Genomic DNA, 45,297 nt, shown 5'->3' with positions numbered 1-45,297 from the left:
GCGCTTGGGCGGCACCTGCGCGAGCCTCCCCGAAAACGTCGGTATCAATCCATGCCTGCGCTACCTTAACGCCTATGCGGCCTTCCCTGCGCCCTCGGCACTTTTGAGGGTGATGACGACTGCAAAGCTCGGGCGCGATGTGCCGCGAGAACGGGAAACCGTGCATGCGATCTAGATTCGAATATGAAGATGAACTCCGCTCTCGTGCCCCGGACGCAGCGCAGCGCCCCTTCAGCGGTGCGCTGCAGAGCCGGGGCGCATGCAGCAGCGATACTTGAGACTCCCTGGGTCCCGGCTCTGCGCCGCAACGCTCACGCGTTGCATCTTGTCCGGGACACGAAAGTGGAAAATGTTGCCACTTCACACTCCGTCATTGCTAGGAGCCCTTGCGACGAAGCAATCCAGATTGTCGCCGCGGAAAGAATCTGGATTGCTTCGCGGAGCCTGTCATCGGGCCGCGCTTCGCGCGGACCCGTTGGCTCGCAATGACAACGGGGAGAGCGAATGTGGCGATTGCAGTCAATCATTCTGCCAGCGCCGCCCCCACGAATCCGCGCGGATCCGCATAGAACTCGCGCATCACCCGGTAATGATCGGTCTGCTCCACCGTAACAGGCTCCAGGCCATATTTCCCCAGCCGCAGCAATCGCGCGTTGGGATAGGCCATCAGCATCGGCGAATGCGTCGCCATGATGACCTGGCAGATGCGGGAGTCTTCCATGCGCCGCAGCAGCTTGAGGAATTCGATCTGACGCGCCGGCGAAAGCGCCGATTCCGGCTCGTCGAAGATGAAGATGCCCTGGCGCTGGCAGCGTTCTTCGAAGAAGCGCAGGAAGCCTTCACCGTGGGAGTGCGACAGGAAATCGGGGCCGACCTGGCCGGCGTCACGCGCAGCCTTGTCCAGATATCGCGCGACCGAGAAAAAGCTCTCCGCGCGAAAGAACCAGCCATTGGTGATCTTCGGCAGCCAGCTTGCGCGCAGCGCCCTGGAGAGCTGGCCGCCCATCTTCTCGCGCGCTTCGGAATGATCGACCGGCATGTAACCCTTGCCGCCGCCGGCATCGTCGTAACCGGCGAGCGCGGCGATCCCTTCCAGGATCGTCGACTTCCCCGTCCCGTTCTCGCCGACGATGATGGTGATGGCGGCGTCGAAGTTGAGCTCGAAATCATCCGGGAAGATCGGCAGGCAGAACGGATAGGCTTCGCGATCGCGCACTTGCGACGGATCGAGCCAGACCCGTTTCAGGTATGGCGCCGGCAGGTTGATCGTTCGATTGCTTCTTCGGCTCATGCCAACTCCAATCCGGCCATCCTCAACCGGAACATATCAAGAACACAACCTTCGCGAAAGCTGCACTTGCGAAACATCAGGAAACAACCAGACACAAACCCGACCTACGTCACTCGGGCGCGGAGCGATACCTCAGGTTGCGCTGCGAAACCGCCCCGGGAAGACGTAGCTACGAGTCAATCTGCTGGCATGAGGCCAGCTCCCACCTCGCGACTCCGCAATGATTGCCGGACGTCCGGGACCGCAAGGCCGCCAGGAATGCCGCGATGGTGACGACGTATTTCAGCTACAGCTACATCACGCGCAATCTCAAGCAGTCCCTCACCCGGGTCGAACAGCAACCGGACGTCGCGCGGGAGGCCGCCTATTACAAGGCCAACATCGGCAAGGTGAAGACCGTCGACGATTTGATGAAGGACTACCGCCTGTATCATTATGCGATGAAGGCGTATGGCCTGGAGGACATGGCATACGCCAAGGCCTTCATGAAGCAGGTGCTGGAGAGCGACCTCAACGACTCCAAGAGCTTCGTCAACAAGCTGGTCGACAAGCGTTACCGGGAGTTTGCCGCCGCATTTTCCTTCGCCGGCAGCACGCCGGTCGCACAATCGGAGAACCAGACCGACGAGATGATCGGTCTCTACACGGCGACCAAGAAGAACCTGGTCGACGCACTTGCCGACGACTCCAAATACTACAGCACCGAAATCGGCAGGATCGGCAGCGCAGACGAGCTTCTGAACAACGACCGTCTGCGCAACTATGTCTATTCGGCATACGGGATCGATCAGAGCAAGTGGCCGCGCGACACGATCAGTCAGGTCCTGCGCAGCGATCCGTCCGATCCGAACAGCTACGTCAACACCACCTTCGCGTCCCAGTTGACCGGCCTCAACGCCCAGCTAGCTCAAGCCAAATCGGACGTGAGCGCCACCAACACGAAGATCGCCGACTACACGGCCCAACTCTCGCAACCTGGCGCCGACGTGAGCCAGTTGAAGGTCCAGATCCTGGTCGAAAAATATCATCTGGAATCATACACGAAGAGCGTAGCCAGCCTCAGCGACCAGATCGCGACGATAGGTGACTTAGTAGATCTGGCCGGCGCGTTCGAGTTTTCGCCTGACGGGTCACTTCCGCCAGGCGTGTCCGCGCAGACTGCGGCAAACGTCACGATCGCGAAACAGCGGTTCGACGACAGCAAGGCCGCGGTCTATGCGGCGGCAAGCCCGCTCAACGAGGCCTTTGCCATCAGGCAATTCAGGACGGCTCTTCTCACCGTCAATTCGCTCGACGCGCTCCTGTCGAAACCGGACGTGTACAATTTTGCGCTGGGCGCCGTCGGCCTCGATCCCAAGGAGGTCACCCGGGCCATCATCAAGGCCGTTCTCGAAAGCGACCTCAGCGATCCCAAGAGCTACGTCTATACCCTCAAGGACAATCGCTATGTCCAGCTCGCCCGCGCCTTCAACTTCGATGCAAAGGGCAATCTGACCACCCCCCTGGTGGCTCAGGACGCCGCCGAAGTGCTCGAGATTACGAAGGACTACGTCATTTCAGCGGTGAAAAGCGCAAGCACGGCGAGCCCCCAGCAGCAGGCGGCCGTGCGGGCACAAGCCACCAAGGATGCGACGGATTATCGGGAGGCGATCGCAGGTATCGACAGCGTGTCCGATCTTCTTGCAAACAGGCCGATGGTCGATTTCATTCTCCTGGCCAAGGGTCTGGACCCCAGGAAGGTCAGCACCGAATTCCTCAAGAAGATCTTCGCCTCCGACCTGAACGATCCAAAGAGTTTTGCGAACACGCAGAGCGATTCCCGCTTTGCCGACATCGTGGCGTCGTTCAATTTCGACAGCAAGGGCAACGTCGCGCGCCTGCCGATGATGGGTCCCCAGAAGCGGGATCAATTCCGGGAAACACAGGCGAGCTATCTTCAGCAAAGCCTGGAGCAGCAGCAAGGGGAAACAAATCCCGGCGTCCGGCTGGCGCTCTACTTCCAGCGAAAGGCGGGCGACATCACGTCGGCATACGACATCCTCGCCGACAAGGCTCTTTCGGAGGTGTTCAGAACCACCTTCAATCTGCCTGACCAGATGGCGGCGATGCCGATCGACCAGCAGGCCAAGTACGTGGACAAATTCATGAAGATCAAGGATCTGTCCGATCCTGCGAAGGTCGCGAAGCTGCTGAATCGCTTCTCAGCCATGTATGACATCAAGAACAGCGAGAGCACGAGCCAGGCGCAATCTCCCTTGCTCAACCTCTTTCAAGGATCGAGCTCGGGCCTATCGGGCATGAGCGAATCCACGTACCTGGCCATTGCCAAACTACGCGCTCGCTGACGATCGCCCGATCGATACTAGTCTTGCACCTCGAGCACCAGCTCCATGGTCATCAGCACGGGATTGTCGCCGCGGACCAAGCGGCCCTCCGCAATGCCTCCGGTGTAGTCGATCAGCGCGACGTCAAGCACCGCTTCCGGCGCTCCGGCGGAACCAGGGGCGACCGTCCCAGCCGTGATCGCCAGCTCGGTGGCAAACGGCTCGGTCACGCCCCCATGGCTGAAGTGCGCGCCGATGGTCGAGCCGACGCCGCCATGAATCTTCGCGCGCGCGATGCCGTGCGCGCGGCAGAAATCTTCGAGGCAGAAGGCAAAGTCCTGATTGGGTCGCAGCCGCAGCGCGAAGGCGCGGCTCGTCGTCCGCGCGCCGGTGATTTCGGCCGGCACCGGTCCGAACAGCTTGAAATTGGTCTCCGGATCGGGCTCGGCGGTGAACATCGCGCCATCGAGACCGAAGGCCTCCACCTCGAACGGTTCGGCGACGACGGTCTCGTCCGGCATCATGTGGCCGCCGCTCGTCTTGCCGTCGGCCTCGGTCCACAGCCCATGGCAATGAAAGAACGGTGCGCCGTCGCGCGAGCCCAGCGTCATGCTGCCGAGCTTCGTGCGTGTGATGCCTTGGGGCCGATAGGTATCGCTGTAGAACGCCGCGTTCTCGCCGGTCTTCGACAGTGCCGGCATGACATAGGCGAACGGCCCGAGCGCGCCGCGGCGAAAATTCAGCACGCCGCCGGCAAAGCCCTCCGCGGCAAAGCCGCGCCGCGCAGCCTCCAGCAGCGGCACACCTGCCTGAAGCGTGAACGTGAAGGCACGTCCCCTCGCCTCCACCCATTGAATGCGTTCGGCGGCGGGCGGGCCTGGCTGCTTGATACTCCGCATCACCTTCGCTCAGCCTGCCCTGGTCTTGTCGAGATCGAGCAGACCGCGCGCCTCGAGCTCATCGCGCACCATGCGCTTCGGCACCTTGCCGTAGCCGGATTTCGGCAGCGCGTCCCAGAAGAAGAATCGCTTCGGCATCTTGTAGCGCGGCACCTTCGGCGACAGGAACGCCGCCATCTCGGCTTCGCTCACCGGCTTCGCGCCTTCGCGGGCGACGCAGACTGCAACGCCGACCTCGCCCCAGGTCGCGTCCGGCACACCCAGCACGGCCACTTCGCCGATCGCGGGATGGGTCAAAATCTTCTCCTCGATCTCGCGCGGATAGATGTTGGAGCCACCGGAGATGTACATGTCGGAGGCACGTCCCGTGATGTAGACGAAGCCCTCCTCGTCCATGTGGCCGAGATCGCCGGTGCGGAACCAGCCGTTGCGGAACGCCTTCGCATTGGCTTCCGGATTGTCGTAGTAGCCGGCGAACACGGCGGGCCCGATCACGCAGATCTCGCCGCTCTGGTTGGCCTCGAGCTCGCGGCCCTCGTCATCCTGGATCGAGACCTGCATGCCGGTGCGCTCGAAACCGCAGGTGCCGACCTTCGCATGCGGACCGTCCTCGGGATCGTGCAGCGCGGCCGGCAGCACGGTGATGTTGCCGGTGACCTCGCCGAGGCCAAAATACTGCACGATGACCTTGCCGAGCTTGTTCAGTGCCGCCTTCTGGTCCTCGCGATACATCGGCGCGCCGGCATAGATGACGTGGCGCAGCGAAGAATGATCGTATTTGTCGACGGCGGGATGCTCGATCATCATCTTCAGGATGGTCGGCACGGTGAAGAGATTGCTGACGCGATGCGCCTCGATCAGGCGGAACGCCTCGTTGATGTCGAATTTCTCGGTCGGCAGCAGCACGGTGCGCGCGCCGCGCGCGGTCTGCATCAATTGGTGCACGCCGGCACCATGCGACAAGGGCGCCACCACCAGCGAAGCATCCTGCTCCGTCGTGCCGGGCGTCAGATCGGCGAGATGATTGGTGACGACGAATCCCATCTGGCCGTGGGTCAGCACCGCCGCCTTGGAGCGGCCGGTGGTGCCGGAGGTGAAGAAGAACCAGCAGGGATCGTCGTGCTCGACGGCGACATTCTCCACAACAGCCCCGGCATGCGAGGCGATCGCGTCAGCCACCGAGCGCTCGCCGAATGCGGCCTTGCCGTCGATGCTCCAGGTGAATTGCAGCGTGCCGCCTTTCACCGCCGCGGCGTGCTCGGGAAAATCGACATGGCACAGGAACGCCTTGGCGCCGGAGGCTTGCGCGAGATAGCTGACCTCATCCGGCATCAGGCGGAAATTGGTGGGGACCCAGACCGCGCCGAGCCGGAACGCGGCGAACATCGAAACGAACATCTCATCGCCATTCTTGGAATGGACGAGGATGCGGTCGCCCTTTGCAATGCCGCGCGCGGCGAGCGCCGCGGCCAGCGCCGAGACCTGCGCATCGACCTCGCGCCAGGTCCAGGATCTGTCACCCCAGACGAAGCCGGGGCGCGCGCCATGCCGGCGCGCATTCTGGGTCAGCATATAGGCGAGATTCATGACGCGGCGGGACATGCGCAGGGGCTGCATCGGGCTTCCTCTTCGAGTGCGGACGGCACGCGAGCCGCCCGCTCATTGCAGCCCATTTATCGCCAACGCCAGCGCCCCTGCAAGGCCGGCTGCCGCGGACCAGCCCTACGGCTGCTTGAACGCGAACGGCGCTACCGCATTCTGCACGCCGGCTGGATAGTCGGCTGGATTGAATGGCCTTGCGTCGTCGGCCCGCGCGCCGGTCACGAGCAAGGTGAGCAAGAGAGTCAGATATCGCATTGGCGTTGGTCCCTGCCACAAGTGCAATCGTTCAGGGAATTTTAAACATGACCGGCGCACCCTCGCTCAGTTCTCGCGTACAGAGTGCCGCATCATGGTCAAAGCGTCCGCCCTCCTCCTGTTGTCGCTGGCGCTCGCCGGATGTGCCGTGGCGCCACAGACGCATCTGGCTTCCGATCCCGCCTTCAAGCCCGCGCGTTATGCCTGGGATGGCGCCGGTGAGAATCCCAATCGGCCGCGCGCTACCTCCCAACCAACACGAACCGCTGCCCGCTCCGAGCGCGGCGGATCGCAAGCCGGGCTTCAGCCCTATTCCAAGGAATGGTGGCAGGCGCAGGACGACACCGAGGCCGAACGGGACGCCAGGGTCAACCGCTCCCTGGTCATCTGCCAGGGCTGCCTCCGCCCGCAGCCTCAGGCCGAAGATTCCAGGCTGGCCAAAGCGACCGATTGAACCGAACGGCGTCAGATCGAAACCCGCCGGCCGGATCGCGCGTTACGACTTCGCGCTCGAGGACTACAGCTGCAAGGCAACGATATGAGCGACGTCATCAACAATAAAGCCCATCACCGCTATGAGCTCGAGGTGGAAGGCCATCTTGCGACCGAGCACTACAAGCTCGACGGCAATGTCATCACGTTCGAACATACCGACGTGCCGAAGGAGCTCGGAGGCAAGGGCGTCGGTTCGAAGCTGGTGCAAGGCGCGCTCGATCAGGTCCGCGCCGACGGACTGAAGCTGATCCCGCAATGCCCCTTCGTGAAGGCGTGGATCGACAAGCACCCGGACTATGCGGATCTCGTAACACGGTGAATGCGCAGGCCCGCCGCCCGTGGCCGGCGGGCCTGCCGATATCTACGGCCTATTGTCCGTGCTTGAGCAGGTCCTGATCATTCATATTCCAGTCCTGCCACAGCTGGAGTATGCCGAGCAGCACCACCACCGCACCGAGGCTCGTGTGATAGATGCGGAGAAAGCCCTCACCGGAATAGCCGATCGCGTATGGCGAGGCGATGAGCCACAGTCCGACCAGGATCGTCGTCACCTCTTGCCAGCGCTGCAAGGCGACATATTCGAGCTGGCTGATGCCAAACACGACCAGACCGATCGCGACCGTGTTCAGGACGGCCGTCTGGTGTCCGGTGATCGCCTGATCCTGGACGGGAAACCACGGCGAAGCCACGATCACTGCGCCCAGCAGCATCCCACACCAGTCTTCCCATGTTCGGTGAGTATTGAAGAAACCAGAGTCCGACATCGTACCCTCCTGCACAAGAGGCATACGTCTGCGGCTGGCATCATGACACTCCGAATGTCTAGCGACCCTGCCGACCGCATTCGGGCGTATGTCCTTTCTAGGACGTGGGAACCGAAGTTCGGCTTGCAAGGGCGGTATCGGGGATTATTTGCGGGCGCCGCACCATGCTCGCAAGGCGCGATGTCCATATTGCACTGCGGTCACAGCGACGCGCATTTGCATATATCTCCTCTGCGCCAATCTCCCTCGGTCTCACCTTGGCAAGGGTCGATAGCCTGCTAGATCAGGAGGCAATCTGCATTTCGAAAGGATCCCGCATGGCGGCTTCGGTACGCGACAACAAGGACAGGAGCCGCTTCGAGCTCGATACCGGCAGCGACATCGCCTTCGCCAATTACCGGCTGACGCCGTCGGCCGTGATCATCACCCACACCGAGACGCCGCGCGCGCTGCGCGGCCGCGGCATCGGCTCCGAGCTGGTCAGGGGCGCGCTGGACCTGATCCGGCGCGATGGCAGGAAGGTGATCGCCGGCTGCGGTTTCGTCGTCGACTATCTCGACAGGCATCCGGAGGATGCGGATCTGGTCGCCTGAAAGCAAAAGGGCCCGCGAGATCGCGGGCCCTTCCGGCACGACCGGCGCTCGGTCAGTGCTTGATCTCCGGCGGCAGCTTACCGCCGTTGGCGGCGAGCTTGGACATCACCTGCTTGTGCAGCCAGACGTTCATGCTCGCCGAGTCGTTCATGTCGCCGCTGTAGCCCAGCTCCTTGGCGAGATCCTTGCGCGCAGCGAGGCTGGAATCGATGTCGAGCGCCTTCATGAGGTCGACGATCGAGGTGCGCCATTCCAGCTTCTCGCCCTTATGTGCGGCCGCCGCCTTGTCGACGATCGACGCGACGTCGACCGCGGCCATAGGCGCAGTGGCCGGCGCCGAAGCGCCTGGCGCCCCTGCGGGCGCGCCGGGCGAAGCGGCGCCACCGGCGGGCGCGGCGGAGGCCGGCTGGCTGCCGAAGATCGCGCTCATGATTTTCCCGAAAATGCTCATGTCTGCTCCCCGAAAAGGAATCCGTTGGATGGGCGTTGAGTGGCACTTATAGACCAAGTTACCGCGTCGCGCCCGCGAAGTTCCGCGAACGACCAGCAGCATCAGCTTATCTGCGGCGAAATGACGACAGAATGACGTTCGTCGTGGTTGCGCCGCGGCACGAATTTTACCCAAGCGTGGGGGGACAGGACTCGGACTTGGGAGTATGGTTGCCCTTCAGCTCGCGATGCCGTCCGGAATTCGCGTCTGGTCGGCATCGCGAGAGAGAATGGCGGTCGCTTGCGCCGTTTTCCGGCGCCGGACCCGGCCGCCCGGCAAGGGAGCTAGCGACCATGGCCACACTCTACCAGGGCAATGTCCCCACGACGGCCCAGCCCTCGGATGCGGCTGGACCGGTGATCCGAACCATCCGATTGTCCGATCTGCACGACGCGCTCAGGCGCGGTTGGGAAGACTTCAAGGCCGTTCCGAGCCACGCCATCATCCTCTGCGTGATCTATCCGGTGCTCGGCCTCGTGCTCGCCCGCGTGGTGATGGGCTATTCGGTGCTGCCGCTGTTGTTTCCGCTGGCTGCCGGCTTCGCGCTGATCGGACCCTTCGCGGCGCTCGGGCTCTACGAGCTCTCCAGCCGGCGCGAGCGCTATGAACCGGCCAGCGCCTGGGATGCCATGGAGGTGCTGCGCTCGCCTTCGTTCGGCGCGATGCTCGGCCTCGGCACGTTGCTGCTCGCCCTGTTCGTCACCTGGGTTGCGACCGCGCAGGCGATATATGTCGCGGCGTTCGGCTACGAGGGCGTCACCGGCCTCTCGGACTTCATGATGCGGGTGCTGACGACGCAGCAAGGCTGGTGGCTGATCGTGGTTGGCTGCGGCACCGGCTTCCTGTTCGCGCTCGCCGCGCTTTGCATCAGCGTCGTGTCGTTCCCCTTGATGCTCGACCGTCACGCCGGCGCGTTCGAGGCCATGGTGACCTCGCTGCGCGTTGTCGCAAGAAACCCGGTGCCGATGGCGGCCTGGGGCCTGATCGTCGCGGTGCTGCTGGCGCTTGGTACGATCCCGGCGTTTCTCGGCCTCGCCGTCGTGATCCCCCTGCTCGGCCATGCCACGTGGCATCTCTACCGCAAGGTGATCGTGTCGGAGCCCGGGGCACGTCCGGTGCCGCCCCCGCCGCATCGTCCGCGCAAGCCGGCCGCCGATTTCCCGGCCAACCTCTTCCCTTGGCGAAACCGGACGGACGCCTGACGATATCGTGACATGCGATCCTGCCCTGCCTCGGGCAGGATCGTCATCTGTTGTGCGCCTTGCTTTGGCCGCGGTTCCGACCGAGATTGCCCCGCCGGTCAGATCGCTTCACGGAATTCATTTACCCGAATGACCCCGACGAATTCTCGTCTCGCTCTCGCAGCCTTCGCGCTCTCCGTGTCAATTCTATCCGCCCAGCCAGCGCTCGCTGCGGCTGCCTGCGGCTCGGGCAATTTCGACGCCTGGCTTGCGGATTTCAAAACCGACGCTGCGGCGAAAGGCATCTCGCAGCAGGCCATTGCTGCCGGGCTTGCCGGCGTGACGCTCGATCAGAGCGTGCTCAACCGCGACCGCTCGCAAAAGGTCTTCAGCCAGACCTTCGAGGAGTTTTCCGGCCGCATGGTGCCGCCGCGCTTGGAACGCGGATCCAACAGGATGAAGCAATACGGCTCGGTGCTGTCGCGCATCGAGCAGGCCTATGGCGTGCCCGGCGAGGTCTTGGTTGCGATCTGGGGTCTGGAGACCGATTTCGGCGTCAACACCGGGAAGTTCGCAACGATCCGCTCGCTGGCAACGCTTGCTTATGACTGCCGGCGCTCCGAGCAGTTTCGCGCCGAGCTGATGGATGCGCTGCGCATCGTCCAGCGCGGCGATCTTGCGCCAGCCGACATGAAAGGCGCCTGGGCCGGCGAGCTCGGCCAGACCCAGTTCATGCCGTCCTCCTGGATGAAATACGCCGTCGATTTCGACGGCAATGGCAAGCGCGATCTCCTGCATAACGCGCCTGACGTGCTCGCCTCCACGGCCAATTATCTCGCCGGCTATGGCTGGCAGCGAGGCAAGGATTGGCAGCCAGGCAGTCCGAATTTTGCGGTGTTACAGCAGTGGAACAAGAGCGAGGTCTATTCCAAGACCGTCGCCTATTTCGCCACCCAGCTCGCTCACGCCCCCTAAGCCCACCGGGGGGCTACACCGAGTTCCGGACCACCGGCAGCCTCTCCAGAGGCGGTGGCGCATCTGTTTATGTAAATCGCTGCGATCTCGGCTGACTGACCATCAGAAGGTCAGGCAAGACATCAGCGGCCATTTTCTACAACTGAACATTTATTCATTTTTACTAATTCTCCATCCATGCGAATCATGCAGGCAAGACTTGAGTTTAAATGCTGATAGACCGCATGTCGGATCCACCCAGCGGCAACATATTTCGATGATGATCGATATCACTCAATTTGCATTAACACCGTGATTCCACGGACATTTATCCTCTTGATGCCTCGGATTTACTCGCACGTCCGGGCCGACCGCCAAAGGGTTAAGCGTATCTTACCCGCGCTATGCGCTCTTCGCTTAGCTGCATCGCAACATCGGAACTTTCGCACTGCACCACTCTCACCTATATTCATTTCAACGATGAGGCCTTAGGCAAAGGCTGAATCGAACTACAGGAGACTACCAATGCTGCTCTCGCTCATCCGCATGATCCAGGCCTTCCGGGACTATCAGCGCAATGTTGCCGAGCTGTCCCAACTCAGTGATCGCGAACTGGCCGATATCGGCCTCGATCGCTCGGACATCCCGCGCGTTGCTGCCGGTCAGTATCAGGGCTGATACCGTTCAGCCCTCAACCGGACGAACCGATAGCGCCCGCCCCAGTGCGGGCGTTGTCGTATCTGGTGGCAGAAAACTCGATCTCGGCGATTCCACTCTCCGCCGAAAAGCGCTACCTGTCCGCCCCATGACAGGACCCCAATCCAACATCGTACACGTGATCGGCGCCGGCCTCGCCGGCTCCGAAGCTGCTTGGCAGGTGGCGAAATCCGGCGTGCCCGTGGTGCTGCATGAGATGCGGCCGACCCGCATGACCGAGGCGCACCGCACCGAGGGACTCGCCGAGCTCGTCTGCTCGAACTCGTTCCGCTCGGACGACGCCGCCAACAACGCCGTCGGCCTCCTACATGCGGAGATGCGCCGGCTCGACTCGTTGATCATGCGCGCGGCTGATGCCAACCAGGTGCCCGCCGGCGGCGCGCTCGCAGTCGACCGCGACGGCTTCTCGGCGGCCGTCACCAAGGCGCTGAATGACCATCCCCTGATCGAGATCGCCCGCGGCGAGGTCGCAGGCCTGCCGCCGGCCGACTGGAGCAACGTCATCGTTGCGACCGGCCCCCTCACCTCTGCGCCGCTGGCTGACGCCATCCGCGAATTGACCGACGAGAACGCGCTCGCCTTCTTCGACGCGATCGCGCCGATCGTGCATCGCGAGTCCATCGACATGTCGGTGGCCTGGTTCCAATCGCGCTATGACAAGGTCGGCCCCGGCGGCAACGGCGCCGACTACATCAACTGCCCGATGACCAAGGAGCAGTATGACGGCTTCGTCGCCGCGCTGATCGCCGGCGAGAAGACCGAGTTCAAGGAGTGGGAGACGAACACCCCCTATTTCGACGGCTGCCTGCCGATCGAGGTGATGGCGGAGCGCGGGCTCGAGACGCTGCGGCATGGCCCGATGAAGCCGGTCGGACTCACCAATCCGCACGATCCCGCCACGAAAGCCTATGCGATCGTGCAGTTGCGCCAGGACAACAAGCTCGGCACGCTCTACAACATCGTCGGCTTCCAGACCAAGCTGAAGTACGGCGAGCAGCAGCGCATCTTCCGCACCATTCCGGGGCTGGAGAAGGCGGAGTTTGCCCGCCTCGGCGGCCTGCATCGCAACACCTTCCTGAATTCGCCAAAACTGCTCGATGGCCAGTTGCGCCTGCGCGCGCAGCCGCGGCTGCGCTTCGCCGGCCAGATGACGGGCTGTGAGGGCTATGTGGAGTCCGCCAGCGTCGGCTTGATCGCCGGTCTCTATGCGGCAGCGGACGCGCGCGGTGAGACGCTCGTCAGTCCGCCGGGCACGACCGCGCTCGGATCGTTGCTCGGCCACATCACCGGCGGCCATATCGAGACCATCGAGCCGGGCACGCGCTCGTTCCAGCCGATGAACATCAATTTCGGCCTGTTTCCGCCGCTTGCGACGGTGCCGACCAAGAAGCCCGACGGCACGCGGTTGCGCGGCAACGAGAAGACGGTGGCCAAGAAGCAGGCGCTGAGCGCACGAGCGCTCGCCGACCTCGATCGCTGGATCGCCGACCACCTGCGCATTGCCGCCGCCGCGTGAGCTTTCGATGAGCCTCCCCAAAGACGACGCCGCAGAGCTGTCGGCGCGCTGGACCGAAGGCGTGCTGCTCAAGCGCGACGTGTTCTCGACTGTCGAGCGCGGCCGCTTCCGCAGCGAGAGCGGCGAGGTCGACGCGGTGCTGCGCCGGCTCGACGAGGTGCCATTGTGGTCGCTCCTGCTGGCACGCCATCTGTTCGCCCGCGAGAAGCTTGCACTGGTGCGCGCCAAAGGCCTCAACGTCGGTCCCGAGCTGCTGTGGGCCGGACGCCGCGCTCTGGTGCGCGGCTTCGTCGACGGCGTCGCACTGCATCTGGCCAAGCCCCATGGCGATCTCGCCTATTTCCGGTCGGCCAAAGCCGCGCTGCGCCGGCTGCGCCGCGCCGGCATCTGCCACAACGATCTCGCCAAGGAGCAGAACTGGCTGGTCGGCCGCGACGGCCGGGCCTATGTGACCGACTTCCAGCTCGCCGCGTGCTTTAACCGGCGCGGCCGGCTCTATCGCATCCTCGCCTACGAGGACCTGCGGCATCTGCTCAAACACAAGCGCTCCTACGCGCCGGAGGCGCTGACGCCGCGGGAGCGAAAGATCCTGGCGAAGAAGTCGTTCGCCGCGAGCCTGTGGCTTGCCACCGGCAAGAAGGTCTATCGCGCCATCACCCGCGGCCTGTTCAACTTCACCGACCGCGAGGGTGGCGGCCGCCGCCTGGTCAACGACGCGCCGGTCCTGGCCGAACTGATCCGCCGGAATCCTGCCGTGCGCGACGCCGCCATCGTCGCCTTTGCCGACCGCCGCTCCGGCGTCGGGCTCTATGCCTTCGTCGAAGCCGATCAGGCCGCGCTCGAAGACCAGCTTCGCAGCGAGCTTGCCGCCGCCAACGGACCGAAGCCGCCCGAGCACATTCAGGTCGTGCACGCCCTGCCACGCAACACCAGCGGCAAGCCACGCACCGAGGTCCTGCAACTCGTCGCCATGAACCAGCTCGACCTGATCGAACCGATGATGACGAACGAGCAGGACCGAGCCTTCCTCAAGGACATCCTGGAGCAGCGCAAGAACCTGCGCGACCGCTTCAATTTCGAGGCGAACCTGCCAACGAGCTAGCGGGGTCCGCGCCTTGAAGCGTCCACATTGGCGATGGAGAAGCGTTCGAACGATTCGGGCTTGGCGGGGGTCATGGGAATTCGGGGGAAGACGATGCAGCGTGCGGTTGGCGGTCTGATCGCCGGCGTGCTGCTGCTTGCGGCCGCCCCTGCAATGGCAGAATCTCCGGCCGAGTTGATCTCCAGCTTCCGCCTCAAGCACGGCGAAGTCCGCGTGGTCCGCGATGCCACCCTCGACCGCATTGCCATGGATCAGGCCCGCGCGATGGCGGCGAAGGATGATCTCAGCCATGACGCACTCGGCCCGTTCAACCGCCGTGTCGCACCGGCGGGCGCAGGGCGCGCCGCCGAGAACATCGCCTACGGCTACGACAATTTCGAGAAAACGCTCGGACAGTGGATCGACTCCTCCGGGCACCGCAAGAACCTCTTGCTGCACAACGCCTCCCGTGTCGGCATTGCGAGCGCCAGGAATGCCAGCGGCAAGCGCACCTATTGGGCCATGGTGATTGCCGGCGACTACGAGCCGAAGGGCAAGGGTAAGGGCAAGAAGGACAAGGAGCCGCTGGTTGCCGTGAAGCGCGAGGCTGCTCCGGCGAGCAAGCCCAAATCCAGCAACTGCCACATCAAGCTGCTCAGCCTCTGCATCTGAGACGAAACCGGGCCGTCTTGCTCGCGGTCCTCGAGGCGTCTAATTCATGCGCGAAGATCGCGAGAAGCGGAGGCGCAAGTGATCGACATCGACCGGATACGTGCCGAGACGCCGGCCGCCTCGCGGCTCGCATACCTGCATAACGCCGGCGCGGCTCTGATGCCGACGCCGGTTAGCGCGGCGATGAAACAGCATATCGACCTCGAAAGCGAGATCGGCGGTTATGCCGCTGCCGACCGTGAATCCGATCGGCTCGACGCGGTCTATGGCTCGGTCGCGCGCCTGCTGAATGCCGCGCCCGACGAGATCGCGCTCGTCGAGAACGCGACGGTTGCCTGGCAGATGGCGTTCTACGCGCTGCCGTTCCGCCAGGGCGACCGCATCCTGACGGCCGAGGCGGAATACGCCGCCAACTATGTCGCTTTTCTTCAGGTTGCGAAACGAACCGGCGCGACGATCGACGTCGTGCCGAGCGATGCCAGCGGCGAGCTCGACCTGCACGCGCTCGAACGCATGATCGACGAGCGGGTAAAACTCATCGCCATCACCTGGGTTCCGACCAATGGTGGGCTGGTCAATCCCGCCGCGGCAATTGGCAGGATCGCGCGGGCGCATGGCATTCCCTATCTGCTCGACGCGTGCCAGGCGGTCGGGCAGATGGCGGTCGACGTCGAAACCATCGGCTGTGACATGCTGTCCGCCACGGGCCGCAAATTCCTCCGCGGCCCGCGCGGCACGGGCTTTCTCTACGTCCGCCGCGCGCTGCTGCAACAGCTCGAACCGCCGATGATCGACCATTTCGCAGCGCCCTGGGTCTCGCGCGATGAATATCGGCTCCGCGGCGACGCGCGCCGTTTCGAGACCTGGGAGAATAATTACGCGGCCCGGCTCGGGCTCGGCGCTGCCGTCGATTATGCGCTCGACATCGGCATGGGTCCGATCGAGCAGCGCTGCCGCCAACTGGCGGACCGCCTTCGCAGCGGCCTCGCCTCCATTCGCGGCATCGCCATTCGCGACCTCGGCCAGACGCCGGGCGCCATCGTCAGCTTCACGATGGATGGGTACGATGCGGACGCCATTGTCAGCAGCGCCGCCGGCGATGGCATCACGATCGGCGCTTCGGACCCATCGAGCACCCGCATCGATGCCGAACTCCGCGGGCTACCGCCGCTCGTGCGGGCATCCCCGCACTACTACAACACGGAAGCCGAGATCGATCGGCTGATCGGTCATCTCTCGGATTTGGCGTCGCGATAGCGGCATGGCCGCGCGCCGCTCAGGTGCAGCGCGCGCTCAGTCCGGATGCGCTGAGCCTCGCCATGACCTCGTCGAGATGCGCGCTGTCGCGGGTCTCGATGACCAGCTGCAGCAGCGTCGCCTTTGCCGGCAGGTCGGAGAAGGTCCGCTGGTGCGAGACCTCGATGATGTTGGCGCCGGCTTCGGCCAGCAGCGCCGCCACGGCGGCCAGCTGCCCGGGGCGATCGGGAATATCGAGCGACAACTGCGTCAGCCGCCCCTCGCGCGCCAGCTCGCGGGTGAGGACGGAGGCGATCAGCCGCGTGTCGATATTGCCTCCGCTCAGGACCAGGCCGACCTTCTGGCCGGCAAAGCGTGACGGATCGGACATCAGCGCGGCGAGGCCGGCAGCTCCGGCACCTTCGACCACAGTCTTCTCGATCGAAATCAGGGTCGCGACTGCGCGCTCGAGCTCGGCTTCGTTGACGAGCGCAATGTCGTCGACGAGGCGGCGGACGATTTCGGTGGTGATCTTGCCCGGCGATTTCACCGCGATGCCTTCGGCCAGCGTGTCGCCGCGCGCCGGAAGATTGCTGTCATGGATGGCGTTGTACATCGAGGGATAGAGCCAGGCCTCGACGCCCAATATCCGTAGCGACGGCTTGATCGACTTCGCGGCAATGGCGATGCCGCTGATCAGCCCGCCGCCGCCGATCGGGACGACCAGCGTATCGAGCTCCGGGACCGTCTTGAGCATTTCCAGACCGATCGTGCCCTGCCCGGCGATGACGAGCGGATCGTCGTAAGGATGGACGAAGATCATGCCGTGCGCTTCACCATGGCTGCGCGCAAAGGCGGCCGCCTCTTCCAGCGTCGCGCCCGTGACCACCACCTCGGCGCCGTGATGCCTGGTGTTCTCGATCTTCACCATGGGCGTGCCGATCGGCATGACGATGGTGGCGGGAATGCCGAGCCGCTTGGCGTGGTAGGCGACGCCCTGCGCGTGGTTGCCCGCGGACATTGCGATCACGCCTCGCGCGCGCTCTTCCGGCGTCAGCGCGGTGAGCCTGTTGAGCGCGCCGCGCTCCTTGAACGAGGAGGTGAACTGGAGGTTCTCGAATTTGAGCCAGACGTCGCAGCCGCAGATGCTGCTCAGCGTGCGGCTGTAGCTGCAGGGCGTCTCGACGACGGCGCCCCGGATCGTCTCGGCGGCGGCATGAATGTCTTCAGGTGCGACCGGAAAGCCGCCGAGATCGGATGTGCTTTGGGACAAGTCAGCCATAGGCCAGCATAGAGCATTTGGCCGGCCCAGGCGATAAGCCAGCCTCTATTTGGTAAATTCACGCGATCGCGAGGCGCGCCACAGGGTCCAGAGCGTGCGCAGCCGCGACAACGGCTGCAGCGTAAACGGATTGCGTCCCGGGCGCGAAAGGCGCTCGAGATCGGCCTGTGCCTGGCTCAGCGGCAGAAACGCCGGCCGCACGGACGGCGCCACCTGCGCCAGCAGCGACGAAGCCGCTGTCATATGCTGCCGGGCTTCAGCCGCAAGCTGCTCCAGCACGGCATGGAGATTGGGTGTCTCCTTGCCGGCGAAGACATCCTCCATGCTGCAATTGTGCCTCTCCATCACCTGCTGCGGCAAGAACAACTGCCGATGCGCCGCATCGCGCGGCAAGTTGGCGATGACCTGCACGATGCCCTGCGCCAGCCCGGCATGGCGGGCGAGATGCTCGACCGCCTCCGACGGCGGTCCCAGAACCAGCGCCGCCAGACCGAGCAGCGCCGATGACGTCGCCGCCAGATAGCCCTCCAGCGCGGCCATGGTCGGCATGGGATCGTTGTAGAGATCGAACTGGTGCTCCTCGGCAAGCAGCGACAGCGGCTCGACCGGCAAGTCGAAATCCCTGACAGCGCGGAGCAGCTCGGCTGCCACGGGATTGCCCTCGGCGCTGCCATGGACATGGCCCGACAGCATATCGGTCCACCATTGCAGGCGGATCTCGCCGGGCAACGGCTGGCTCACCTGGGCGCGGACGCGGACGATCTCGACGTTGAAAGCATACAGCGCCAGCAACGCACGGCGCTCCGCAGCGGGCGCGAACAGGGTCGCGGCGTAGCGCGGAAAGTCATGGCTGCGCACGAGATCGGCGCAGAAGGCAACGGAATCGGGCGGCGGCTCAGGGCGGCTCATGGCACGGCGATCAGCGCGGCGGCCACGCGCCGCCGCTCGCCGATCATGATGTTGTAGGTACGCACGGCGGGGCCGGTCTGCATCGTGTCCAGCACCACCCTCACCGCCTTGAGCGCCTGACGCAGCTCCGGCGGTGGCAGCCACAGCCCGGTTCCGGTGCCGACCAGGAGCGTGTCGATGCTGTTGGCGGCCGCGAAGACACGATCCAGCGAATAGCGGTCGATCTTGGTCGGGTCGGTCACGTCCCAGGCCCAGATCGCGTCCGGCAGGCAGAGCAGCGATCCCCGATGCGACATGCCGGCAAAGGCAAAGCCGCCCTTGCCATAGGCATCGATCGGCGCCGAGCGCGGGAAATGCGGAGCGTTGGGGTCGCCGGCCATGAGCTTCGTCCGAATGGGCTTACTGCCCTCGCAAACGCCTGCGAGGGCATGAGGTTCGGATTATGCCTTGCTTTTCTTCGCCGGCGTAGCCGTATCGGGCGCATCTTCGCGATGCTCGCCGACGCCGAGATAGATCAGGATCGGGGCCGCAATGAAGATCGAGGTGTAGGTGCCAACCAGCACCACGCCAAACATCATCACCGCGGTAAAGCTGTGGATCGCGTGTCCGCCGAACAACAGCAGCGCGAGCAGCGCCAGCGTCACCGTGAAGTGAGTGATGATCGAGCGCGACAGCGTCGAGTTGATGGACTCGTTGAGCAGCTGCGGCATCGGCATCTTCTTGTAGCGCCGCAGCATTTCGCGGATACGGTCGTAGATGACGACGGTGTCGTTGAGCGAATAGCCGAGGATCGTCAGGAGCGCGGCGATGCTGGTCAGGTCGAAATCGACCTGGCTGATCGACATGAAGCCGATCGTCAGCACGATGTCGTGCACGTTGGCGATCATGGCGCCGAGCGCGAACTGCCATTCGAATCGGAACCAGAGATAGATCAGGATCCCAACGATCGCGAGCATCAGGCCGAGCATGCCGTAGGCCAGGAGCTCGCCGGCGACGCGCGGACCGAGCACCTCGGTGCGCTGAATGTCGACGCTGTCGCCGAGCGCGCCACGAAGCTTCTGCAGGGCTGCCTGCTGTGCAGCGTCGCCACCCGGCTGCTCCGCAACACGGATCAGGACGTTCTCGGGGCCACCGAACTGCTGCAACTGGACTTCGCCGAGACCCAGGGCGTCCAGCGTGGTGCGCATCGCCGCGATGTCGGCGGTGCCCGACTTCGCCTTCACCTCGAGCAGCGTACCGCCCTTGAAGTCGATACCGAGGTTCAGTCCATGAGTGAAGAACAACACGATCGCGAGGATCGACAGCGCGGCCGAGATCGGAAAGCTGATGCGGCGGAAGCGCGTGAAGTCGAAATGCGTGTCGTCAGGGACGATGCGCAACGACGGCAGCAGCCCAAGGGCCGCAACCACGGTGAGAACGGCAATGAGAACGCCGAGCCCGATGAGAACGGTGTGAATCACGATCAGGCTCCTAGATCGGCACGCTCTGCGGCCGCTTCCACCGCACCCAGCCGGCGACGATCAGCCGGGTCAGGGTGAAGGCGGTGAACACCGTGGTGATGATGCCGATGCCGAGCGTCACGGCAAAGCCGCGCACCGGGCCGGTGCCGATGTAGAACAGCACCGCGGCGGCAATGAAGGTGGTGATGTTGGAATCGAGAATGGTCGCCAGCGCCCGCTTGAAGCCGGCATCGATCGCCGAAATCGCGTTGCGACCGCCGCGCAGCTCTTCACGGATACGCTCGTAGATCAGCACGTTGGAATCGACCGCGATGCCGACGGTGAGCACGATGCCGGCGATGCCGGGCAGCGTCAGCGTGGCATTGAGCAGCGACAGCAGGCCGAAGATCATGGCGACGTTGATGGCCACAGCGACGTTGGCGAACACGCCGAACAGCCGGTAGGTCAGCAGCATGAAGACGACGACGAGGATCGAGCCGACGTAAGCCGCCAGTTCGCCCTTCTCGATCGAATCCTGGCCGAGGCCTGGACCAACGGTGCGCTCCTCGACCACCGTGAGCGGCGCCGGCAAAGCGCCGGCGCGCAGCAGGATCGCGAGATCGTTGGCCGATTGCACGGTGAAGCTGCCGGAGATCTGGCCCTGGCCGCCGGTGATGGGCTCGCGGATCACGGGCGCCGAGATCACCTTGTTGTCCAGCACGATCGCGAACGGCAGCCCCACGTTCTCCTGCGTGGCCTGCGAGAATTTGCGCGCCCCCGAGGTGTTGAACTTGAAGCTGACGACCGGCTCGCCGGTGCGCTGGTCGAAGCTCGCCTGGGCGTCGGTCAGGTCGCCGCCGGCGACCAGCACCTGCTTCTTGACCACATAGGGCGTGGGCGGCGGCGATGCGCTCATCAACAGCTCGGATTCCGGCGGCAACCTGCCCGCTTGCGCCTGATCCGGCGGCACGGAGGTGTCGACCATGCGGAATTCCATCTTCGCGGTCTTGCCCAGCAGCTCCTTCAGGCGCGTCGGGTCCTGGAGACCCGGGACCTGCACCAGGATGCGGTCGTTGCCCTGGCGCTGGATGACGGGCTCGACGGTGCCGAGCTCGTTGACGCGGCGTTCGACGATCTGGATCGACTGCTCGATGGTCTTGCGCATGCGGTCGAGCATCGCAGCTTGCGGGATGTTCAGGCGGATCACACCGCCGCCGGCATCAGCCACCTCGAGGTCGCGCTGACCGCTGGATCCCATGAGGCCGCCCAGCGGCTGGGACAGCTCCCGCAGCTTGGCAAGTGCGGTCTGCGCATCGGTCTCCTTGGTGATGCGAACCTCGACGGCGTCGTTGCGCACGGTGACGCCACCGGTGAAGCCGATCTTGGCGTCGCGCAGCGTCCGGCGAACGTCGTCGCGGATCTGGTCCAGCCGCTCCTTCTTCACATAGGCGGAGTCGACCTCGAGCAGCAGATAGGAGCCGCCCTGGAGGTCGAGGCCGAGCACGAGCCGGCGCTGCGCCCAGGCGGGCCAGGTCTTGACCTGCGCCTCGGGGAAGAAGTTGGGGACCGCGCAGAGGCACACGATCAGCGCCGTGAGGATAATCCCCAGCGCCTTCCACCGCGTGAAATACAACATCGACTGGACCTGTCAGATCAGGAGACTTGAGACTCGCGGTGAAGCTCTCACTTCGCCGCGGTGTCGTCCTTGGCGCTTTCCTTCGAGCTTTCTTTCGCCGGCTCGCCCTTGGCACGCACGCCCGAGATCATCTGGCGCATCTGCCGCACACGCACGCCATCGGAGATCTCGAACTCGATCTGGTCGTCGTCGACGACCTTGGTGACCTTGCCGACGAGGCCGCCCGAGGTCACGACGGTGTCGCCGCGGCGGATGTTCTTCACGAGCTCGGCGTGATCGCGCACCTTCTTCTGCTGCGGACGCAGAATCAGGAAGTACATGATCACGAAGATCAGGGCGAACGGCAGCAGCGACATCAACATGCTGTTGGTGTCGCCGGCGCCCGCGGCCTGGGCATACGCAGGGGTAATCAACATTCGGACGATCCTCGTGAGAAACGGGGGAAAGCCGGTCAGGCCCTAAGAGGCGACCGGTTCGGTCAAATTCGCGCGGACTATAGCGGCCATTGCCCCAATTGCAACGCTGCCAGACTGCCCTTTTGGGCCACCTTGCGGCGCGCCGTGAGGCCCGATATGGCTGCATTCTCAGGAACTTCGGACATGCCCAAAAAACCAAACAAAAGCCCGGCCGGCAAAGGCCCCCTCACCCCTGCCAGGAAGCCCGCCCGCGTCGCGGCAAAACGCCCCACGGCAGCCTCCAAAGCCGTCGCCAAGACAGCCCCGGACCTCTCCCAGGAGCGCATCGTCCGCGCGCTGGAGACCATTGCGGCGCACCTCTCCGCCCAGGGCAGGCCGGCGGCCGAGGCTGAGTCGTTCGAACGGGCGGATGCCTATGTCTGGCACCCCGACGGGCGCCTTGCGGCGGTGCCGCGGGTCAGCCGCGTCGAGCTGTTCCTGCTCAAGGGCGTCGACCGGATGCGCGACATCCTGATGGAGAACACCGAGCGCTTCGCCAATGGCCTGCCGGCCAATAACGCCCTGCTCTGGGGTGCGCGCGGCATGGGCAAGTCGTCGCTGGTGAAGGCAGCGCATGCCAGCCTCAATGCGGAGCGCAAACCGGCCGACAAGCTCAAGCTGATCGAGATCCACCGCGAGGACATCGAGAGCCTGCCGGCACTGATGGAGCAGCTGCGGGCCTCCTCCTTCCGCTTCATCGTGTTCTGCGACGACCTCTCCTTCGACGGTAACGATGCCTCCTACAAGTCGCTCAAGGCCGTGCTCGAAGGCGGCATCGAGGGCCGGCCCGAGAACGTCATCCTCTACGCCACATCCAATCGCCGCCATCTGCTGGCGCGCGAGATGATCGAGAACGAGCGGTCGACCGCGATCAATCCCGGCGAAGCGGTCGAGGAGAAAGTTTCGCTGTCGGATCGTTTCGGCCTCTGGCTCGGCTTTCACCGCTGCAGCCAGGACGAATACCTCGCCATGGTGCGCGGCTATTGCAGCCATTTCGACATCAAGATCGACGACGAGGCGCTGGAGCGCGAAGCGCTCGAATGGTCCACGACGCGCGGCTCGCGCTCCGGCCGCGTCGCCTGGCAGTTCGTGCAGGAGCTGGCGGGACGGCTCGGCGTGAAGCTGACGGCGAACTAGCGAACAGTCTTACCCCACCACAACTGTCATTCCCCGCGCAGGCGGGGAATCCAGTACGCCGCGGCTTATCGACTCAACAACAACCGTCTCTGGAATACTGGGTCGCCCGGTCCCGGCTTCGCCACGAGGCTTCGCCGGGCACTCCGGTGTTGGGCCGGCGAAGCTGCAGCGAAGACGGCAAGCCGGGCGACGACAGTGTGCTTGTGGTGATGGCGTGCCCCTACTCTGGGCCCGCGCCTCACGCCCCGTTCAGGAATTGAAGCGGGTCAACCGGGCTCGATCCCTTGCGGATCTCGAAGTGGAGCTGCGGCGACGCCACCTCCCCGGATTGACCCGACTTGGCAATGACCTGGCCGCGCTTGATGGTATCGCCGCGCTTCACCAACAGCTCACTCGCATGGGCATATGCGGTGACGTAGCCGTTGGAGTGCCGAACCAGAACCAGATTGCCGTAACCTTTCAGCTCGTTGCCGGAATAGGCGACGACGCCGTCTTCAGCCGCCTTGACCGGCGTCCCCTCTGGCACCGCGAGATTGATGCCGTCATTGGACTTGCCATTGGTCTTGGCGCCGTAGCTCGTGACCACCTTGCCGCGCACCGGCCAGCGGAAGGTCGGCAGCGCGCCGGTGGCCTCCGCGGCCTTCGCCGGCGTCTCGGCGGGCTTCTCTTCGACATTGGCCGTGGCCTGAGCCAGGCGCGCGCTCTGCACGGGCGCGGCAGCAGCGGCCATCTTGGTGGCGGGCGCCGGAGCAGCCGCTACGGGCTGGAGCGTTCCTGCCACCGGAGCAGCCCCGACGGGAGCCGCAGCAACCGGCACCGCGACGGCCGCGGTCTTGGCGCCGGGCACGGTCAGCTTGGTGCCGAGCTTGAGTTTTGCAGACGGGTCGAGGCCGTTGGCACGGGCGAGCTCTGCCGCCGAGATATGGTTCTTGCGCGCGATGCTCGCGAGCGTGTCGCCGCGGTTGACGAAGTGCGTGCTCGGCGGCGCAGCGACGGCCGCAACCGGCTTCGCGGCAGGCGCTGCCGCGACGGGAGCCATCGCGGGCGCCGGTGCAGCTGCCGTCGCAGGATGCGGAATGATCAGTTGCTGGCCGGGCGAGAGCGCCCGCGGGCCCTTGTAGCCATTGGCGGCAAGGATCGCCTGTGGCGTGACGTGATAGCGCTTGGCGAGCACGTCGAGCGTGTCGCTGGTGCCGACGATGATCTTGGCCCCCCCGGCCGGCTGGGCGGCCGCAACCGAGCGCGGCGGCACCGTGGCTGTGGTCTCCAGGTGCGGCTGCGCCGGGGGCGCATAGGAGCTGACGCCGCGCCCGCCACCGGACACGCCGCCACCCGCAACCGGATAGGATTGCGGCGCGGACACTGCCGGCGGCGGCAAGGGCTGCGACTGATAGTAACCGGGCGGCGTCTGCGGCCGCGCATATTGCGGCAGCTCACGCGGCTGCTGCGGCGGCGCCTGCTGCACCGAACCGGTCTGGTCAGAGGCGAACGGGTTGGAGAAATTCGACTGGGACAGCCGCGACGACATGTCGGCGCTGCACCCTGCAAAGCTGAAGGAGATCAGCGCCAGCACCGCGACCTGCGGCACGCGGCGCGAGTAAAGCAACTCGGCGACGACAGACATGGTTACTCACTCGTACGCAACAGAACTGGTGTTTTAAGTAAACACGCGCCGAGTAAATAACGGCTTAACCCTCCCAATAAGATGTTGGCGGCACAGCCGATCCGGGATTCTACAGCTCCCGCGCCACGCCGGGCAGTGCCGGCACGAAGCGGACCTCGACGAGTTCCTTGCGCTCGATCCCGGTTTCGCTGCGGGTCAGGCGGGTCAGCGTCTGAACGCCCTGATGCGGGCCGACGGGGGCGATCAGGATGCCGCCGACCTCGAGCCGCTCGATCAGGTTCTCGGGAATCCGCTCCATCGCGGCGGTAACGATGATGCGGTCAAACGGCCCGATATTGGGCGGCAGGTTGAGGCCATCGCCGAGCATCACCTCGACATTGTGACAATCGAGCTTTTCGAGCCTGGCGCGTGCGGCATCGGCCAGCTTGCGATAGCGCTCGACGGTCAGCACCTGGCCGGCGAGCCGCGACAGCACGGCAGCCTGGTAGCCGGAGCCGGTGCCGATCTCGAGCACCCGGTGCTGCTTCCGGAGCTGGAGCTGCTCGGTCATATAGGCGACGACGAACGGCTGGCTGATGGTCTGCCCGCAGGCGATCGGCAGCGCGCTGTCACGATAGGCACCGTCGCGATCGGCCTCGTCGACGAAAAGCTCGCGCGGCACCTCCTCCATGGTCCGCAGCACGGCCTGATCGCTGATGCCCCGACGCCTCAGCGTCAGCTGAAACATCATCTTTTCCGGCGCGTGCTGATGGGACGTCATTGCTGCTGCTATTGCTGATCTCGTCTGGCGGATCGCCGTACTGCACCGCAAGAACCCGAGACGAGAATCTTGTTCCTGCTCAGGAACTCATGATAGCCTTTCGGCGCAGCATTTGACCACAATCGAGCTATCAACGCGCTAAGCCATTTGGAGGTTTGGGTTCGCCGAAACGCGCATTGCGTCGCTTATCTTTATCTGCGAACGTTCGCGAGAATGGGCAAGGACTCTCCTATGACTGCGACAGGGCTTTCGGGCCGCTCTGTTTTCCTCGTCGAGGACGAGGTCATGATCAGAATGATGGTCGCGGACATGCTGGAAGAGCTCGGCTACAAGGTTGCCGCCGAGGCGGGCGACATCACCGAGGCCATGCGGCTTGCGCAATCCACGGAGTTCGACCTCGCCATTCTGGACGTCAACGTCAACGGCAAGGTCATCTCGCCAGTGGCTGATGTCATCAAGGCCAAGGGCTGCCCCTTCATCTTCGCCACCGGATACGGCTCCTCCGGCCTGCCCGAGCAGTACCGCGACCGGCCGGCGCTCCAGAAGCCGTTTCAGCTCGACGCGCTCGGCAAGACCATCGAAGCCGCGCTTCGCGGCGGCTAGCCCTATTTCAGCGTGAGGCTCAGCTCTTCCGAAAACGCTTCGTTGGTGCGGTCGAGCCTGAGCGGGGTGACCGAGACATAGCGCTCGCGCAGCGCCGCGAGATCGGTGCCGTCGGCGGGCGTGTCGAGCATCGCGGTGCGCTCGAAGCCGATCCAGAAATAGGGATTGCCGCGGCCGTCCCTGCGCTCATCGATCCTGAGGAAGCCGAGATTGCGCTTGCCTTGGCGCGTGACGCGGATGCCGAGCACATCCTCCGGCGCGCAGGACGGGAAGTTGACGTTGATGACGGTGTCCTTCGGAACGCCGGCGGCGATCACCTTGCGCAGGATGTCGGGCCCGAATTTGCGCGCGGTGTCCCACGGCGGGCGCTCGCGGGTCTCGACGCTGAACTCCTGCGACAGCGCGAACGACGGCAACCCTAAGATGGTGCCCTCGAGCGCGCCGGCGATGGTGCCGGAATAGACGACGTCCTCGGCGACGTTGCGGCCCTTGTTGACGCCGGACAGCACGACATCGGGCAGCTTGGCACCCAGGATATGGCGGGCCCCCATGATGACGCAGTCTGTCGGCGTGCCGCGTACGGCGAAGTGCCGCGGGCCGACCTCGCGCAGGCGCAAGGGATCGTTCAGCGACAGCGAATGCGACACGCCGGACTGATCGAGCTCGGGCGCCACCACCCAGACGTCGTCCGACAAGGCACGCGCGATCTCCTCCACGACCTTGAGGCCGGGAGCGTGGATGCCGTCGTCATTGGTGCAGAGAATGCGCAAGGTCGATTCCAGAAGCCGTTTGATCGATCTGTCATATCCGGCCGTGACCGATCAGGCAAACCGGACGATTGCGGTCCGGCGGCAGGTTCCCGGCCTGGTCCCGCTAGCGGCGGATGCGCCATTGCGGCAGGAAGCGCGCGAGCCGGCCCTCCGCACGCAATTGCATCGCCGGCACGACCGGATTCACGACGGGAGCCTCGATCACACCGAGCGCCGCCAGCTGAGCGACGAACGGGTCGGAGCCCGGCGCTTGCGGGAAGCGTTGCCGCGCCACCGCCAGCGCCTTGTCGAAGTCCGCTGCATTGACTCCGGGCTTGGCCCGTCGGCTCTGCACGAGATCGTCGTCCCAGAGCCGCGCGATCTCGATGTCGAGCACGCCACGCAGGCGCTGATCGATGGCCTGAATGCCGGCACCCGTCACCGCCCATTGTCGACCGACCCAGAAGATGTCGCGGTGCAAGGCCATGAGGGGAGGGTTCGCGTTGAGGGGCCGGCAGGATAGCCGGCCGCCCGATCTTCGCAACGCGATTCTCGTCATGCCGCGTTTTCGGACGCGAACCGGTGCCCACTTCGCGGGAAAACGCTTTAGTCGCGCGCGATCACCTTCAGCCCGCCCATATAGGGCTGGAGCACGCTGGGGACCGCGATCGAGCCGTCCTCCTGCTGATAGGTCTCCATCACCGCGATCAGCGCGCGGCCGACTGCGGTGCCGGAGCCGTTCAGTGTGTGCACGAAGCGCGGCTTGCCGTCGGGCCCGCGCGAGCGCGCATCCATGCGCCGCGCCTGGAAGTCGCCGCAGACCGAGCAGCTCGAGATCTCCCGGAACATGCCGCCCTCGCCCTGCCCGGGCATCCAGACCTCGATGTCGTAGGTTTTTTGCGACGAGAAGCCCATATCCCCTGCGCAGAGCGTCATCACGCGATAATGCAGGTCGAGCTTCTGCAACACCTGCTCGGCGCAGGACAGCATCCGCTCCAGCTCGTCCTTGCTCGCCTCCGGCGTCGTGATCGAGACCAGCTCGACCTTGGTGAACTGGTGCTGGCGGATCATGCCGCGGGTGTCGCGCCCCGCCGCACCCGCCTCGGCGCGGAAGCACGGCGTCAGCGCCGTGAGGCGCATCGGCAATTGCTTCTCGTCGAGGATGGATTCGCGCACGAGATTGGTGAGCGAGACTTCGGCGGTGGGGATCAGGCCGAGGCGCTCGGTCTTCAACCGCTCATGGTCGGGCGAGGCGAGCAGCTCGCCCTTGATCGCCCAGAACTGGTCGTCCTCGAACTTCGGCAGTTGCCCGGTACCGAACATCACCTCGTTGCGCACCAGCAGCGGCGGATTGATCTCCGTGTAGCCGTGCTCGGTCGTGTGCAGGTCGAGCATGAACTGGCCGATCGCACGCTCGAGCCGCGCCAGCCCCTTCTTCAGCACGACGAAGCGCGCGCCGGAAAGCTTTGCCGCCGCTTCGAAATCCATGTAGCCGAGCGCGGTGCCGAGATCGTCATGCAGCTTCGGCGCGAAGCTGTAGTTGCGCCTGTTGCCAAACACGTGGTGCTGCACGTTGCCGTGCTCGTCGACGCCGTCGGGCACGTCGTCGAACGGAATGTTCGGGATCGCGGACAGCTCTTTCGTCAGCTCATCGTCGGCGGCTTTCGCAGCCGCTTCGAGCTCCGGCATCGTGGTCTTGAGCTCGGCGACTTCGGCCATCAGCTTGGCCGCACGCGCCTCGTCCTTCGCTTTCTTGGCGTCGCCGATTTCCTTCGAGGCCGCATTGCGCCGCGCCTGTGCCTGCTCGGAGGCCAGGATCGCGGCACGCCGCCTCTCGTCGATCGCCAGCAGCGAGGCCGACATCGGCTTCAAGCCGCGCCGAGCGAGGCCGGCGTCGAAGGCTTGCGGATTGTCGCGGATCGATTTGATGTCGTGCATGGCTGTTTTCCCGTCATGGCCGGGTTTATCCCGGCCATCCACGTGTCTGCCGCCTTAGATCAAGTCGTGGATGCCCGGGTCAAGCCCGGGCATGACGAATCATGGGCTGAGCAGTGCGATGATAAAGCGAAAGTGCCCTACTCCGCCGGATTGGCCGGCGTCGAAACGTCGGTGCCCGTGGCAGCCTGCGAGGCCGCCGCCTTCTTCTCCACCATCCCAACCGCAATGATCGAGCCCTCGTACAGCGCCATCAGGGGGATCGCGAGCGAGCACTGGCTGAGCACGTCGGGCGGCGTCAGCACGGCCGCGATCACGAAGGCGATCACGATGAAATAGCGCCGCTTCTCGCGCAGCATTTTCGAGGTCACGATGCCGATGCGGCCGAGCAGCGTCAGGATCACCGGGAGCTGGAAAGCGATGCCGAAGGCGAAGATCAGCGACATCATCAGCGACAGATATTCGCCGACCTTGGGCAGCAGCTGGATCTGCGCCGTCTCGTCGCTGCCGGCCTGCTGCATGCCGAGCGAGAAGCGCACCAGCATCGGCAGCACGACGAAATAGACCAGCGCGGCACCCAGCACGAAGAAGAACGGGGTCGCGACCAGATATGGCAGGAAGGCCTGCTTCTCGTGCTTGTAGAGCCCGGGCGCGACGAACTTGTAGATCTGCGTCGCGACGATCGGGAACGAGATGAAGCCGGCGCCGAACAGCGCGAGCTTGAGCTGGGTGATGAAATATTCCAGCAGCGCGGTGTAGATGAACTTGGAATTCTCGGGCCCTGCGACCCACACGAACGGCCAGACCAGCACGTTGTAGATCTGCTTGGCAAAGAAGAAGCAGAAGATGAAGGCCACGCCAAAGCCGAGCAACGCCTTGATCAGCCGCGAGCGCAGCTCGATCAAATGGTCCATCAGCGGGGCTTTGCTGGCCTCGATATCGGCGTCCGTCATGACGCTTTGGCGTCCTTGATCGCCTCGGGTGGCGCGGTGTCCTGCGCGACCTTTGCCTGCTCGACCTCACGGGTGATGGCGAGCGGCTCGTTCACGGCCGCATGCGCCTCGGCCTCGACGAAGGTCGCGGGCGTCGGCGCTTCCGGAGTCGTTGGCATGACCGGCGCTTCACTTGAAGTCGCCGGCGCTTCGCTTGAAGTCGCCGGCGGTTCGATGGCCGGCGTTTCGGCCGGCTTGTCCAGCGCATCGACGCGGAGCGCGTCGCTGACGTCCTTCTGGAGCGAGGTCAACGGATTGAATCCAGTGGCGGCTTCCTTGACCTCGTCGAAGCTCTTCTTGAGGTCGGCCATCTCGGCCTCGCGCATCGCCTCCTGGAACTGGCCCTGGAATTCGGCGGCCATCTTGCGGGCCTTGCCCATCCACTGCCCGACCATGCGCAGCACGCCCGGCAGCTCTTTCGGGCCGATGGCGATCAGGGCCACGACCCCGATGAGGACCAGTTCACTCCACCCGATGTCGAACATGAGGTCTTCCGTTCACGCCAGCCGGAGCCGGCCCAATCCTCGCGCGCAGGATCGGGGCCGCTACCCGTGTCTCGCGTGCTCTCTGGCTCAGACGGCCTTGCTGCCGACGTCGGATCGTGCCGCGGTCGGCGCAGCATTGTGCTCGATCGACTTGGCCGGCTCGGGCTTCTCGGCAGGCTTGTCGTCGTCCTGCATGCCCTTCTTGAACGCCTTGATGCCCTGCGCCACGTCGCCCATCAGATCCGAAATCTTGCCGCGGCCGAACAGCAGCAGGACCACTGCGATCACCAAGATCCAGTGCCAAATGCTGAGTGAACCCATCCTGCAACCCTCCAAACGCGTGTGGCCGGGGACCCGGCCGATCTTCACCGAAACCTAGGCTTGGCAGGGCTCAAAAACAAGGACCAAGGCAGCGCCAATTCGCTGTCGGCGCTACGCAATCTTGCTAGTGTTAACCGGTCGCAGGGCCCCGTAGACGAACGGGCGTCACGCCTCGCTACCGCCCTCGCCGCCGCCCTCGTTGCCGCCTTCAGGCGTCTCGGGCTCGACCGCAGGCGCCAGCGCAAGATCGAGGTCCTCGCCCGGTTCCAGCGGATCCTCATCCTCGCGCAGGGCCGGGTCATCGGACGGCGTCGGCACGCTAAATCCGGTAGGCAGACGCGAATCCAACAGGCCCGTGCCCTTCAGCTCTTCCAGGCCCGGCAGGTCGCCGAGCTGTTCCAGGGTGAATTGCGACAGGAAGTCCTCGGTGGTTCCGAAGGTGAGCGGACGGCCCGGCGTCTTGCGGCGGCCACGCGGCTTGATCCAGCCGGTCTCCAGCAGCACGTCGAGCGTGCCCTTTGAGGTGACGACGCCGCGGATCTCCTCGATCTCGGCCCGCGTCACCGGCTGGTGATAGGCGATGATCGCCAGCACCTCGATCGCGGCACGCGACAGGCGCCGGGTCTCGGTGCTCTCCCGCGTCATCAGCCAGGCCAGATCGCCGGCAGTGCGGAACGTCCATTTGTTGGCGACACGGACGAGGTTGACGCCACGTGAGGCATAATCGGCCTGCAATTGCTCGAGCGCAGCCTTGACGTCGACGCCTTCGGGCATGCGCTTGGCCAGCGTCGCGGTATCCAGCGGCTCACTCGACGCGAACAGCAGCGCTTCCAGCAGCCGTAGTTCTTCGGGACGTGCCTGGATCTCGTTCTCCATCGGCTCGGCCTCTTCTACCCGCACTTCAGCCAGGCTTGCCATGGCAGATTCTCCTTCTTGCACTTAAGCGACCGGCGCGTCGGGCGCAGGAGCTGCGTCCGGGACCGGCTTGTGGCGCCCCTTCCGGAAATAGATCGGCGCAAACGCCTCTTTCTGATTCAGCTCGAGCTGACCTTCGCGCACCAGCTCGAGCGCGGCGGCAAAGCTCGAGGCGAACACCGTCGCGCGCTGCGTCGGGTCGGCGACATGCCGGATCAGGAAGTCGTCGAGAACACCCCAATCGTCCTGCTCGGTGATGCTGCCGACCAGCCGCTCCAGCGTGGCGCGCGCTTCGGCGAGCGACCACACCGTGCGTTTGGCCAGATGCACGCTCGCCAGCACGCGCGACTGGCGCTGCGCGGCGTAGGCGGTGAGCAGGTCGTAGAGCGTCGCGGTGTACTTCGGATGCTTGATCTCGGCGATCTGCTCGGGCTCGCCGCGCGGGAAGATGTCGCGCTGCAATTGCGGCCTGTTCATGAGCCGGTTGGCGGCTTCGCGAATGGCTTCCAGCCGGCGCAGGCGGTTGGCGAGCGCAGTGGCCATCTGCTCCGCGCTCGGGCCTTCTGCACTCGGCGGCTCCGGCAGCAGCAGGCGCGACTTCAGGAAGGCAAGCCAGGCCGCCATGACGAGGTAGTCAGCCGCAAGCTCCAGCCGGATCTTTCGCGCGGCCTCGATGAAGTGGAGGTACTGGTCGGCCAGCGCCAGGATCGAAATCTTGGCGAGGTCGACCTTCTGCTGCCGGGCCAGCGCGAGCAAGAGGTCGAGCGGGCCTTCATAGCCCTCGACGTCCACCACCAACGCCGGCTCACCCTCGGCGAGCTCTGCAGGCCGCCCGGTTTCAAACGATAGGATTTCTGCGGTCATGCCGATGCCGTGTTTGCCCGTGCGATCAATGCGTCCAGCTCAGTGCGTGCGGCCACGCGGTCGAATGGCTGCGGCGGCTTGCGTGCGGCGAGCGCGGCTTTCGCCCGCTCCAGTGCCCGGCCGGACAGTTCAGGTGTCTGGCCGGCGACGTCGCGCATCTCCTCGATGTTGCCGTTGCAATGCAGCGCCACGTCGCAGCCGGCCGCGAAGATGGCGCGGGTCCGCTCGGCGATATTCCCCGACAGCGCGTTCATCGACACGTCATCACTCATTAACAAACCCTGGAACCCGATTACGCCGCGAATCACGTCAGCAATCATTGTCGCAGATGTCGTCGCCGGATGGGCGGGGTCGACTGCGCTAAACACAACATGTGCAGTCATGGCCATCGGCAAATCGGCGAGCGGCTTGAATGCCGCAAAATCGGTGCGTTCCAGCTCGTTCCGGGGCGTATCGACGGTCGGCAGCTTGAAATGGGTATCGGCAGTTGCCCGGCCATGTCCGGGAATGTGCTTGAGGACCGGCAGCACGCCGCCCTGCTCCAGGCCCTCGGTGACCGCGCGGGCAATCGCCGCGACCTTGCCCGGCTCCGTGCCGTAGGCCCGGTTGCCGATGACTGCGTCGGCGCCCGGCACCGGCACGTCAGCTAGCGGCAGGCAATCCACGGTAATGCCGAGTTCGGCAAGATCGGCTGCGATCAGGCGGGCACTGAGGCGGGCGGCACTGAGCCCGAGCGCCGAATCAGTGTCGTACAAATTCGCGAATACAGCCCCCGGCGGATAGACCGGCCAGTGCGGCGGGCCCAGCCGCTGCACCCGTCCGCCCTCTTGATCGATCAAGACAGGCGCGTCGGCCGCACCCACCACGGCCCGCAATTCCGCAACCAGTGCAGCAACTTGAGCCGGTGTCGCGACGTTGCGCTTGAAGAGAATGAAGCCCCATGGGCGCTGGGCACGGATAAACTCCCGCTCGGCGGCGGTCAGTTCCGTTCCGGATACGCCGGTAATGAAGGCCCGCGTGCTCATAACGGCCGATTAACCCTGCCCCGCCGGGGGGTCAAGGAAACGGCCGTTAATTCCTCTGGACGAAGCAGGCGGACAGGCCTGCGGACTTCAGGCTGTTGCAAGCCTGCGTCGCCTCCTCGGCCGAAGCGTAGGGCCCGGCGAAGGCGCGGTACACGATTCCCTTGCCCTTGTCGGTCAGATCGACCCGCTTGATCACCGGCGAACGGGAGCCGAGCACGCTGCCGTACTTGCTCTGAAGCACCCGGTAGGACGCGGCGGCGCTGTCCTCACTCTGTTGTGAGGAGACCTGCACGATGTAGCCGCCGCCGCTGCTGCTGGGCGCGATTTGCGTCGGGTTGGTGGCAGCCATCCGCTGCGGCGGCTCGGCCGTCGCTCCCGATTGCGGGGCGAGCGAAAGGGGCTGGTTGACGCTGGCATTGGCCGAGGTCGGCGGATTGCGCGGCGCGGCCGGCGGCGGCGGAGCGGGTGCGGCAACAGGCTTCGGCGCCGCGATCGTCGGCTTGGCGGCGGCCGATTGCGGCACGGCGCTGTCGGTCTGATCGCCCTTCACGGCTACGGTCCTGACAGGGCGCGGCGAATTGTTCGGCAGCGTGCCGTTGCTCGGACCCGCGCTCGGCGGCGGCACCGCAGACGGCGATACGCTGGCCACTGACGGCGGGTTCGCATTCTGGTTCAGCGGCGGGAAGACGACGCGAGGCCCGCCCGCCCTGGCATTGACGTCGACGGGCACCTCCTCGCGCGGCACGATCTTTTCAGTGCCGTCACCACTGACCATGCGGTCCGGCACCTTGGCCGCGGAGTCCGTCGGCGCCGGCACGATCTTGGTCGGCGTGTTGTCGGCCTTGATGATCGGCGGTTCGCCGCTGCGGGGCGAGCCGATATAGGTCTTGTAGGCGAAGGCCGCCCCGGTGCCGACCACGGCAAGCGCCAGGATCGCCGCGACCGTCATCATGCCGCCGCGCCGCTTCCTCGGCTCCTCGACTTCTTCCTCGGGATAGTCGCTCTGGTACGCGTAAGGGTCGTCCGGGTAGGCCGGCTCGCGCTGATAGTCCTGCTCGCCTGTCTCCAGCCGGCCGTAGAGCGCATCGTCGTAGCGCGACGGATCGGGCTGCGCGTACGGCTCCTGATAGGCCTGCTCCTGATAGGCTTGGCCATGCTGCTGGTAGGGCTGATCCTGAAAACCTTGATCCTGATAAGCCTGCGGCTGATGAACATCAGGCTCGGGCACGGCAGGCTTGGCTGAATAGCGATGCAACGGATGCACCGGGCTGACCGAGACAGGATAGTCAGGCTCCGGCGCGGGCGCCGGCTGCGGCTGCACGTTGGCGCGCCGCATCCATGAGGGCGGCCCCGGCGGCGGGGCCTGCTCGGCGTAGTCCTGCTGATCATCGTCCCGGCGATAATCGTCTTCACGATAGCTCCGGGCGGGCGCCGCCGGCGGACGCGCAGTCGGCTGCCCCTGCGCTGCGAACGGATCGGTCTGTCCGATCAAACGGGCGAGCTCGGCCAAGGGATCATTTTCCGCCTTCCCATGCTGATCGCCACCGCGACCATAGTCATCGGAAGGAAACGGTCTGTCCTGATATCGTTCGGCCATCGTGATGATGCGTCCCTTCGGGAAAGCCGCGCGCCCCTCGACCAAGGCACGGCTTTCAACCCACAAGGCTTTCAACCAAGTCTAAGCGATCCGGCTTCTGCCGGTTACCCCCGAATTCCCCTTAAGTAGTTCGCCCCAAACTACCGCATCTCGTCCGGAGCATGGACGCCGAGGATGGCGAGGCCCGATGCCAGAACCGAGACGACGCCCTGGACCATGGCCAGTCGCGCCTTTGTAAGATCTGCATCATTATTGATAATGAAGCGTAAATAGGGCAAATCGCGCCCCTTCGTCCAAAGTGCATGAAATTCGCTGGCTAAATCATAGAGATAAAAGGCAATTCGGTGCGGCTCGTGGGCCGCGGCGGCCGCTTCCAACATGCGCGGATAAATTGCGAGACGCTTGAGAAGATCGAGTTCCACGGGGTCCGACAGCCGCTCGACCGCCGACTCAGCGAGCCAAGCGATGCGCTTGTCGGTATCGCCGGGCAGTTCCGGGAACACTTCGGCCCGCGCATTGCGGAAGATCGAGTGACCGCGGGCGTGACCGTACTGGACGTAGAACACCGGGTTGTCGCGTGACTGTTCCATGACCTTGGCGAGGTCGAAGTCGAGCACCGCGTCGTTCTTGCGGTAAAGCATCATGAAGCGGACGGCGTCCTGGCCGACCTCATCCACCACCTCACGCAAGGTGACGAAGTCCCCGCTCCGCTTCGACATTTTCACCGGCTCGCCGTTGCGCAGCAGCTTCACGAGCTGGACGATCTTGACGTCGAGCGAGCCCTTGCCCGAGGTCGTCGCCTTCACCGCCGCCTGCATCCGCTTGATGTAGCCGCCATGATCGGCGCCCCAGACGTCGATCATCTCGGCGAAGCCGCGGTCGAACTTGTTCTTGTGGTAGGCGATGTCGGAAGCGAAGTAGGTGTAGGAATTGTCCGACTTGATCAGCGGACGATCGACGTCGTCGCCGTAGGCGGTCGCCTTGAACAGCAGCTGCTCGCGGTCTTCCCAATCCTCGACCGGCGCGCCCTTCGGCGGCGGCAGACGGCCCTCGTAGATGTCGCCCTTGGCGCGCAGGAAGTCGATGGTCTCGGCAACCTTGTTGTTGCCGGTCTCGATCAGCGAGCGCTCCGAGAAGAACACGTCGTGGCGGATGTTGAGCGCGGCGAGATCGTCCTTGATCTCATCCATCATCATCGCGATCGCCTTGGCACGCGCGGTCGGCAGCCACTCCGCCTCGCTCTTCGCGAGCAGCTTGTCGCCGTGCTCCTTCGCCAGCGCCTCACCCACCGGCTTGAGGTAGTCGCCGGGATAGAGGCCTTCGGGAATGGCACCGATGTCCTCGCCGAGCGCCTCGCGATATCTCAGGAAGGCCGAGCGCGCGAGCACGTCGACCTGCGCGCCCGCATCGTTGATGTAGTATTCCCGGGTGACGTCGTGGCCAGCGAACTGGAGCAGGCTCGCCAGCGCGTCGCCGAACACGGCGCCGCGGCAATGGCCGACATGCATCGGTCCGGTCGGATTGGCCGAGACGTATTCGACATTGACCTTGGAGCCGCCGCGGACGCGGCCGTAATCGGCGCCCTCGCGCAGCACCGTCCGCAGCGCCTCGGCCCAGGCGGCCGGCTCCAGCGTCAGATTGATGAAGCCGGGACCCGCGACATCGACCTTGGCGATCAGCGCATCCGTGCGCAGCCGCTCGGCGATCTGCTCGGCGAGCTCACGCGACTTTGCCTTTGCCTCTTTCGCAAGCACCATGGCGGCGTTGGTCGCCATGTCGCCATGGGAGGCATCGCGCGGCGGCTCGACCACCACGCGGGAGAAATCGATGCCCTCCGGCCAATTGGCGTCCGCCGCGAGCGCGCGGCAGGCGGCGTGCACGCGCGCGAGCACGTCGGCGAACAGATGCAGGGATGAAGATGTGTCGGGCATGGCCGCCGCCTAACGCAAATCCGGGGTCGAGTCAAAGAGCCGCTGGTGCTCGGTCAGGGCGAAACGGTCGGTCATTCCGGCAATGAAATTGCCGATCCGGCGTGCCCGGTCGCCCTTATCGTCCGCCTCCGCCCCCAGCAGCCATTCCGGCGGCAGCTCGCCGGGGGATTTCAGGTATTTTGCGAACAGGTCGAACAGGATCTGCTCCGCCTCCCGCATCACCCGCATCACCCGTGCGTGGCGGTACATGTGCTGGTACAGGAAGGTCTTGATGGCAGCCTCTTCCTCCGCGACCTCGGCGGGGAACGCGATCAGCGCCCGGCTCTGCCGGCGTACGTCCTGGGCCGATTGCGGCTTGGTGGCGGCAAGGTTCTTCTGCGCCTCCGCAAACACCGCACCGATCAGGTGCGAGATCAGCTCGCGCACCAGCTCGGCACCGCGGCGGACGTCTTCGAGATCCGGATAATGCGTAGTGATTCCGGCGATGATCTCCGCGGTCAGCGGCATCGCCTTGAGATCGTCGAGATGGAACAGGCCGGCGCGCAGGCCGTCGTCGATGTCGTGGGCGTCATAGGCGATGTCGTCGGCGATCGCGGCGACCTGCGCCTCCAGTGAAGCGAAGCTCCACAATTCGAGGTCGTAGGTCTTGATGTAGTCGGCGATGCCGACGGGAATGCCGTGCTCGCGATAGCGCCCGACCGGCGCGCCGCTGCGGTCAGCCAGCGGGCCGTTGTGCTTGACGATGCCCTCCAGCGATTCCCAGGTCAGGTTGAGCCCATCGAACTCGGGATAGCGGTGCTCGAGCGAAGCCACGACGCGGAGCGTCTGGGCATTATGGTCGAAGCCGCCAAATTCCTTCAGGCAGGCGTCCAACGCCCGCTCCCCGGCATGCCCGAACGGCGGATGACCGAGATCGTGCGCGAGCGCGAGGGTTTCGGTGAGGTCCTCGTCCAGCCCGAGCTGCCGGGCCAGCGCGCGGGCGATCTGCGCCACCTCCAGGGAATGGGTCAGCCGGGTGCGGTAGTGGTCGCCCTCGTGGAACACGAACACCTGGGTCTTGTACTTCAGGCGGCGGAACGCGGTGGAATGGATCACCCGGTCGCAATCCCGCCGGAACGGGCTGCGGGTCCGGCTCGGGGGCTCGGCGACCAGCCGGCCGCGGCTGCGATCGGGGTCGCAGGCATAGGGCGCGCGGGGGGCTGCCATTCCGACGGACACGGCGAATTTAGTCCCTATCCATTTGATTCTGCGTATGGTGGCACTTAACTATGTCAGGCGCGGGATACCAAATGAATTGGGCAAGTGAACTTGGTATGACCGCGGGACTATCGGAGACCAGCAATGACGACTGCCGTGACCATCAGCGACCGGGCCGCACGCCGGATTGGGGAGATCCTCAAGGGCGAAGGTTCTGGCGCGATGCTGCGCATCTCGGTCGAGGGCGGCGGCTGCTCCGGCTTCCAGTACAAGTTCGACATCGACCGTGCCCGCACCGACGACGATCTCGTGATCGAGCAGGACAACGCGGTGGTGCTGGTTGATTCCGCCTCGCAGCCGTTCCTGGCGGGCTCGCAGGTCGATTTCGTCGACGACCTGATCGGCGCCTCGTTCCGCGTCAACAATCCGAACGCGACCGCGTCCTGCGGCTGCGGGACGAGCTTTTCGGTCTGAGCGGCGAGAGCCCGCTCCGATGGAATCGGAACGGGCTCTAGATTCTAGTTTGAGGCGTTTTCGTTACGCGAACCGGTATCCACTTCGCTCGAAAACGCTCTACGCGCCCGTTATCTGCCTTTCCTCGTCCGTCCACTCCACGTCGCCCGGCATCAGGCCCGGCTGGAGCGGCGCGTCCTCGGACCAGAGGTGGCCGTCCAGCGCGCGCAGCAAGGCCGCGACCAGCGCCGGCTTGCGCAGCGGCTTGGCGAGGAAGTCCGACATGCCGGCCTCGCGGCAGATCTTGACGTCCTCGGGGAAGGCATTGGCGGTGAGCGCGATGATCGGCAAGGCTTCGAAGCGCCCGCCTCGTGCACGGATCGCACGGGTGGCAGCAAGTCCGTCCATGTCGGGCATGCGCACGTCCATCAGCACGACGTCGTAATTGCCCTCGGATGCCGCCGCGACGGCCTCGGCGCCATCGGCGACGACGCGCAGCTCGACGTCGAACGATCCTAACATCTTGCTCACGACCATGCGGTTGACGGCATCGTCCTCCGCGACCAGCACCTTCAGCGGCCGGTCGAGCCCGGCGATGCGGGCTTTCAGCTCCTCCGCCTCGTCACGCCCGGCAGCCGCATCGGACGCCTGCGCCTGGCTCCAGGGCAGCACCAGCGTGAAGCGGAAGGTCGAGCCCTCGCCCGGCGTCGAGGTAACGCCGATCGTGCCGCCCATCTGCTCGATGATGCGCCTGCTGATCGCAAGGCCGAGGCCGGTGCCGCCGAAGCGGCGGCTGATCGAGGCGTCGGCCTGGGCGAAGTCGCTGAACAGCAGACCGAGCTTTTCCGGGGCGATGCCGATGCCGCTGTCGGTCACCGTCCATTCGACGGTCGCCAGCAGGTCGCGGCGCGCCTGGCAGATGGCTGATATCGTCACCTCGCCGTCGTCGGTGAACTTCACCGCATTGGACGCGAGGTTGAGCAGCACCTGGCGAATGCGCGCGACGTCGCCGCGCAGCGTCGGCGGCAGGTTCGGATCGAGCTCGAGCTCGACCGCGAGCCCTTTGCCCTTGGCGCTCGCCCGCACCACGGTCGCAACCGTCTCGACCAGCGCCTGCGGGGCGAAGTCGATCACCTCGAACTGGAAGCGGCCAGCCTCGAGCTTGGACAGGTCGAGAATGTCGTTGAGGATGCGCTGGAGATTGTCGCCGGACTCGCGGATCGTGGTGACGGCTTCGCGCTGCTCCGGATCAAGCTTGGTTTCGAGCAGCATGCTGGCAAGCCCGAGCACGCCGTTCATCGGCGTGCGGATCTCGTGACTCATCACCGCCAGGAAGTCCGACTTGGCGCGGCTCTCGGCCTCGGCCTTTTCCGCGCGCCAACGTTCGGTCACGTCGCGGCTGAAGCCGCGATAGCCGAGGAACTGTCCTTCGCGATCATAGGCCGGCTTCGCCGTCAGCGACCACAACCGCGCCTCGCCGCCGGCGACGACCTTGAGATTCATCTCATGCAGCGGCTCGGCCTGCTCCATCAGGCCGACGATGTTGTAGGCCGCCGTCTTATCCTCGGGGCACAGCATGTCGAGCACGTCGGCGAACAGCGATCCTTTCAGCAGCGGAAGCGGCAGCTGCGCGACGTCCGCGAAGCGTTGGGGCACGTCGATCAGATGCCCGTCGGCATCGGTCTGCCACAGCCAATCGCTGGCGTTCTCCTGAAAGTCCTTCAACAGCAGCGAGATGATCTCGGTCTGGCGCTCGAGCTCGAGCTGGGCCTTGAGATTGCCGAGAAACAGATTGCCCTGCGAGACGATGTTGCGCGCCATGAAAAACGCGAACAGCAGCAGGAACACCGCGGTCACCAGATATGGCCCGGTGCCGCATAAGAGCAGCGCGCCGGCGCAGGCGACGGTCATGGTGGCGAGATAGACGAGGCCTGCGCGCGGAAAGGTCGAGAGCGTGAAGGCCCCGCCTGACATCATGCCGACCATCAGGCAGGCCAGGATCAGTTGGCTGGTCGGCTCGATGCGGCTGAACAAGGCGAGCGGCAGCGTGCTCCAGATCGCGGCGAGGAAAAATGCCTGCCGCAGCATCTGCCGCGCCGCGCGGGGCGAAGCCTCTTGCGGCGGGTTCTGATGCGACTTGTGCCACGCGCGCACCGCGAGCGAGGCGGTGGCCGCGAGCGTCAGGCCCCAGATCGCGAGGAAGTCGTTCCAGCCCCTGCCCCAGAACAGGATCAGCACGATGGCGACGTTCAGCATCGTCACCGCCATCGTCACCGGGATCAGCCGGGTCACGGCGTCGATCTGCTTGGCGCGGATGCGGCCGATCTCGCGCTCGCTGAGATCGGCAGTCAGACCGTCCTCGATCTCGAAGCCGCCGAGCCAATACAGGAACGCGCCGATCAGGCCGTCACGCGGCTGAGTTCGCTTCATCGACTTGTCCGGCCAGCCCATCCGTGGAACCTTTTGACGATCAATGGCCTGCCGCCTGCTTAGACCGGGTTAATTTTGTGGGAGATTTTGCGACGTCCTTGACGGGCGCGTTTGCAGTTTGTTCTAACCATGGCCCCTGCCCGGAGCCCGCCGACATGCCCATCAGAGTAGCCACCTGGAACGTGAACTCGGTCCGGCAGCGGATCGATCTGCTCCTGACCTGGCTGAGGGAGTGCCAGCCCGACATCGTTTGCCTGCAGGAGATCAAATGCGTCGACGAGGCCTTTCCGCGGCTGGAGATCGAGGCGCTGGGCTACAACGTGGTGACCCACGGGCAGAAGACGTTCAACGGCGTCGCCCTGCTCTCGAAGCTCCGCTTCGACGAGACCAAGTCGGGGCTCGCCGGCGACGACGAGGATACGCATGCCCGCTTCCTCGAAGGCGTGGTGACGCTCAAGTCCGGCGTGATGCGCATCGCCTGCCTTTACCTGCCCAACGGCAATCCGGTCGGCACCGACAAATATCCCTACAAGCTCAAATGGATGTCGCGGCTTCTTGAATATTCGAAGGAGCGCCTCAAGGCGGAGGAGCCGCTGATCCTCGCAGGCGACTTCAACGTCATCCCGCATGCCCGCGACGTCTCCAATCCGGCCGCCTGGACCGAGGACGCCCTGTTCAAGACGGAGACGCGGGAGAGCTTCCAATCCCTGCTCGGCCTCGGCCTCACCGACGCCTTGCGGGCCGTCACCGACGAGGCCGGCCTCTACACCTTCTGGGACTATCAGGCCGGGGCCTGGCAGAAGAACCAGGGCCTGCGGATCGACCATCTCTTGCTGTCGCCGCAGGCCAGCGACCGGCTCGCCAATGTCGGCATCGACAGCTATGTGCGCGGCTGGGAGAAGCCCTCGGACCACGTACCGGTGTGGGCGGATCTGGATCTGGAGGCGGCGTGAAGCCGCCTCAGCCGGTCACTCCCGGCGGCCTTGCACCCACTGCTCCAGCATTTGCAGGCACATGGCGCGGTCATCGTCGGAAGCCTTGGCGAAGGCGCGGTTATAGCTTTCCTTGATCCAGACCTCCTCCGGACCTGCGCTGTCGCGCGCCAGGGTCAGCCACATCAGGCCACGCGCGGCCTGCCGCGGCAGGCGGTCGCCGTTGAACAGCATCTGGCCGAGCAGCGCCTGGGCCTGGTGCTGGCCCTTCTGCGCGGCGAGGCCGAGCCAGCGCGCACCGTAGCGGAAGTCCTCGCGCGAGGCGTCCGGCGTCTTCAGGTACAGACGGGCGAGGTCGTACTGCGCGTCCGCGTTGCCGAAATAGGATGCAGCATAGGAGAACATCTCCCGCGCGCGGTCCGGATCGGCCTTGATCTTCGAGTTCGGAATGCCGGCCAGATAGTAGCGGCCGAGCGCGACGAAGGCGTTGGCCACGATCTGCGCCTGGGGCGCCGACGGGCTGTCCTCGGCATGCGCGTTGGCGATCCGGCTGAAATATTCGAAGGCACGCAAATCGTCCTGGGCGACGCCGTCGCCATTGGCGTACATGCGGCCGAGCTTCCACTGCGCGATGGGGTGGCCACCCTCGGCAGCATATTGCAGGGCGCTGAGCGAGGTTTCCTGGGTTGCGACCGCCGGCGGAACCTTGGTGCGCACCGCACCCGCCGCGCCGGGCAAGGTGGTCACGACCGGGATGGTCGCGTCCTTCGGATTGACCGGCGCGCCGTCGAAAGCGAACGCCGGCGCGGCCAGCGCAGCCGCCCCCAACACAAACGCAACTATGGCACGCCTAGATGTCCGCATAGCACTGTTTCTCGTGCGCGCCGCCCGGATGGGTCACTGCCCCCCCGACCGCTGGTCCAACCTGCTGAGCATATTTCCAGAGCGCACCCGACGTGTGGTTAGTCGCGCGGGCGCTCCATTTGGTTTTGCGCTGGGCGAGCTCGGCGTCGCTCAATTTTACGTTAAGGGTACCGGCGACCGCGTCGATCTCGATGATGTCGCCGTCCTCGAGCAGCCCGATCGGGCCGCCGATCGCCGCCTCCGGCCCGACATGGCCGATGCAGAAGCCGCGGGTGGCGCCGGAGAAGCGGCCGTCGGTGATGAGCGCGATCTTACCGCCCATGCCCTGGCCGGTCAGCGCTGCCGTGGTCTGGAGCATTTCCCGCATGCCGGGACCGCCCTTCGGCCCCTCGTAGCGGATCACGATGACTTCGCCTTCGCGGTAGGTGCGGTTCTGGACCGCCTCGAAAGCATCCTCCTCACGGTCGAAGCACCTGGCTGGACCGGTAAACCTGAGGTTGGACATTCCCGCGACTTTCACGATCGCACCTTCTGGCGCCAAATTACCCTTCAGACCGACCACACCGCCTGTCACGGTGATGGGCTTGTCTGCCGGGTGCACCACGTCCTGGTGCGGATTCCATTTCACGCTCTTGAGGTTTTCGGCGATCGTGCGGCCCGTGACGGTAAGGCAATCACCGTGTAGGAAGCCGTTGTCGAGCAGCGTCTTCATCAGAAGCGGTATGCCACCTACTTCAAACATGTCTTTGGCGACATAACGGCCGCCCGGCTTCAAATCCGCGACATATGGTGTCTTTTTGAAGATTTCGGCGACGTCGAACAGGTCGAACTTGATGCCAACCTCATGCGCGATCGCCGGCAGGTGCAGCGCAGCATTGGTCGAGCCGCCGGACGCCGCGACCACGGCAGCCGCATTCTCCAGCGCCTTGCGGGTCACGATGTCGCGCGGCCGGATGTTGTCGGCGATCAGGTCCATCACCTTCTCGCCCGCGGTCATGCAGAAGGCGTCGCGAATCTCATAGGGTGCCGGGGCACCGGCCGAGTACGGCAACGCGAGGCCGATCGCCTCGGAAACGGTCGCCATGGTGTTGGCGGTGAACTGCGCGCCGCAGGCACCCGCCGAGGGGCAGGCCACGCGCTCGATCTCGTCGAGGTCCTCGTCCGACATGGCGCCGACCGAGTGCTTGCCGACGGCCTCGAACATGTCCTGCACGGTGACCTGCTGCCCGCGGAAGTTGCCGGGCAGGATCGAGCCGCCGTAGATGAAGATCGAGGGCACGTTGAGGCGGACCATCGCCATCATCATGCCCGGCAGCGACTTGTCGCAGCCGGCAAGGCCGACCAGCGCGTCATAGGCGTGGCCGCGCACGGTCAGCTCGACCGAATCGGCGATGCATTCGCGTGACGGCAGCGACGAGCGCATGCCGTCATGGCCCATGGCGATGCCGTCGGTCACGGTGATGGTGCAGAATTCGCGCGGCGTGCCGCCGGCCGATGCCACGCCCTTCTTCACCGCCTGCGCCTGGCGCATCAGGGCGATGTTGCAGGGAGCGGCCTCGTTCCAGCATGAGGCGACGCCGACGAAGGGCTGGTGGATCTGCTCGGTGGTCAGACCCATGGCGTAGAAGTAGGAGCGATGAGGCGCGCGCGCAGGGCCTTCCGTCACGTGACGGCTCGGCAGCCTCTGCTTGTCAATCTTCGCGACCATCGCAACCAGTTTCCCCGGCCAACCCTTTCAGACCCGAAAAATCAGAGCCAAGATTTGAATCGACCTTGGGATTTTCTCGTCGCCTTCGAAGACCGCCGCTGCCTCTTAAAACATTAGAGTGATTTTATTCATGATCGGGTGTGGCCAAAAAGCGGCGGTGATGCGAACCGCCGGTGATGAGGGTTAAATCGGAACCGAGTGTTGCGCAGACGGCACAATCGTTACCGGGAAGACACGGATTTGCCTACTGCGATACCTCGCGAAGATGACAAGCCACAACCTGAGATTTTTCAGTAAGCGCAGAACATCCGATCTGGAACGACGGACGGGCACACCGGAAGTGAGTCGCCGGCGGCCCCTCGCGGAGCGAGGTGCATCGCTCGTGTCCCGGAAAAGCTGCAACGCCATAGCGCGTTGAAGACGCGCGTAAACGCGCTTACGGCGTTGCGGCGCAGAGCCGGGACCCAGGCAACACGGCAATTGCGGATAGATGGGCCCCGGCTCGGCAGCACATCGTCGAAGGGACGATGCGCTGCGTCCGGGGCACGAGAGCAAAGTGTAGCACTCTCTCTCCAAGTCGTCATTGCGAGCGCAGTCACGGAGTATGAGGCGATGGCTTGGCCTCCAACCACCACTGTCATTCCCCGCGACCCGGCTACGCCAAGGCTTCGCCGCGGTTGAGGCCTAGGGGCGCCGAAGCTTCAGCGTAGGCGGCAGGCGGGGAATCCAGTACGCCGCGGCCTCTCGATTGAATCACTACCGTCTCGGAGTACTGGATCGCCCGCCTTCGCGGGCGATGACACCGAGTGTGGGGCTGCAGACATGCCTTGACATCCTCGCGGCTCAATTCGCCCGAGCTTTGCTTGATCTCGCCGCCCTCTTGTCCAAGAGGGCGCAGGGAAGGCCGCATAGGCGTTAAGGTAGCGCAGGCATGGATTGATACCGACGTTTTCGGGGAGGCTCGCGCAGGTGCCGCCCAAGCGC

Annotated in this window: 44 protein-coding genes; 15 read left to right on the top strand and 29 right to left on the bottom strand. The window is 64.9% G+C overall.

Annotated features, from left to right (window positions below; genetic code table 11):
- Positions 1–523: 523 nt before the first annotated feature.
- The gene (locus JQ566_RS33115; RefSeq protein WP_212380209.1) at positions 524–1,291 is read right to left on the bottom strand and encodes an AAA family ATPase; all 768 of its coding nucleotides are present in this window, start codon (positions 1,289–1,291) and stop codon (positions 524–526) included.
- A gap of 266 nt (positions 1,292–1,557) precedes the next feature.
- Here JQ566_RS33115 and JQ566_RS33110 point away from each other — a divergent pair, with 266 nt between their 5' ends.
- Entirely contained in the window at positions 1,558–3,636 is a 2,079-nt protein-coding gene (locus JQ566_RS33110; RefSeq protein WP_212380207.1) for a DUF1217 domain-containing protein, read from the top strand.
- Positions 3,637–3,653: 17 nt separating this feature from the next.
- Here JQ566_RS33110 and JQ566_RS33105 read toward each other — a convergent pair whose 3' ends face one another.
- The 3 genes from JQ566_RS33105 to JQ566_RS34920 all read right to left on the bottom strand — a co-directional run bounded on the left by JQ566_RS33105 (position 3,654) and on the right by JQ566_RS34920 (position 6,371).
- Complete coding sequence (locus JQ566_RS33105; RefSeq protein WP_212380205.1) at positions 3,654–4,514, bottom strand: PCC domain-containing protein; 861 nt, start codon at positions 4,512–4,514, stop codon at positions 3,654–3,656.
- Positions 4,515–4,523: 9 nt separating this feature from the next.
- Complete coding sequence (locus JQ566_RS33100) at positions 4,524–6,131, bottom strand: acyl-CoA synthetase (RefSeq protein WP_212380203.1); 1,608 nt, start codon at positions 6,129–6,131, stop codon at positions 4,524–4,526.
- A gap of 105 nt (positions 6,132–6,236) precedes the next feature.
- Positions 6,237–6,371 carry a hypothetical protein gene (locus JQ566_RS34920; protein WP_283814395.1) on the bottom strand — a complete coding sequence of 45 codons (135 nt, stop codon included), beginning with the start codon at positions 6,369–6,371 and terminating at the stop codon, positions 6,237–6,239.
- Between the two features lie 94 nt (positions 6,372–6,465).
- Between JQ566_RS34920 and JQ566_RS33095 the strand changes: the two genes are divergently transcribed.
- A complete protein-coding gene (locus JQ566_RS33095; RefSeq protein ID WP_212380201.1) occupies positions 6,466–6,825 on the top strand; it encodes a hypothetical protein in 360 nt (119 codons plus the stop codon).
- A gap of 84 nt (positions 6,826–6,909) precedes the next feature.
- Positions 6,910–7,185 (top strand): GNAT family N-acetyltransferase, encoded by a 276-nt coding sequence (locus JQ566_RS33090; RefSeq protein WP_212380199.1) that lies wholly within the window; start codon positions 6,910–6,912, stop codon positions 7,183–7,185.
- A 49-nt stretch (positions 7,186–7,234) separates the two neighbouring features.
- Here JQ566_RS33090 and JQ566_RS33085 read toward each other — a convergent pair whose 3' ends face one another.
- On the bottom strand, positions 7,235–7,630 hold the full coding sequence (locus JQ566_RS33085) for an SPW repeat protein (RefSeq protein WP_212380197.1): 396 nt from the start codon (positions 7,628–7,630) through the stop codon (positions 7,235–7,237).
- A gap of 317 nt (positions 7,631–7,947) precedes the next feature.
- Here JQ566_RS33085 and JQ566_RS33080 point away from each other — a divergent pair, with 317 nt between their 5' ends.
- The gene (locus JQ566_RS33080) at positions 7,948–8,223 is read left to right on the top strand and encodes a GNAT family N-acetyltransferase (RefSeq protein ID WP_212380196.1); all 276 of its coding nucleotides are present in this window, start codon (positions 7,948–7,950) and stop codon (positions 8,221–8,223) included.
- Between the two features lie 52 nt (positions 8,224–8,275).
- Here JQ566_RS33080 and JQ566_RS33075 read toward each other — a convergent pair whose 3' ends face one another.
- On the bottom strand, positions 8,276–8,674 hold the full coding sequence (locus JQ566_RS33075; RefSeq protein ID WP_212380194.1) for a DUF3597 domain-containing protein: 399 nt from the start codon (positions 8,672–8,674) through the stop codon (positions 8,276–8,278).
- Positions 8,675–9,006: 332 nt separating this feature from the next.
- Here JQ566_RS33075 and JQ566_RS33070 point away from each other — a divergent pair, with 332 nt between their 5' ends.
- The 7 genes from JQ566_RS33070 (at position 9,007) to JQ566_RS33040 (ending at position 16,091) form a co-directional block, all read left to right on the top strand.
- The gene (locus tag JQ566_RS33070) at positions 9,007–9,915 is read left to right on the top strand and encodes a DUF2189 domain-containing protein (protein ID WP_212380193.1); all 909 of its coding nucleotides are present in this window, start codon (positions 9,007–9,009) and stop codon (positions 9,913–9,915) included.
- Between the two features lie 129 nt (positions 9,916–10,044).
- On the top strand, positions 10,045–10,869 hold the full coding sequence (locus JQ566_RS33065; RefSeq protein ID WP_212380191.1) for a lytic murein transglycosylase: 825 nt from the start codon (positions 10,045–10,047) through the stop codon (positions 10,867–10,869).
- Between the two features lie 504 nt (positions 10,870–11,373).
- A complete protein-coding gene (locus JQ566_RS33060; protein ID WP_007590701.1) occupies positions 11,374–11,526 on the top strand; it encodes a DUF1127 domain-containing protein in 153 nt (50 codons plus the stop codon).
- 127 nt (positions 11,527–11,653) lie between these two features.
- Entirely contained in the window at positions 11,654–13,081 is a 1,428-nt protein-coding gene (gene trmFO / locus JQ566_RS33055; protein ID WP_212380189.1) for a methylenetetrahydrofolate--tRNA-(uracil(54)-C(5))-methyltransferase (FADH(2)-oxidizing) TrmFO, read from the top strand.
- A gap of 7 nt (positions 13,082–13,088) precedes the next feature.
- The gene (locus JQ566_RS33050) at positions 13,089–14,183 is read left to right on the top strand and encodes an AMP-binding enzyme (RefSeq protein ID WP_212380186.1); all 1,095 of its coding nucleotides are present in this window, start codon (positions 13,089–13,091) and stop codon (positions 14,181–14,183) included.
- 93 nt (positions 14,184–14,276) lie between these two features.
- A complete protein-coding gene (locus tag JQ566_RS33045) occupies positions 14,277–14,834 on the top strand; it encodes a CAP domain-containing protein (RefSeq protein ID WP_212380184.1) in 558 nt (185 codons plus the stop codon).
- 78 nt (positions 14,835–14,912) lie between these two features.
- Positions 14,913–16,091, top strand: coding sequence for an aminotransferase class V-fold PLP-dependent enzyme (locus JQ566_RS33040; RefSeq protein ID WP_212380183.1), 1,179 nt, complete (start codon positions 14,913–14,915; stop codon positions 16,089–16,091).
- 19 nt (positions 16,092–16,110) lie between these two features.
- Here the strand turns inward: JQ566_RS33040 and JQ566_RS33035 are convergent, their stop codons facing one another.
- The 6 genes from JQ566_RS33035 to yajC are packed head-to-tail and all read right to left on the bottom strand — an operon-like array spanning position 16,111 to position 21,752.
- Positions 16,111–17,352, bottom strand: coding sequence for a threonine ammonia-lyase (locus tag JQ566_RS33035; protein ID WP_212380181.1), 1,242 nt, complete (start codon positions 17,350–17,352; stop codon positions 16,111–16,113).
- Positions 17,353–17,397: 45 nt separating this feature from the next.
- Positions 17,398–18,261 (bottom strand): phytoene/squalene synthase family protein, encoded by an 864-nt coding sequence (locus JQ566_RS33030; protein ID WP_212380179.1) that lies wholly within the window; start codon positions 18,259–18,261, stop codon positions 17,398–17,400.
- Positions 18,258–18,641 (bottom strand): Mth938-like domain-containing protein, encoded by a 384-nt coding sequence (locus tag JQ566_RS33025; RefSeq protein ID WP_211401976.1) that lies wholly within the window; start codon positions 18,639–18,641, stop codon positions 18,258–18,260. Before JQ566_RS33025 ends, JQ566_RS33030 begins: the two co-directional genes overlap by 4 nt.
- 60 nt (positions 18,642–18,701) lie before the next feature.
- A complete protein-coding gene (gene secF / locus JQ566_RS33020; RefSeq protein ID WP_212380177.1) occupies positions 18,702–19,721 on the bottom strand; it encodes a protein translocase subunit SecF in 1,020 nt (339 codons plus the stop codon).
- 10 nt (positions 19,722–19,731) lie between these two features.
- Positions 19,732–21,336 (bottom strand): protein translocase subunit SecD, encoded by a 1,605-nt coding sequence (gene secD / locus JQ566_RS33015; protein ID WP_212380175.1) that lies wholly within the window; start codon positions 21,334–21,336, stop codon positions 19,732–19,734.
- A gap of 47 nt (positions 21,337–21,383) precedes the next feature.
- A complete protein-coding gene (yajC, locus tag JQ566_RS33010) occupies positions 21,384–21,752 on the bottom strand; it encodes a preprotein translocase subunit YajC (RefSeq protein WP_027576227.1) in 369 nt (122 codons plus the stop codon).
- A gap of 183 nt (positions 21,753–21,935) precedes the next feature.
- Here yajC and JQ566_RS33005 point away from each other — a divergent pair, with 183 nt between their 5' ends.
- The gene (locus JQ566_RS33005) at positions 21,936–22,928 is read left to right on the top strand and encodes an ATP-binding protein (RefSeq protein ID WP_212380173.1); all 993 of its coding nucleotides are present in this window, start codon (positions 21,936–21,938) and stop codon (positions 22,926–22,928) included.
- Positions 22,929–23,166: 238 nt separating this feature from the next.
- Here the strand turns inward: JQ566_RS33005 and JQ566_RS33000 are convergent, their stop codons facing one another.
- Both JQ566_RS33000 and JQ566_RS32995 read right to left on the bottom strand, forming a co-directional pair.
- The gene (locus JQ566_RS33000; protein WP_212380171.1) at positions 23,167–24,552 is read right to left on the bottom strand and encodes a LysM peptidoglycan-binding domain-containing M23 family metallopeptidase; all 1,386 of its coding nucleotides are present in this window, start codon (positions 24,550–24,552) and stop codon (positions 23,167–23,169) included.
- Between the two features lie 109 nt (positions 24,553–24,661).
- Complete coding sequence (locus JQ566_RS32995; RefSeq protein ID WP_212380169.1) at positions 24,662–25,312, bottom strand: protein-L-isoaspartate(D-aspartate) O-methyltransferase; 651 nt, start codon at positions 25,310–25,312, stop codon at positions 24,662–24,664.
- Between the two features lie 231 nt (positions 25,313–25,543).
- On the opposite strand from JQ566_RS32995, the gene JQ566_RS32990 reads away from it, so the two are divergent.
- Positions 25,544–25,915: a response regulator gene (locus JQ566_RS32990; RefSeq protein ID WP_212380167.1), complete on the top strand. Its 372-nt coding sequence runs from the start codon at positions 25,544–25,546 to the stop codon at positions 25,913–25,915.
- Between the two features lie 2 nt (positions 25,916–25,917).
- Here JQ566_RS32990 and surE read toward each other — a convergent pair whose 3' ends face one another.
- The 12 genes from surE to JQ566_RS32930 all read right to left on the bottom strand — a co-directional run bounded on the left by surE (position 25,918) and on the right by JQ566_RS32930 (position 37,947).
- Positions 25,918–26,685: a 5'/3'-nucleotidase SurE gene (gene surE, locus JQ566_RS32985; RefSeq protein WP_212380165.1), complete on the bottom strand. Its 768-nt coding sequence runs from the start codon at positions 26,683–26,685 to the stop codon at positions 25,918–25,920.
- A 103-nt stretch (positions 26,686–26,788) separates the two neighbouring features.
- A complete protein-coding gene (locus tag JQ566_RS32980) occupies positions 26,789–27,151 on the bottom strand; it encodes a hypothetical protein (RefSeq protein ID WP_212380164.1) in 363 nt (120 codons plus the stop codon).
- Between the two features lie 119 nt (positions 27,152–27,270).
- Positions 27,271–28,602, bottom strand: coding sequence for a serine--tRNA ligase (gene serS / locus JQ566_RS32975; protein ID WP_212380163.1), 1,332 nt, complete (start codon positions 28,600–28,602; stop codon positions 27,271–27,273).
- A gap of 137 nt (positions 28,603–28,739) precedes the next feature.
- Positions 28,740–29,552: a twin-arginine translocase subunit TatC gene (gene tatC / locus JQ566_RS32970; protein WP_212380162.1), complete on the bottom strand. Its 813-nt coding sequence runs from the start codon at positions 29,550–29,552 to the stop codon at positions 28,740–28,742.
- Positions 29,549–30,076: a Sec-independent protein translocase protein TatB gene (gene tatB, locus JQ566_RS32965; protein ID WP_212380161.1), complete on the bottom strand. Its 528-nt coding sequence runs from the start codon at positions 30,074–30,076 to the stop codon at positions 29,549–29,551. The genes tatC and tatB overlap by 4 nt, the downstream gene beginning before the upstream one ends.
- Before the next feature lie 87 nt (positions 30,077–30,163).
- Positions 30,164–30,397: a twin-arginine translocase TatA/TatE family subunit gene (locus JQ566_RS32960; RefSeq protein WP_018642198.1), complete on the bottom strand. Its 234-nt coding sequence runs from the start codon at positions 30,395–30,397 to the stop codon at positions 30,164–30,166.
- 165 nt (positions 30,398–30,562) lie between these two features.
- Positions 30,563–31,315, bottom strand: coding sequence for an SMC-Scp complex subunit ScpB (gene scpB / locus JQ566_RS32955; protein ID WP_212380160.1), 753 nt, complete (start codon positions 31,313–31,315; stop codon positions 30,563–30,565).
- Positions 31,316–31,336: 21 nt separating this feature from the next.
- Positions 31,337–32,176, bottom strand: a complete 840-nt coding sequence (locus JQ566_RS32950; protein WP_212380159.1) for a segregation and condensation protein A — start codon at positions 32,174–32,176, stop codon at positions 31,337–31,339.
- Positions 32,173–33,201, bottom strand: coding sequence for a beta-N-acetylhexosaminidase (nagZ, locus tag JQ566_RS32945; RefSeq protein WP_212380158.1), 1,029 nt, complete (start codon positions 33,199–33,201; stop codon positions 32,173–32,175). Before nagZ ends, JQ566_RS32950 begins: the two co-directional genes overlap by 4 nt.
- 46 nt (positions 33,202–33,247) lie before the next feature.
- Positions 33,248–34,798, bottom strand: coding sequence for an SPOR domain-containing protein (locus tag JQ566_RS32940; RefSeq protein WP_212380157.1), 1,551 nt, complete (start codon positions 34,796–34,798; stop codon positions 33,248–33,250).
- A gap of 140 nt (positions 34,799–34,938) precedes the next feature.
- A complete protein-coding gene (argS, locus tag JQ566_RS32935) occupies positions 34,939–36,729 on the bottom strand; it encodes an arginine--tRNA ligase (RefSeq protein WP_212380156.1) in 1,791 nt (596 codons plus the stop codon).
- A 9-nt stretch (positions 36,730–36,738) separates the two neighbouring features.
- Complete coding sequence (locus JQ566_RS32930; protein WP_212380155.1) at positions 36,739–37,947, bottom strand: deoxyguanosinetriphosphate triphosphohydrolase; 1,209 nt, start codon at positions 37,945–37,947, stop codon at positions 36,739–36,741.
- A 123-nt stretch (positions 37,948–38,070) separates the two neighbouring features.
- Here JQ566_RS32930 and erpA point away from each other — a divergent pair, with 123 nt between their 5' ends.
- Positions 38,071–38,400, top strand: a complete 330-nt coding sequence (gene erpA / locus JQ566_RS32925; RefSeq protein ID WP_024342679.1) for an iron-sulfur cluster insertion protein ErpA — start codon at positions 38,071–38,073, stop codon at positions 38,398–38,400.
- 99 nt (positions 38,401–38,499) lie between these two features.
- On the opposite strand, the gene JQ566_RS32920 is transcribed toward erpA, so the two are convergent.
- Positions 38,500–40,830, bottom strand: coding sequence for a hybrid sensor histidine kinase/response regulator (locus JQ566_RS32920; protein ID WP_212380154.1), 2,331 nt, complete (start codon positions 40,828–40,830; stop codon positions 38,500–38,502).
- Between the two features lie 134 nt (positions 40,831–40,964).
- Here JQ566_RS32920 and xth point away from each other — a divergent pair, with 134 nt between their 5' ends.
- Positions 40,965–41,762 carry an exodeoxyribonuclease III gene (gene xth, locus JQ566_RS32915; RefSeq protein WP_212380153.1) on the top strand — a complete coding sequence of 266 codons (798 nt, stop codon included), beginning with the start codon at positions 40,965–40,967 and terminating at the stop codon, positions 41,760–41,762.
- 15 nt (positions 41,763–41,777) lie between these two features.
- On the opposite strand, the gene JQ566_RS32910 is transcribed toward xth, so the two are convergent.
- Positions 41,778–42,605 carry a tetratricopeptide repeat protein gene (locus tag JQ566_RS32910; protein WP_212380152.1) on the bottom strand — a complete coding sequence of 276 codons (828 nt, stop codon included), beginning with the start codon at positions 42,603–42,605 and terminating at the stop codon, positions 41,778–41,780.
- On the bottom strand, positions 42,592–44,313 hold the full coding sequence (gene ilvD, locus JQ566_RS32905; RefSeq protein WP_212380151.1) for a dihydroxy-acid dehydratase: 1,722 nt from the start codon (positions 44,311–44,313) through the stop codon (positions 42,592–42,594). Before ilvD ends, JQ566_RS32910 begins: the two co-directional genes overlap by 14 nt.
- Between the last annotated feature and the right edge of the window lie 984 nt (positions 44,314–45,297).

The organism is Bradyrhizobium sp. SZCCT0231, assembly GCF_018130245.1.
GTDB lineage: Bacteria > Pseudomonadota > Alphaproteobacteria > Rhizobiales > Xanthobacteraceae > Bradyrhizobium > Bradyrhizobium japonicum_F.
Note: the sequence above shows the minus strand (reverse complement) of the source record. Positions and strands in the feature narration are given on the sequence as shown.

Excerpts from the sequence above, each read along its gene's own strand:
- JQ566_RS33115 (WP_212380209.1), bottom strand. The coding sequence starts at position 1,291 with ATGAGCCGAAGAAGCAATCGAACGATCAACCTGCCGGCGCCATACCTG.
- JQ566_RS33110 (WP_212380207.1), top strand. The coding sequence starts at position 1,558 with ATGGTGACGACGTATTTCAGCTACAGCTACATCACGCGCAATCTCAAG.
- JQ566_RS33105 (WP_212380205.1), bottom strand. The coding sequence starts at position 4,514 with ATGCGGAGTATCAAGCAGCCAGGCCCGCCCGCCGCCGAACGCATTCAA.
- JQ566_RS33100 (WP_212380203.1), bottom strand. The coding sequence starts at position 6,131 with ATGCAGCCCCTGCGCATGTCCCGCCGCGTCATGAATCTCGCCTATATG.
- JQ566_RS34920 (WP_283814395.1), bottom strand. The coding sequence starts at position 6,371 with ATGCGATATCTGACTCTCTTGCTCACCTTGCTCGTGACCGGCGCGCGG.
- JQ566_RS33095 (WP_212380201.1), top strand. The coding sequence starts at position 6,466 with ATGGTCAAAGCGTCCGCCCTCCTCCTGTTGTCGCTGGCGCTCGCCGGA.
- JQ566_RS33090 (WP_212380199.1), top strand. The coding sequence starts at position 6,910 with ATGAGCGACGTCATCAACAATAAAGCCCATCACCGCTATGAGCTCGAG.
- JQ566_RS33085 (WP_212380197.1), bottom strand. The coding sequence starts at position 7,630 with ATGTCGGACTCTGGTTTCTTCAATACTCACCGAACATGGGAAGACTGG.
- JQ566_RS33080 (WP_212380196.1), top strand. The coding sequence starts at position 7,948 with ATGGCGGCTTCGGTACGCGACAACAAGGACAGGAGCCGCTTCGAGCTC.
- JQ566_RS33075 (WP_212380194.1), bottom strand. The coding sequence starts at position 8,674 with ATGAGCATTTTCGGGAAAATCATGAGCGCGATCTTCGGCAGCCAGCCG.
- JQ566_RS33070 (WP_212380193.1), top strand. The coding sequence starts at position 9,007 with ATGGCCACACTCTACCAGGGCAATGTCCCCACGACGGCCCAGCCCTCG.
- JQ566_RS33065 (WP_212380191.1), top strand. The coding sequence starts at position 10,045 with ATGACCCCGACGAATTCTCGTCTCGCTCTCGCAGCCTTCGCGCTCTCC.
- JQ566_RS33060 (WP_007590701.1), top strand. The coding sequence starts at position 11,374 with ATGCTGCTCTCGCTCATCCGCATGATCCAGGCCTTCCGGGACTATCAG.
- trmFO (WP_212380189.1), top strand. The coding sequence starts at position 11,654 with ATGACAGGACCCCAATCCAACATCGTACACGTGATCGGCGCCGGCCTC.
- JQ566_RS33050 (WP_212380186.1), top strand. The coding sequence starts at position 13,089 with ATGAGCCTCCCCAAAGACGACGCCGCAGAGCTGTCGGCGCGCTGGACC.
- JQ566_RS33045 (WP_212380184.1), top strand. The coding sequence starts at position 14,277 with ATGCAGCGTGCGGTTGGCGGTCTGATCGCCGGCGTGCTGCTGCTTGCG.
- JQ566_RS33035 (WP_212380181.1), bottom strand. The coding sequence starts at position 17,352 with ATGGCTGACTTGTCCCAAAGCACATCCGATCTCGGCGGCTTTCCGGTC.
- JQ566_RS33030 (WP_212380179.1), bottom strand. The coding sequence starts at position 18,261 with ATGAGCCGCCCTGAGCCGCCGCCCGATTCCGTTGCCTTCTGCGCCGAT.
- JQ566_RS33025 (WP_211401976.1), bottom strand. The coding sequence starts at position 18,641 with ATGGCCGGCGACCCCAACGCTCCGCATTTCCCGCGCTCGGCGCCGATC.
- secD (WP_212380175.1), bottom strand. The coding sequence starts at position 21,336 with ATGTTGTATTTCACGCGGTGGAAGGCGCTGGGGATTATCCTCACGGCG.
- yajC (WP_027576227.1), bottom strand. The coding sequence starts at position 21,752 with ATGTTGATTACCCCTGCGTATGCCCAGGCCGCGGGCGCCGGCGACACC.
- JQ566_RS33005 (WP_212380173.1), top strand. The coding sequence starts at position 21,936 with ATGCCCAAAAAACCAAACAAAAGCCCGGCCGGCAAAGGCCCCCTCACC.
- JQ566_RS33000 (WP_212380171.1), bottom strand. The coding sequence starts at position 24,552 with ATGTCTGTCGTCGCCGAGTTGCTTTACTCGCGCCGCGTGCCGCAGGTC.
- JQ566_RS32995 (WP_212380169.1), bottom strand. The coding sequence starts at position 25,312 with ATGACGTCCCATCAGCACGCGCCGGAAAAGATGATGTTTCAGCTGACG.
- JQ566_RS32990 (WP_212380167.1), top strand. The coding sequence starts at position 25,544 with ATGACTGCGACAGGGCTTTCGGGCCGCTCTGTTTTCCTCGTCGAGGAC.
- JQ566_RS32980 (WP_212380164.1), bottom strand. The coding sequence starts at position 27,151 with ATGGCCTTGCACCGCGACATCTTCTGGGTCGGTCGACAATGGGCGGTG.
- serS (WP_212380163.1), bottom strand. The coding sequence starts at position 28,602 with ATGCACGACATCAAATCGATCCGCGACAATCCGCAAGCCTTCGACGCC.
- tatC (WP_212380162.1), bottom strand. The coding sequence starts at position 29,552 with ATGACGGACGCCGATATCGAGGCCAGCAAAGCCCCGCTGATGGACCAT.
- tatB (WP_212380161.1), bottom strand. The coding sequence starts at position 30,076 with ATGTTCGACATCGGGTGGAGTGAACTGGTCCTCATCGGGGTCGTGGCC.
- JQ566_RS32960 (WP_018642198.1), bottom strand. The coding sequence starts at position 30,397 with ATGGGTTCACTCAGCATTTGGCACTGGATCTTGGTGATCGCAGTGGTC.
- scpB (WP_212380160.1), bottom strand. The coding sequence starts at position 31,315 with ATGGCAAGCCTGGCTGAAGTGCGGGTAGAAGAGGCCGAGCCGATGGAG.
- JQ566_RS32950 (WP_212380159.1), bottom strand. The coding sequence starts at position 32,176 with ATGACCGCAGAAATCCTATCGTTTGAAACCGGGCGGCCTGCAGAGCTC.
- nagZ (WP_212380158.1), bottom strand. The coding sequence starts at position 33,201 with ATGAGCACGCGGGCCTTCATTACCGGCGTATCCGGAACGGAACTGACC.
- JQ566_RS32940 (WP_212380157.1), bottom strand. The coding sequence starts at position 34,798 with ATGGCCGAACGATATCAGGACAGACCGTTTCCTTCCGATGACTATGGT.
- argS (WP_212380156.1), bottom strand. The coding sequence starts at position 36,729 with ATGCCCGACACATCTTCATCCCTGCATCTGTTCGCCGACGTGCTCGCG.
- erpA (WP_024342679.1), top strand. The coding sequence starts at position 38,071 with ATGACGACTGCCGTGACCATCAGCGACCGGGCCGCACGCCGGATTGGG.
- JQ566_RS32920 (WP_212380154.1), bottom strand. The coding sequence starts at position 40,830 with ATGGGCTGGCCGGACAAGTCGATGAAGCGAACTCAGCCGCGTGACGGC.
- xth (WP_212380153.1), top strand. The coding sequence starts at position 40,965 with ATGCCCATCAGAGTAGCCACCTGGAACGTGAACTCGGTCCGGCAGCGG.
- JQ566_RS32910 (WP_212380152.1), bottom strand. The coding sequence starts at position 42,605 with ATGCGGACATCTAGGCGTGCCATAGTTGCGTTTGTGTTGGGGGCGGCT.
- ilvD (WP_212380151.1), bottom strand. The coding sequence starts at position 44,313 with ATGGTCGCGAAGATTGACAAGCAGAGGCTGCCGAGCCGTCACGTGACG.